At 62.5% G+C, this 56,709-nt stretch carries 52 protein-coding genes, 1 pseudogene and 1 riboswitch (2 of these 54 running past the window's edge); of the genes and pseudogenes, 18 read left to right on the top strand and 35 right to left on the bottom strand.

What is annotated here, in order from left to right; all coding sequences use genetic code 11:
• From LC298_RS00265 to LC298_RS00275, 3 genes are all read right to left on the bottom strand, one after another.
• Positions 1–3,956 carry the 5' portion of a choice-of-anchor A family protein gene (locus LC298_RS00265; protein WP_131565704.1) on the bottom strand. It extends 5,776 nt beyond the left edge of the window, so the window shows 3,956 of its 9,732 coding nt (coding positions 1–3,956); its start codon is at positions 3,954–3,956; its stop codon lies off the left edge, out of view.
• Positions 3,957–4,265: 309 nt separating this feature from the next.
• On the bottom strand, positions 4,266–4,625 hold the full coding sequence (locus tag LC298_RS00270; protein ID WP_131565702.1) for a protein tyrosine phosphatase family protein: 360 nt from the start codon (positions 4,623–4,625) through the stop codon (positions 4,266–4,268).
• Positions 4,626–4,663: 38 nt separating this feature from the next.
• Positions 4,664–5,728 (bottom strand): TRAP transporter substrate-binding protein, encoded by a 1,065-nt coding sequence (locus LC298_RS00275; protein WP_131565700.1) that lies wholly within the window; start codon positions 5,726–5,728, stop codon positions 4,664–4,666.
• 36 nt (positions 5,729–5,764) lie between these two features.
• On the opposite strand from LC298_RS00275, the gene LC298_RS00280 reads away from it, so the two are divergent.
• The 3 genes from LC298_RS00280 to LC298_RS00290 all read left to right on the top strand — a co-directional run bounded on the left by LC298_RS00280 (position 5,765) and on the right by LC298_RS00290 (position 8,267).
• Entirely contained in the window at positions 5,765–6,154 is a 390-nt protein-coding gene (locus tag LC298_RS00280) for an EAL domain-containing protein (protein ID WP_223385473.1), read from the top strand.
• A 9-nt stretch (positions 6,155–6,163) separates the two neighbouring features.
• Entirely contained in the window at positions 6,164–7,981 is a 1,818-nt protein-coding gene (gene mutL / locus LC298_RS00285) for a DNA mismatch repair endonuclease MutL (RefSeq protein WP_131565696.1), read from the top strand.
• 67 nt (positions 7,982–8,048) lie between these two features.
• The gene (locus LC298_RS00290; protein ID WP_131565694.1) at positions 8,049–8,267 is read left to right on the top strand and encodes a DUF2093 domain-containing protein; all 219 of its coding nucleotides are present in this window, start codon (positions 8,049–8,051) and stop codon (positions 8,265–8,267) included.
• Positions 8,268–8,292: 25 nt separating this feature from the next.
• Here the strand turns inward: LC298_RS00290 and lpxK are convergent, their stop codons facing one another.
• The 6 genes from lpxK to LC298_RS00320 all read right to left on the bottom strand — a co-directional run bounded on the left by lpxK (position 8,293) and on the right by LC298_RS00320 (position 14,008).
• Positions 8,293–9,327, bottom strand: coding sequence for a tetraacyldisaccharide 4'-kinase (gene lpxK, locus LC298_RS00295; RefSeq protein ID WP_131565692.1), 1,035 nt, complete (start codon positions 9,325–9,327; stop codon positions 8,293–8,295).
• The gene (gene waaA / locus LC298_RS00300; protein ID WP_131565690.1) at positions 9,314–10,687 is read right to left on the bottom strand and encodes a lipid IV(A) 3-deoxy-D-manno-octulosonic acid transferase; all 1,374 of its coding nucleotides are present in this window, start codon (positions 10,685–10,687) and stop codon (positions 9,314–9,316) included. The genes lpxK and waaA overlap by 14 nt, the downstream gene beginning before the upstream one ends.
• On the bottom strand, positions 10,684–11,457 hold the full coding sequence (locus tag LC298_RS00305; RefSeq protein ID WP_131565688.1) for a lysophospholipid acyltransferase family protein: 774 nt from the start codon (positions 11,455–11,457) through the stop codon (positions 10,684–10,686). Before LC298_RS00305 ends, waaA begins: the two co-directional genes overlap by 4 nt.
• A gap of 100 nt (positions 11,458–11,557) precedes the next feature.
• On the bottom strand, positions 11,558–11,797 hold the full coding sequence (locus LC298_RS00310; RefSeq protein WP_131565687.1) for a DUF4170 domain-containing protein: 240 nt from the start codon (positions 11,795–11,797) through the stop codon (positions 11,558–11,560).
• A gap of 40 nt (positions 11,798–11,837) precedes the next feature.
• The gene (locus LC298_RS00315; protein WP_223385474.1) at positions 11,838–12,665 is read right to left on the bottom strand and encodes a 3'(2'),5'-bisphosphate nucleotidase CysQ; all 828 of its coding nucleotides are present in this window, start codon (positions 12,663–12,665) and stop codon (positions 11,838–11,840) included.
• A gap of 5 nt (positions 12,666–12,670) precedes the next feature.
• Positions 12,671–14,008, bottom strand: coding sequence for a TldD/PmbA family protein (locus LC298_RS00320; protein WP_131565685.1), 1,338 nt, complete (start codon positions 14,006–14,008; stop codon positions 12,671–12,673).
• A gap of 154 nt (positions 14,009–14,162) precedes the next feature.
• Here LC298_RS00320 and LC298_RS00325 point away from each other — a divergent pair, with 154 nt between their 5' ends.
• Positions 14,163–16,001 (top strand): monovalent cation:proton antiporter-2 (CPA2) family protein, encoded by a 1,839-nt coding sequence (locus tag LC298_RS00325; protein ID WP_223385475.1) that lies wholly within the window; start codon positions 14,163–14,165, stop codon positions 15,999–16,001.
• Between the two features lie 225 nt (positions 16,002–16,226).
• Here LC298_RS00325 and LC298_RS00330 read toward each other — a convergent pair whose 3' ends face one another.
• Genes LC298_RS00330 through LC298_RS00340 form a run of 3 tightly spaced genes read right to left on the bottom strand, consistent with a single transcriptional unit; the run spans position 16,227 to position 19,083 of the window.
• Complete coding sequence (locus LC298_RS00330; RefSeq protein ID WP_131565683.1) at positions 16,227–17,117, bottom strand: patatin-like phospholipase family protein; 891 nt, start codon at positions 17,115–17,117, stop codon at positions 16,227–16,229.
• Between the two features lies 1 nt (position 17,118).
• On the bottom strand, positions 17,119–17,679 hold the full coding sequence (gene rsmD / locus LC298_RS00335) for a 16S rRNA (guanine(966)-N(2))-methyltransferase RsmD (protein WP_131565681.1): 561 nt from the start codon (positions 17,677–17,679) through the stop codon (positions 17,119–17,121).
• A gap of 3 nt (positions 17,680–17,682) precedes the next feature.
• Positions 17,683–19,083, bottom strand: coding sequence for a pseudouridine synthase (locus tag LC298_RS00340; protein ID WP_131565679.1), 1,401 nt, complete (start codon positions 19,081–19,083; stop codon positions 17,683–17,685).
• An 88-nt stretch (positions 19,084–19,171) separates the two neighbouring features.
• On the opposite strand from LC298_RS00340, the gene LC298_RS00345 reads away from it, so the two are divergent.
• The gene (locus tag LC298_RS00345) at positions 19,172–19,627 is read left to right on the top strand and encodes a nucleoside deaminase (RefSeq protein WP_223385476.1); all 456 of its coding nucleotides are present in this window, start codon (positions 19,172–19,174) and stop codon (positions 19,625–19,627) included.
• Here LC298_RS00345 and LC298_RS00350 read toward each other — a convergent pair.
• The 6 genes from LC298_RS00350 to LC298_RS00375 form a co-directional block, all read right to left on the bottom strand.
• Positions 19,624–20,292: a hypothetical protein gene (locus LC298_RS00350; RefSeq protein ID WP_131565677.1), complete on the bottom strand. Its 669-nt coding sequence runs from the start codon at positions 20,290–20,292 to the stop codon at positions 19,624–19,626. The genes LC298_RS00345 and LC298_RS00350 overlap by 4 nt on opposite strands.
• A gap of 130 nt (positions 20,293–20,422) precedes the next feature.
• Complete coding sequence (gene ileS, locus LC298_RS00355) at positions 20,423–23,386, bottom strand: isoleucine--tRNA ligase (protein ID WP_131565675.1); 2,964 nt, start codon at positions 23,384–23,386, stop codon at positions 20,423–20,425.
• 205 nt (positions 23,387–23,591) lie between these two features.
• Positions 23,592–24,350, bottom strand: a complete 759-nt coding sequence (locus tag LC298_RS00360) for an SDR family NAD(P)-dependent oxidoreductase (protein WP_158284689.1) — start codon at positions 24,348–24,350, stop codon at positions 23,592–23,594.
• Positions 24,347–25,063, bottom strand: coding sequence for an SDR family NAD(P)-dependent oxidoreductase (locus tag LC298_RS00365; RefSeq protein ID WP_131565671.1), 717 nt, complete (start codon positions 25,061–25,063; stop codon positions 24,347–24,349). Before LC298_RS00365 ends, LC298_RS00360 begins: the two co-directional genes overlap by 4 nt.
• Positions 25,063–26,052, bottom strand: a complete 990-nt coding sequence (locus tag LC298_RS00370; RefSeq protein WP_131565669.1) for a bifunctional riboflavin kinase/FAD synthetase — start codon at positions 26,050–26,052, stop codon at positions 25,063–25,065. Before LC298_RS00370 ends, LC298_RS00365 begins: the two co-directional genes overlap by 1 nt.
• 12 nt (positions 26,053–26,064) lie before the next feature.
• Entirely contained in the window at positions 26,065–26,931 is an 867-nt protein-coding gene (locus LC298_RS00375) for a TIGR01459 family HAD-type hydrolase (protein WP_131565668.1), read from the bottom strand.
• A 389-nt stretch (positions 26,932–27,320) separates the two neighbouring features.
• Between LC298_RS00375 and groES the strand changes: the two genes are divergently transcribed.
• From groES to LC298_RS00390, 3 genes are all read left to right on the top strand, one after another.
• Entirely contained in the window at positions 27,321–27,617 is a 297-nt protein-coding gene (gene groES, locus LC298_RS00380; RefSeq protein ID WP_131565666.1) for a co-chaperone GroES, read from the top strand.
• A gap of 63 nt (positions 27,618–27,680) precedes the next feature.
• Entirely contained in the window at positions 27,681–29,315 is a 1,635-nt protein-coding gene (groL, locus tag LC298_RS00385) for a chaperonin GroEL (protein WP_131565664.1), read from the top strand.
• A 178-nt stretch (positions 29,316–29,493) separates the two neighbouring features.
• Positions 29,494–31,104 carry a SulP family inorganic anion transporter gene (locus LC298_RS00390; RefSeq protein ID WP_131565662.1) on the top strand — a complete coding sequence of 537 codons (1,611 nt, stop codon included), beginning with the start codon at positions 29,494–29,496 and terminating at the stop codon, positions 31,102–31,104.
• Positions 31,105–31,169: 65 nt separating this feature from the next.
• Here the strand turns inward: LC298_RS00390 and LC298_RS00395 are convergent, their stop codons facing one another.
• Together LC298_RS00395 and LC298_RS00400 are read right to left on the bottom strand one after the other, a co-directional pair.
• Positions 31,170–31,634, bottom strand: coding sequence for a DsrE family protein (locus tag LC298_RS00395; protein WP_131565661.1), 465 nt, complete (start codon positions 31,632–31,634; stop codon positions 31,170–31,172).
• 139 nt (positions 31,635–31,773) lie between these two features.
• Positions 31,774–33,018: a PhnD/SsuA/transferrin family substrate-binding protein gene (locus LC298_RS00400; protein WP_131565659.1), complete on the bottom strand. Its 1,245-nt coding sequence runs from the start codon at positions 33,016–33,018 to the stop codon at positions 31,774–31,776.
• A gap of 126 nt (positions 33,019–33,144) precedes the next feature.
• Between LC298_RS00400 and LC298_RS00405 the strand changes: the two genes are divergently transcribed.
• The 3 genes from LC298_RS00405 to LC298_RS00415 all read left to right on the top strand — a co-directional run bounded on the left by LC298_RS00405 (position 33,145) and on the right by LC298_RS00415 (position 35,600).
• On the top strand, positions 33,145–33,579 hold the full coding sequence (locus LC298_RS00405) for a universal stress protein (protein ID WP_131565657.1): 435 nt from the start codon (positions 33,145–33,147) through the stop codon (positions 33,577–33,579).
• Between the two features lie 103 nt (positions 33,580–33,682).
• A complete protein-coding gene (fumC, locus tag LC298_RS00410) occupies positions 33,683–35,068 on the top strand; it encodes a class II fumarate hydratase (RefSeq protein ID WP_131565655.1) in 1,386 nt (461 codons plus the stop codon).
• Positions 35,069–35,201: 133 nt separating this feature from the next.
• Complete coding sequence (locus LC298_RS00415; protein WP_131565654.1) at positions 35,202–35,600, top strand: DoxX family protein; 399 nt, start codon at positions 35,202–35,204, stop codon at positions 35,598–35,600.
• 47 nt (positions 35,601–35,647) lie between these two features.
• On the opposite strand, the gene hisG is transcribed toward LC298_RS00415, so the two are convergent.
• From hisG to hisS, 3 genes are read right to left on the bottom strand one after another with little or no spacing between them, the layout of a single operon-like run.
• Positions 35,648–36,364 (bottom strand): ATP phosphoribosyltransferase, encoded by a 717-nt coding sequence (gene hisG, locus LC298_RS00420; RefSeq protein ID WP_131565652.1) that lies wholly within the window; start codon positions 36,362–36,364, stop codon positions 35,648–35,650.
• On the bottom strand, positions 36,361–37,476 hold the full coding sequence (locus LC298_RS00425) for an ATP phosphoribosyltransferase regulatory subunit (RefSeq protein WP_131565650.1): 1,116 nt from the start codon (positions 37,474–37,476) through the stop codon (positions 36,361–36,363). Before LC298_RS00425 ends, hisG begins: the two co-directional genes overlap by 4 nt.
• A gap of 10 nt (positions 37,477–37,486) precedes the next feature.
• Positions 37,487–39,028: a histidine--tRNA ligase gene (gene hisS, locus LC298_RS00430; protein WP_131565648.1), complete on the bottom strand. Its 1,542-nt coding sequence runs from the start codon at positions 39,026–39,028 to the stop codon at positions 37,487–37,489.
• An 88-nt stretch (positions 39,029–39,116) separates the two neighbouring features.
• A riboswitch (cobalamin riboswitch) is annotated at positions 39,117–39,310 on the top strand.
• Positions 39,311–39,359: 49 nt separating this feature from the next.
• Between hisS and bluB the strand changes: the two genes are divergently transcribed.
• Together bluB and copM are read left to right on the top strand one after the other, a co-directional pair.
• The gene (bluB, locus tag LC298_RS00435; protein ID WP_131565927.1) at positions 39,360–40,046 is read left to right on the top strand and encodes a 5,6-dimethylbenzimidazole synthase; all 687 of its coding nucleotides are present in this window, start codon (positions 39,360–39,362) and stop codon (positions 40,044–40,046) included.
• Positions 40,047–40,638: 592 nt separating this feature from the next.
• The gene (gene copM / locus LC298_RS00440; protein WP_223385477.1) at positions 40,639–41,235 is read left to right on the top strand and encodes a CopM family metallochaperone; all 597 of its coding nucleotides are present in this window, start codon (positions 40,639–40,641) and stop codon (positions 41,233–41,235) included.
• 65 nt (positions 41,236–41,300) lie between these two features.
• On the opposite strand, the gene LC298_RS00445 is transcribed toward copM, so the two are convergent.
• The 3 genes from LC298_RS00445 to LC298_RS00455 all read right to left on the bottom strand — a co-directional run bounded on the left by LC298_RS00445 (position 41,301) and on the right by LC298_RS00455 (position 43,434).
• Entirely contained in the window at positions 41,301–41,756 is a 456-nt protein-coding gene (locus LC298_RS00445) for a BA14K family protein (RefSeq protein ID WP_131565646.1), read from the bottom strand.
• Between the two features lie 436 nt (positions 41,757–42,192).
• A complete protein-coding gene (locus LC298_RS00450; RefSeq protein ID WP_223385478.1) occupies positions 42,193–42,690 on the bottom strand; it encodes a BA14K family protein in 498 nt (165 codons plus the stop codon).
• Positions 42,691–42,804: 114 nt separating this feature from the next.
• The gene (locus tag LC298_RS00455) at positions 42,805–43,434 is read right to left on the bottom strand and encodes a DNA-3-methyladenine glycosylase I (RefSeq protein WP_131565644.1); all 630 of its coding nucleotides are present in this window, start codon (positions 43,432–43,434) and stop codon (positions 42,805–42,807) included.
• A 205-nt stretch (positions 43,435–43,639) separates the two neighbouring features.
• Here LC298_RS00455 and LC298_RS00460 point away from each other — a divergent pair, with 205 nt between their 5' ends.
• Complete coding sequence (locus LC298_RS00460) at positions 43,640–44,398, top strand: L,D-transpeptidase (protein WP_131565642.1); 759 nt, start codon at positions 43,640–43,642, stop codon at positions 44,396–44,398.
• Between the two features lie 63 nt (positions 44,399–44,461).
• Here the strand turns inward: LC298_RS00460 and glcF are convergent, their stop codons facing one another.
• Genes glcF through LC298_RS00480 form a run of 4 tightly spaced genes read right to left on the bottom strand, consistent with a single transcriptional unit; the run spans position 44,462 to position 48,917 of the window.
• Positions 44,462–45,808 (bottom strand): glycolate oxidase subunit GlcF, encoded by a 1,347-nt coding sequence (gene glcF, locus LC298_RS00465; protein ID WP_131565640.1) that lies wholly within the window; start codon positions 45,806–45,808, stop codon positions 44,462–44,464.
• A gap of 21 nt (positions 45,809–45,829) precedes the next feature.
• Entirely contained in the window at positions 45,830–46,216 is a 387-nt protein-coding gene (locus tag LC298_RS00470; RefSeq protein ID WP_131565639.1) for a DUF4870 family protein, read from the bottom strand.
• Between the two features lie 17 nt (positions 46,217–46,233).
• Positions 46,234–47,472, bottom strand: a complete 1,239-nt coding sequence (glcE, locus tag LC298_RS00475; protein WP_131565637.1) for a glycolate oxidase subunit GlcE — start codon at positions 47,470–47,472, stop codon at positions 46,234–46,236.
• Positions 47,473–47,474: 2 nt separating this feature from the next.
• Positions 47,475–48,917, bottom strand: coding sequence for an FAD-binding oxidoreductase (locus LC298_RS00480; RefSeq protein WP_131565635.1), 1,443 nt, complete (start codon positions 48,915–48,917; stop codon positions 47,475–47,477).
• A 244-nt stretch (positions 48,918–49,161) separates the two neighbouring features.
• On the opposite strand from LC298_RS00480, the pseudogene LC298_RS00485 reads away from it, so the two are divergent.
• Positions 49,162–50,176, top strand: a pseudogene (locus LC298_RS00485) (LysR family transcriptional regulator).
• 10 nt (positions 50,177–50,186) lie between these two features.
• Here LC298_RS00485 and LC298_RS00490 read toward each other — a convergent pair.
• Positions 50,187–50,546 (bottom strand): DsrE family protein, encoded by a 360-nt coding sequence (locus LC298_RS00490; protein ID WP_131565633.1) that lies wholly within the window; start codon positions 50,544–50,546, stop codon positions 50,187–50,189.
• 68 nt (positions 50,547–50,614) lie between these two features.
• Positions 50,615–50,884, bottom strand: coding sequence for a nickel-binding protein (locus LC298_RS00495; protein ID WP_131565631.1), 270 nt, complete (start codon positions 50,882–50,884; stop codon positions 50,615–50,617).
• A 149-nt stretch (positions 50,885–51,033) separates the two neighbouring features.
• Here LC298_RS00495 and LC298_RS00500 point away from each other — a divergent pair, with 149 nt between their 5' ends.
• Entirely contained in the window at positions 51,034–51,912 is an 879-nt protein-coding gene (locus tag LC298_RS00500; protein ID WP_131565629.1) for a LysR family transcriptional regulator, read from the top strand.
• Positions 51,913–51,940: 28 nt separating this feature from the next.
• Here LC298_RS00500 and LC298_RS00505 read toward each other — a convergent pair whose 3' ends face one another.
• Positions 51,941–53,248 (bottom strand): DUF3422 family protein, encoded by a 1,308-nt coding sequence (locus LC298_RS00505; RefSeq protein ID WP_428977529.1) that lies wholly within the window; start codon positions 53,246–53,248, stop codon positions 51,941–51,943.
• 209 nt (positions 53,249–53,457) lie between these two features.
• Here LC298_RS00505 and LC298_RS00510 point away from each other — a divergent pair, with 209 nt between their 5' ends.
• Positions 53,458–54,252 carry an FCD domain-containing protein gene (locus tag LC298_RS00510; RefSeq protein WP_131565625.1) on the top strand — a complete coding sequence of 265 codons (795 nt, stop codon included), beginning with the start codon at positions 53,458–53,460 and terminating at the stop codon, positions 54,250–54,252.
• Positions 54,253–54,358: 106 nt separating this feature from the next.
• Here the strand turns inward: LC298_RS00510 and LC298_RS00515 are convergent, their stop codons facing one another.
• Positions 54,359–55,627: an alpha-hydroxy acid oxidase gene (locus LC298_RS00515; RefSeq protein WP_131565623.1), complete on the bottom strand. Its 1,269-nt coding sequence runs from the start codon at positions 55,625–55,627 to the stop codon at positions 54,359–54,361.
• A gap of 122 nt (positions 55,628–55,749) precedes the next feature.
• Positions 55,750–55,905, bottom strand: coding sequence for a hypothetical protein (locus LC298_RS00520; protein ID WP_158284688.1), 156 nt, complete (start codon positions 55,903–55,905; stop codon positions 55,750–55,752).
• Positions 55,906–56,081: 176 nt separating this feature from the next.
• Between LC298_RS00520 and LC298_RS00525 the strand changes: the two genes are divergently transcribed.
• Positions 56,082–56,709: the 5' portion of a hypothetical protein gene (locus LC298_RS00525; RefSeq protein ID WP_131565622.1), read on the top strand. It continues 32 nt past the right edge of the window; the window shows 628 of its 660 coding nt (coding positions 1–628); it begins with the start codon at positions 56,082–56,084; its stop codon lies off the right edge, out of view.

Consider the following 56,709-nt stretch of genomic DNA (forward strand, 5'->3'; position numbering starts at 1 on the left):
GTGATATCGGCGGTAACGATCGGGCGCGGATTGGCGGCGACTGAATTGTAAAGGAAGGACGGCGCGCGGTTCTGCCCGAGCGAGGAATAGGACGGCAGCGAGAAGCCGGTCTGCATGTTGCCCTCGCCGAGCAGCGACGGGACATAGCTGTCGAAAGGCTGGAGCGCGGATTCCTGGCCGGACAGTGCGAGGGGCGTGACGAAGACGCCGCTCCCCGAAGCAACCGTTCCGACGACGTTTTCAAGCGTCGTGCCGTCAGCGCCCACGGTTGCCGAGCCGGCTGCCGCATAGGTGGCGGCGCTTTCGGCGCGCGACCAGATGGTCATCGCGGTGCCGGGCGCGACGGTGTCCGGGGCGACGAGCGCGAGCGCGGCAAGCGGGATCGCGGAGCCGTCGGCGGACTCGTAGCGCGTGATGGAACAGGTCCGCAAATTCGGCGGTAAATCGTCGTCGATTTCCGTCGCGACCACTCCCTCACCGTTGAAGCGGGACAGAAGTAGGGGCGCTGCCAACAGGTTCGGCGCGTGTTCGTATATCCTGACTCGTCTGCTCGCGGCGCCATAGACCCCGCCGACAGCCGGCGGCGTTGCGGCGGTCCCGTCGGCCAGCACGATTTGTTCGCCCACCTGAGCGGCGGCAAGAGCGCTGAATGCGAAACCGCCATCCGCTGCTGTTGTTACGCTGACACCGTTGAGCGTCACCGCCGCACCTGTAACAGGCGTCTCAAGGCCGTTGGCGAAATCCTGCGCGTCCAGCACGCGGCCGGAGAAAAGGGTTGGATCCGTTTCCGGCCATCCCACGACGATGACGTTGAAATTCACCGACGTCGTCAGAATTCCATCCGATACGATAATCGTCACGGGGTGTTGCGCGGGCGCTTCGGCGACGGCGGAAAACTCGAAAATGCCCGTCTTCGCGTCAAGCGATGCGCCGGGAGGCAGTGCGGGCGCCCAGAAGGACAGGGTATCGCCGTCCGGGTCGCTGGCCGCGACCGCGACGGTCACGGTTTCGCCGGGCCGCACCGTAAGATCGCCAATCGCCGATACGACCGGCGGATTGATGAGCGTGGCGGGCGAGACCACGATCGTGAAGGACTGGAGATCGATACCGCCGTATCCATCGGAGACGCGCAGAGCCACGTCAAAGCTGCCCGGCTCGTCGGGTGTCCAAGAAATCTCGCCGGAAGTCGATGAAACGGACATGCCGGCCGGCGCCCGGACGAGCGCCCATGCCAGCGAGTCCCCATCCGGATCATCGGCTTGCGCCGTGTACAGGTAAGGCTCGCCTTCGATGCCCTCCCCAACCGGCGTGGATGTGATGACCGGCGGCCGGTTGGCGGCCACGATAGCAAGCGTGGCCGGTGCACTGGCGAGCGCTCCGTCGTGGACGATCAATTGAGCAACGTAAGTGCCGCGGCGATCCGGCGTGAGAGAAACTGTATCTCCAGCACCAATAATTGTGGCCGCGCTTCCTGCCGGTCGCATGACGAGCGACCACCGTGCCTCAAGGGCATCTCCATTGGCATCCGCGGATGAGGCCGCCGACAGCGACACGAGTGTTCCGACATTCACGTCCGCGGCCGAGACATCTATGTCGGCAATCGGCGCAATGTTTGCGGTTGTTGCGAGCAGCGTGTCAACATCCGAGTACCCGTTATCATCGACACGCAGTTGCAGGACCGCGGCAGTCACCGGATCGGGCACCTCGGCAAAGGCAGGGGCGCCGGTGAAGACGGGCATTGCGATCGCCGCACGTTGAATGAGTTGGCGGGCAACGACCGCGCCGGTCATACGTGCGTTGACGTGGACCATCGCACCGGGTGCAAGCAGGCTTCCCGAGAACTCGCGGTCTATATTGACATTGCTGGCGCCATGGAAGTTCCACAAGACACGGCCCCGGACCAGATCACTTTCGAACGCGCCGACAAAATTCGCCTGTCTGACCTTTACGTTTTTCCCACCGACATTGATGACGACCGCCTCGGCACCGTTCATCGAAATGTCTATCGACCGCACCTTGCTGTCGTCGAACAGGTCGTTGCCGTCGGAAATATCGAATACGGCGACGCCGTCGGCGTTCGGAACGGCATTGAAGGTCACGGCCAAGGGCTGAGCGGCAGGCAGGCTGACAACAGATGTCGGCGCTTCCTCGCGAAGCTGAACAGAAAACGCCTCCAACTCCGCCTGCAGTGGGGCTACATCAACCGTTGGGTCGATGATCATCTCGCCACCGCCCTCGAAATTGATGTGCGCATTGGGGGCGAGACCGGCACGCACACTGCCGCCATTGGTTACGGTCTTCGGATTGCCGTTGATGTGCCCCCCGACCGTCAGGATCACCTCGCCGCCGGCGTCGCTCCCCAGTCCGTAGCCGAACCCTGCCGACTGACCGTTCAATTGACCGCCGACGAATGCAGCGCCATGGACCTGGGAGCGCATCAGGGCGTTTTGAAAAACAACCAGGTTGTAGTCGGAAAGGCCGCGAGCGGGATTGTAGTAACCCGCCGGATCGATCGCGAATTCGGCGGAGGCAGCCAGAGCATCCGGCCGGACGATATCTCCCAACGTAGCCGCCCTCGCGTCGGCAAGATTTGAGATCGACCACATCCCGTCGAGTGGGAACCGGGAAACGCCTGCAGACCTGGTTCCATCTAGCTGCACGACGCCGGACTTCGGCAGAACGGCATCGCGGCCGGCGCGCGCGACCGGACTTACAAACCCGCTGGTGAGCAGGACAGTGTCTCGGCTGGTGCTGGCGCCGTCGGAAACCGATAGCTGAACGAGGTAGTCACCCGCCATGTCTGTGGTAAGTGTTGCTTTGGGCTGGTCGGCGTGCAGGATTACTGCGGCGCTTCCCGCCGGAGCATGGATCAGGTCCCAGCGAACGGCCAGGTTATCGCCATTTGCATCCGTCGAACCTGTTGCGTCGAGAAGAGCTTGTGCACCGGTGGCGATCACGCGGTCGGCGCCTGCCTCGGCGATTGGGCGCACGTTCGCATTGACGGCCACGATTACCGTGTCGGCGGCCGCCGACCCGCCTTCGGAAAGGTCAGCACGCAGCACGTACAATCCATCCACGTCCGGCGTCAGTTGGTGACGGCCGGGCTGAGGGGGATCGATCGAGCCTCCGCTTTCCAAATCCGCGAGACTTCCCGGCGGCCTTGAGACAACCGACCAAGCGGCAAGAAGAGGCACGCCGGCGGAATGTGTCGATCCAAAGGCGTCGATCAGCACCGGTTCTCCAGCGGTTACCGGCACATCGGCCCCTGCCGACGCGCTCGCGAGGCCTTGTCCCGTCGCCAGCCGGATCGTGTCTGTGGCCTCGAGCCCGTCCGGATCCGATACGGTGAGCGTGACTTCGTATTCTCCCGGCAGATCGGGCGTAAAAGCGGCGCGCAGCCCAAGCGGATTGTCGAACACGGCAGCCGAACCGGCAGGCAGCGACGAAAACGTCCACCGGAACGATAGCTCGCCATCCGGGAACTGGTCGTACGAACCGGCACCTGTCAGCCGCACGGGCATTCCAGGGGAGACCGGGGCGTGACCGCCTTCAGCGCCAATGGCTGCAACGGGCTCGAGATTGTCGGTGGTTGCGACCAGCGAGATCGGCGGCTGAACGACGCCGTCGACCGTTCGCGCAAGTTCGATTGTATATTGTCCCGGAACATCGACCTGGACGAACGCCACGGGGGCCGCCGCGCCCCGAATGACGGCAGCGCTTGCGAAAGGTCGACCGACCAGCGACCAGCGATAGGTTACGAGACCATCCAGATCGGTCATATCTGACGCATCGAACGTCAGGAGCTGTGCGTCCTGCTCGAAAGATACCGATGGCCGACCGTTCAGCCCGTTCAGCGATGCGGCAGAGGCGAGCGGCACGCTGAAGTTCGCCGCCAGCAACACCATGACGGCTGCGACTATCCTCAGGCTGCGACACAATTGCGAAAGGTCGCGCATCTTATGAAAGGTCCGCTGGTCAGAGAAAAATTGCCTGTGGTGCAATCTGGGAGGAATAAAATACACGGCGCCGCCCCCGACGATAAATTCCGAAAACCGAGCACATGGCCAGTTTTACAACAATAAAAAAGTATTCTATCTCTGAAGACTACTGTCTTCATTCAAGGCTAAGCAATTCATAGATGCTGGGGATCTAAATTATAGATTTTGTTATGCAAACCGAAACGTTAATTGTTTCGGTTGCATTTGGTCGGCCCCGCCTTCGACGTCAACCTGCCCGCGGGCGGTAGAACCGTTGATTGGAGGTCGTCAGCTCATCGTGAGCGCATGCAAATTGCTGGAACGCGCGCCTGAGCGGCAATACGCGAAGATTGGGCCGTCCGCCTGCGAGACAGCCCGCCTTGTCGCCTCCACGTTTTCGGAAGTCAGTCCGGAATGGAAGACCGGGATATAGTGGAAGGCGAGACCGAGGCGCCTCGCCTCGGTCTCGATCTGAGCGGCGCCCGGCTGATCCGGCGCCTCGCCATCGGGCCGGTTGCAGATTATGACGGAAAATCCAGCGTCGGCGATCGCCCGCACGTGGGCCAGCGAAATTTGCCCAGACACGGCGAAGCTTTCGCCAATTTCGCGCATATCGGCGGGGAGGCCACGATCAACTCCAGTCGTCATGGCTTGGACCTGCTTTGAGATTTCAAGCGCGCGATCCGTTACTGGTTCGAGTAACCATCGATCGCGGCGCGCGCCTTATCGAGCAAGGCTGCACCGTCGATGTCCTTACCCTCCATCTCGGCGATCCACTCGTCAACCACCGGCTGGGCAGCCTGCTTCCATTTTTCGAGTTCCGCTCCATCAATGGTCACCATCTTGTTTCCCTGCTCTACGGCAAAATCGCGCGACGGTTTGTCGGCCTCCTGCATCACCCTTCCGGCCAGGGCCGAAACCTCGGCTCCCGAATTCGCATCGATGATTGCCTTTAGATCGTCGGGGAGCGAATCGTATTTCGCCTTGTTCATGGCAAGGACGAAGGCCGCCGTGTAGAGCATCCGGTCGCCTGCAAACTCGGTATGAGTTTCCGTCAATTCGGCGACCTTCAATGCACGCGTCACTTCCCAAGGAATGACGGTGGCGTCGATCACACCCTTCGACAGCGCCTCGGGGATCGCCGGAACGGGCATGCCCACAGCTGTGGCGCCGAGCTTTGCCAGCAGGCCGTTGATGACGCGGGTCGGGCCGCGCACCTTCTTGCCCTGCATATCTTCCAGACTTTGAACGCCTTCCCCCTTTCCGTGGATCACGCCCGGGCCGTGAACCCAAGTCGCCAAGATCTTGAAGTCGGCGAAATCCGTGTCCTTCATGTCGGACTCGAACAGATCCCAGAATGCGCGCGAGGTGGCTTCCGCGTTGGTAGCGATGAACGGCAGTTCGAATACCTCAACTCGACTGAACAGGCCCGGCGTGTAACCGGCAACGGTCCAGACGATGTCCACCGCGCCATCGCGCACCTGGGAGATCAACTCCGGCGGTTTCCCTCCAAGCGCCATCGCCGAATAAACTTCGACCTTGATGCGACCATTGGAATCTTCACCGACCTTTTCCGCCCACGGGATAAGGAATTTCGCCGGAACCGTTGCTTGCGGCGGGAGGAACTGGTGCATCCGCAAAGTTACGTCCTGCGCGTAGGCGGGCGCACCAAGTCCCGCTGAGATACCCGCGCCAAGCACGAGCGCGGTTGCCGCGCCGATAAGGCGCTGGCCAAAAGATTTGACGTTCATTGCTTTCCTCCCAAGAAAGTTCGTCGATACAAGGTCTTGTTATCGGCTTTTGCCTTTGCGGCAACCGCGCGAGGCAATCGTGGTGAATTATCAACTTCTTCACCATCTGGGCAAGTCCGCCAAATTCTTTTCGTTTTCTTTGTCGATCTCGCGCAGGACCTCAACATCGCGGTTGTGGCGGAAGGCGCAGAGACCGAGGCCGAAGTCGATACCCTGCGCGAGATCGGCTGCGGCGACGTGCAGGGCTACGCCATTGCCCATCCGATGGCCGCAAACCTGTGGACTGAATGGCTGATGCTGAGCGGCAGCGGCGCTACGGTGGAGCATTTTCAGGATCAGCTGGCGCGGGCATTGGCCCCTGTCTTACAACCCAATTCGTTGACAGATACCAGCGGCAGTTTCGCGCTACATCGGCAGCCGCTATAGTCGCCGGCAATGTCAACGATTCACAAGCTCGACGAAACGATCGTCAACCAGATCGCTGCCGGTGAGGTCATCGAGCGACCTGCCAATGCGGTTAAGGAACTGATCGAGAACGCGCTCGACGCCGGCGCAAGCCGTATCGAGATTCTGACGAGCGGCGGCGGCAAGACGCTTCTGCGGGTCACCGATGATGGGCTTGGGATGGAGCCCGCCGATCTTCCTCTCGCCGTCTCGCGCCACTGCACGTCGAAGATGGATCGGGACTTGACGGCCATTGCCACCCTCGGATTTCGCGGCGAGGCACTCCCCTCGATCGGCTCGGTTTCGCGCCTTACGGTTCGGTCCCGGCACCGCGCAAGCGAGACCGGGAGCGAGATCGTGGTCGACGGGGGGACCCTTTCCCCGCCACGCCCTGCCGCGGGCAATTGCGGCACGATGGTCGAAGTCACCGGTCTGTTCCTGAACGTGCCCGCCCGTCTCAAATTCCTCAAGTCAGACCGGGCCGAGGCGAACGCCATCACCGAAATGGTCAAACGCCTGGCGATCCCTTGGCCAGGTGTAACGTTCAGCCTGTCCGGCGATGATCGCTCGACGCTTGAATTGCCGGCAACAGGTACAAACGGCGATGCGCTGGGCGCTCGCGTCGCTCAGATCCTGGGCCGTGATTTCCGCGAAAACGCGGTGGAAATCAGCGCGGAAAAGGAAGGAGTGCGACTAGCCGGACTGAGCAGCCTTCCCTCATTCAATCGGGCGAACTCCTCGCACCAGTTCATTTATGTGAATGGTCGCCCGGTGCGCGACAAGCAGTTGGTCGGCGCGCTCCGGGGCGCGTATTCCGACATGCTCGCCCGGGACCGGCACGCTGTCTGCGCGCTGTTCCTCGAACTCGATCCGCGTCTTGTCGACGTCAATGTTCACCCCGCCAAAGCCGAAGTGCGGTTTCGCGATCCCGGATTGATCAGGGCACTGATTATCTCGGCCGTGCGCCGCGCGCTCGCCGAAGAGGGTGTTCGCGGCTCCACCTCGGCATCCGAGGCGATGAATTCGTCATTCAGGCCGGGCGGCGCACCGTCATACCGGCGGGAGGCTCCCGACGCGGCAGCGCAGCTCAACGGAGCAGTCTCGACGCTCGTAAACCGGCCTCAGGACTATCCATCCGGATTCGCCGAACAGAGGCAAGCATGTTTCAGCGGGGTGACACAGCCTTCGGCGGACGCGCGCGACGGTTCGCTCGATACCGGGGCCGAAAGTCACCCGCTCGGCGCGGCGCGGGCACAGGTGCACGAGAATTTCATCATAGCGCAGACACGAGAGAGCCTGATCATCGTCGACCAACACGCCGCTCACGAACGTCTGGTCTTCGAGGCGCTGAAAAATGCCCTTGCCGACCGCTGCTTGCCATCGCAGATGCTGTTGGTGCCTGAGATCGTCGACCTGCCGGTCGAGGACGTGGACCGGCTGGCTGCGGAATCCGAGACGCTTGCGCGGTTCGGATTGGAGGTCGAGCGTTTCGGACCGGGCGCGATCGCGGTGCGCGCCACGCCCGCGATGCTGGGCGAGGTGGATACGCAGGGATTGCTTCGCGATCTCGCCGACGATCTTTCTGACGGCAAGGGAGTCTTGCGGGTAAAGGACAACATCGAACGGATGGCGTCCTCGATGGCGTGTCACGGCTCAGTGCGTTCAGGGCGCCGCATGCGCCCTGAGGAAATGAATGCGCTGCTTCGCCAGATGGAGCGCACGCCAGGCTCCGGCACCTGCAACCACGGTCGCCCGACATTCATCGAGTTGAAACTTACCGATCTAGAGCGGCTATTCGGGCGCCGCTGAAATCCCCCGATTTGCTCCATTCCAATTGCGCGGCAATTGCTTTAACTTCCACTCCGGGCCCAAAAAAATGAACATCTTCGAAAAACCAAACGCAGCGGAAGCCAAAATTCGATACCTCGACGCCGACTATCAGGTCCTTGCGCCGGGGACGTTTGTTAGGTGCGCCGTTACCGGCAAGCCGATACCTCTCGACGAGTTGAAATACTGGAATGTTGAACGGCAGGAAGCTTACGCTGACGTTGAGGCGTCGCTTAGACGCGAACTGGAATTTATGAATCGGTCATAGCGGATTCGGCCGCGGAGCGGGAACGCTAGCGTCTGTGAAGCCGCCGCTCGTCGTAATTACGGACGGTGGCCTCGACAAGCGCCCGGGGCACGGAAGGGTCCTCAAATTCGAGGTCGACACTAACCGTGCGGATCTTCCGGCCCAGTTCTCCAAGTGCACCCTCAGCGTGGTTGAGCCGCACCGCGTCCTTTTCCGTCGTCACGAGCAGCAGCCCCTGTGCCGCGGCTTGGTCCAACAGGTCCCGAGCATCGCGAGCGGTATAGACGTGGTGATCGGGAAAGTCCCGCTTGGCGGAAATCCAGCATCCCGCTTGGGTCAGCGTGTCGTAGAACTTGCCCGGATCGCCGATACCGGCGAAGGCCAGTACGCGCTTGCGCGAGAGTGAGTCATGTCCCCGGGGCGCGAGACGGGCACGATAGGAGGGTTTTGCGGCGCGCGCGGCCGCGCGAACAATACCGTCCCCCGCATCGCCGTCGCCGATACGCAGGACAGCGTTCGCATGACGCATCTGGTCGACGAGCGGCGCGCGGAGAGGCCCCGCCGGAATAACCGCGCCATTGCCCACTCCACGACGAGCGTCGATTGTGATCACCGAGTAGTCGATATGAACGGTTCTGCTCTGGAAGCCATCGTCCATGACGATGAAATTCACGCCGCAATCCACCAGTTGACGTGCGCCGGCCCCTCGATTGCGCGCGATGACGGTGGGCGCAGTGCGTGCCAGCAACAACGGCTCGTCACCCACTGCCTTGGCGGAATCCTGGTCCGCATCGACGCGGTGAGGCTTCTGATGCGTTCCGCCATATCCCCGCGCGAGAAATCCGGGAGTGAAGCCTCCCTTTCGAGCCGCCTTGGCAAGTGCAATCGCGGTCGGCGTCTTTCCGGACCCGCCGACTGTGAGGTTGCCGATGCACAGAACCGGGGCCGCGACGCTACGCGGCCTGGCGCGGTCCATGCGCATTCGCGCGATCGAACCATATACCCAGGAGAGTGGGGCAAGCGCTCTCGCCTGCCAGCCGGTCGGGTGATACCAGAATGGCGGCGCCTCATGTCCAGCCATGACCAAATTCCTGTGTCTGGCGATCGTTGACGCCGTCTTCCCCGTCGTCGCGGGCATTTTTCTTCAGCGCCGCCTGAACGCGAAGCGGGTGGATATAGGGGTCGAGCGATTGCCAGGTTAGGTCCAGCGCCCCGCTTAAATCGTCTACGACACGCGCCCCCGCCCGAGCCATCGCCGCGCAGGCTTTCGGCTGCAAGAGCAGATGGTGCACCGTCTTTGCAAGCAGTGTTTCGTCAGCGACGATGCGCGCGCCCTTTGCTTCGCACAGCCGGTCATAGATCTCGGCGAAGCTTGAAACGTTCGGGCCACTCAGTATCGCCGTTCCCAGCATCGCCGGTTCAAGCGGGTTCTGTCCGCCTGTTCCGGATAGCGACTTGCCGACAAACGCGATGTCCGTCAACCGAAGATAAAGCCCCATTTCGCCGATAGAGTCGCCCAGAAACACATCCGCATCGGAGGTCAGTTCCGTGTCCTCGCTACGATGGCAGACTTTCAGCCCATGTTCTTCAAACATCTTGCGCAGCGCGGGAGCGCGGTCGGGATGACGAGGAACGACGATGGTTAGAAGCCCTGGCCAAAACTTCCTGAGGGCGCGGTGCACCTTGGCGGAAATCACCTCCTCGCCTTCGTGAGTAGAGATGGCAGCCCAGCGGGGCCTCCCCTCCATCGCCCCCAACAGCGAATTTAGAACAGCATTGTCAACAGGCGGCAGCTCGACGTCGACTTTCAGGTTTCCGGTAACCGTCACCGGTCTGGCGCCGAGCGTCCGGAATCGCTCAGCATCCAACTCCGTCTGCGCGGCGACATGAGAAAGGTTCTCAAACAGCGATTCCGCAAGGGCCAAGCGCTTCTTCCAGCGCTTAAAGGAGCGATCGGACATGCGCCCGTTGATGAGGACCTGCGGAATGCGCCGTGCACCCAATTCCAGAATCGTCATCGGCCAGATCTCCGACTCTGCGAAGATCGCAAGATCCGGCTTCCAGTAGTGCAAGAAACGGCTAACCGCCGGCTTAATATCCAACGGAACGTATTGGTGGAGAAGGTCTTCGCCCAGCCTTTCACGCGCGAAGTTCGCTGACGTCACCGTACCGGTCGTGAGAACAACCTCTATGCCCAGACCGCGCAGTCGCGCAATCAATGCGGCGACCGCCCCCGTTTCCCCAACGCTGGCAGCGTGAACCCAGACAAGCGACCCCTCCGGTCGCGAAATCGTGTTTCGACCGTAGCGTTCGCGCCGCCTGCCGTGTTCTTCTTTGCCGCGCGAGGCTCGGATGGCGACGTAAGTGCCGATAAAGGGGTAAAAAGCCGAGCCGAGCCAGCGATAGGTCTGCAGCGCGGCGCGGGCCCAACGTTCGCTCACGGCGTACCGTCCACGGCTGCATAAGCCTGTTCTGTTGCCGAATTCAGAGTATTTTCAAGGTCTTGGCGCCGCGCCTCCATGATTTCATCGTCGGCGTCGGCGGGAACATCGATCAGTTCGCCGACACAAAACGCGGCTTTTCCGAATGGGAGGTTTAACGCCGCCTTATCCCAAGCATTGGCGAACAACCGCCGGCGCGACGACGCATAGGCGACCGGCACGATCGGTGCGCCGCTCATCCGCGCCAGACTTATGATGCCCTTTCCCGCCTCCCGAGGAACGCCGTGAGGAATATCGGCGATCATCGAGACGGAACGCCCGGCGCGCAGATGATTGCGCAGCGCGACCAGACCTCGAACGGCGCCCTTCTCGTGGGCCGCCTTCCGGTCCCGGCCCCCGGAAGCCCGTACGGTCTGAAAGCCGAGGCGCTCGACCACGCGCGCATTCAGCTCGGCGTCGTTGCTGCGCGAGACCATGATCACCGAGGGGTGTCCGCCGCGGCCGAAAAACGGCACGAGGAAATGCTGGCCGTGCCAGCAAGTGACGATGAAGGGGGTGTGGTGGGCGACGATCTCGTCCACGCGCTCCCTGTCGAAGCGTACGAACCGGTTCGTCCGGTAGACCAAGCGCAAATAGGCGACGACCAGGAAGGCGAGGCCGTCGGCGGCGAATTGCGATCGGGCGAGCGGAGCGCGGACCTTGCGCCACAGCCGTTTCGTCCAGCGAATGCCGGGATCATGTCTTGTGCGAAACGTATTTTCTCTGTCCATCGCATATTCGCCGGACGCCGGCTTCCGCTTCCACTCGAACGGCTCCGGCCTGCTCGGCAGGCGGCCCGAAATCGCGCCAGCGAAGCCGATGGCCCCTGTTCTAGGTATCGCCTTCAGGTTCCAGCAACCGGTGCAAATGGACGACGAAGTAGCGCATGTGCGCGTTGTCGACCGTCTGCTGGGCCTTCGCCTTCCAGGCGGCCTGCGCGCTCTGGTAATCGGGGTAGATACCGACGATATCGAGCGAATCCAGATCCCGGAACTTCAAATCCTTCAGCGACTCCAGTTCGCCGCCGAAAACCAAGTGCAGGAGTTGTTTGCCCTGCGGCTTCTCAGGCATCTCATTCAAACCTTCAAACTTGAAATATTTGTTGCGACGCTTATCCGAACGTGTCTTCTGTCACAACACCGAACATAGGCGCGACCACCTCGGCTCTTCCAGCGACAAGCGCCGGTTTCACCACATTTCTCGCATTGAGCACAAGCGGCTGACCGTCCAGGGCGCGAAGTATGCCTCCGGCCTCGCTTATCAGAAGCCCCGCAGCGGCTATGTCCCAGTCATGGGCCTTCGGCTTGACCACTGTGGCATCGATCGACCCATCCGCGATTAGCGCAAGTCGGTAGGCAAGCGAGGGAACGTGGGGATGCTGGCGGTAGCCGCCGGGATACGCCGCGTCGATTTCGGCCAGGATGGCCCTTGGCGCGGCGATAAGCGGCTTTTCCGCTACCGGCTTCATCCGCAGCGGCTCACCGTTGCGGCGGGATCCGCCTCCCGCAACGGCATCGTATCTCAGTCCAAGCGCCGGACACTCGAGAACACCGGCGATGGACACACCGTTTTCCACGATCGCGACGGAAATACACCATGTGTCGCGCCCGTCGATATAAGCACGCGTGCCGTCGATCGGATCGACTACGAAGGTCCGAGAGGCGCTCTGACGGGTCTCGGGCCGTTCGTCGGTCGTCTCTTCCGAAAGCCAGCCGTAACCGGGTCGGGCAAGTGTGAGCTTCTCGCGCAAAAATCGATCGACGGCAAAATCGCCGGCGCTGACCGGAGACGAGCCGTTCTTCCACTGAACATCCATCGCCCTGTCGCCCCTGAAATAGCGCATGGCGATGCAACCGGCCTCGGCGGCGGCGGCGCTTATAAGATCGAGGTCAGCCTGGGCCAGCGGGGTGCTGTCTTGGGGCGTGTGAATTTTTTCCAACGGACCTACTGTCCCGCGAGGGTCATGCCCTCGATCATGAGTGTGGGGGCGGCGGTCGCATAGTCCCGATCGAGATCGTTGGCGGGAACCATGCGCAAGAACATGTCACGCAGGTTCGAGGCGATCGTGACTTCGGACACCGGAAAGGCGATCTCGCCGTCCTCGATCCAGAAACCCGACGCGCCACGGCTATACTCGCCGGTCACCATATTCACGCCCTGCCCGAACACCTCAGTGACATAAAAGCCGGTTCCGATCGACTTCATCATGTCCTCGGGGCTCGCATCGCCCGGCTCGAGCACGAGATTGGTCGAGGAGGCGGAGACCGTCGTTCCGTTCCGCGCACCGCGCCCGTTCGTTTCAAGGCCAAGTTCCGCGGCAATCGACGTCGACAGAAACCAGTGCCTGAGCATCCCCTCATCGACCATCTTCAGCGTCTTCGCGGAAACTCCCTCACCATCAAATGGGCGCGACGCCTGGCCTCGAATTTTCAGTGGTTCGTCGACCACGGTTACAGTGCTGTTTGCGACCTGACGATCCATCATGTCACGCAGAAAGCTGGTCTTGCGGGCCACCGATGCGCCGTTTATGGCCGAGGAAAGGTGCCCGAGCACTCCGCGGGCAACCCGCGGATCGTAGACCGCAGTGACTGTTTGCGTCGGCACCTTGCGCGGGCCAAGCCTGCGAACCGTGCGTTCACCGGCCTCGCGCCCGATCTCCTCGGGAGACCGCAAGTCGCGAAAGAACAATTTGGACGAATAGTCGTAGTCCCGCTCCATTTCCGTGCCGCTGCCGGCAATCACGCTGACGGAGCGGGAAAACCCGGAGCGGCGATACGAACCCGAGAACCCGTGCGAAGTCACCAGGACCATGCCACCGGATCCGGCAGAAGCATTTGCGCCGGAGGAATTGGAAACGCCCTCGACGGAGCGCGCCGCGTCCTCCATGTCGAGCGCGTCCCGGGTCAACCTGTCGGCGGCCACGTCCGTTTCGTCAAAAAGATCGAGATCGGGAAGTTTGCGGGCCAGACGATCCTCAGGCGCAAGGGTGTTGAACCGGTCCTCCGGAGACACCCGCGCCATCGCGACGGCACGTTCGGCAAGCGCCGTGCTGTCATCGATCCGGTTCGCGGAAATGCTGGCGACCCTGTTTCCGACAAAAACGCGAAGCGAGAAATTATCGCTTTCGGACGCGTCCGTCCCCTCGACCTTGCCGAGACGGACGGAAACGCTCTTCGCGCTTGAGCGGGCGACGACCGCGTCGGCGGCATCAGCGCCGGCTGTTCGGGCCGCATCGACGAGCGACGAAGCCCTGTCGATCAGGCTTTGCGTATGGTCTTCCATTCCGTCTCCAGTGGGCGGCGTGTTTGCCCTTGGGCAAAAACCGAATAAAAAATTGCCGGACGTTCAGTTGGCAGTCATGTATGGCCCTGAGGCGAAGGCATCAAGGCGCGATCGAAATATCGGCGCACCCAAATCCACGGCATGGGAGCAATGGATGGCAGGCGGATCGACACCCGGTTTCTTCAGCGATGCCGTGATGCTGCTTGGCGGGGCAGTGATTGCGGCGCCCCTGTTCAAGCGCATAGGGCTCGGGACCGTCCTCGGCTATCTCGCCGCCGGCGTGGTGATCGGACCTCTCAGCCGGATGGTTACCGAGGGCGAAGAAATCCTTTCCATCGCCGAACTGGGGGTCGTTTTTCTTCTTTTCATCATCGGGCTCGAACTAAAACCCTCGCGCCTCTGGAGCCTGCGCAAGGACATTTTCGGGCTCGGGCTTGCCCAGGTCTTTGTCAGCGGCGTGGCGATCACCTTGCTGGCCATGTATCTCGCCGGATTTGCTCTCAACTCCGCCGTCGCAATCGGTTTTGGTCTGGCGCTCTCCTCGACGGCGTTCGCGCTCCAGGTGCTGGAGGAGCGCGGCGAGATCAATCGCAGGCATGGCAGGAAGTCATTTGCCATTCTCCTGTTTCAGGATCTGGCCATCGTTCCGCTGCTGGCGCTGTTGCCGTTTCTGGCACCTGCCGGACCGGACAGCGGCGGCAACGATCTTCAGGCCTTTCTGACAGCTATCGCGGCAGTTGCCGCGCTGGTGTTCGCGGGCCGTTTCCTGCTCAATCCCCTCTTTCAGATCATCGGCAATACCGGCGCTCGCGAGGCGATGATCGCGGCGGCGCTGTTGGTCGTTCTGGGGGCTGCCATGCTGATGCAGGTCGCCGGTCTCTCCATGGCGATGGGCGCGTTCATTGCCGGCGTCATGCTCGCCGAATCGTCCTACCGCCACGAACTCGAGGCCGACATCGAACCGTTTCGCGGCCTGCTGCTCGGTCTGTTCTTCATGGCGATCGGAATGTCTCTGGAAATTTCCGTCATCCTCGAAAACTGGATTGCCATCCTCGCGGCGGTGCCGGTTCTGATGGCCGTGAAGGCGGTGATCATCTACGGTCTTTGCCGGGTCTTTGGAGCGGACCACGACGTCAGCGTGCGAACAGCTCTCATTCTCCCCCAAGGCGGGGAATTCGGTTTCGTCCTGTTTTCAGCGGCGGCAGCGCTCGGAATATTTTCCCTCGACGTCGCCTCGCAGCTCATTTCCGTCGTGACTTTGACGATGGCACTGACCCCGCTAAGCGTCGCGCTCGGCCAGAAATTTCTCCGCAACGAAACAGGCGAGCAAATGGAAGAGAGTTTCGAGGGTGCGGGCGGTGCGGACGTTCTCATGGTCGGTTTCTCGCGCTTCGGACAAATCGCCTCACAAATCCTACTCTCGGGCGGTTCCGACGTGACGATTATCGACCACTCCGCGGACCGGGTACGCTCGGCCCAGAAATTCGGCTTTCGGATCTATTTCGGCGACGGCACGCGCAAGGACGTGCTCGAAGCGGCGGGGATCAAACGCGCGAAGATCGTCGCCGTCTGCACCCAGAAGAAGGAAATCACCGACAAGGTTGTAGACCTCGTCCAGTCCGAGTACCCCGACGCAATACTTTTCGTACGGTCCTACGACCGCACGCACACCCTCGAACTGCGGGCGAAGGGCGTTCAGTACGAAATGCGGGAGACGTTCAAGTCCGGGCTGGAGTTCGGCCGGCGGACCCTGGAAATGCTTGGGGCCTCCGACGAGCTCGCGCAAGCGATCATGGAAGAGGTCGAGAAACGCGATGCCGAGCGCCTGCGGATCCAGCAATCCGAAGGTATCTTTGCAGGCAACGACATGGTGCGTACGCGTCCCGCGTCGCCTGAACCGCTGATCAAGCCGAAGCGCGAGGCACGCATCATCAACACCGGGGAACAGACGGATGAGAGCGCTGAGGCGGGCCGGGTGAAGGAACGATCGTGACCACAAAACGGGCCGACAACCGATAATTCCCGCCAGTCCGGTTTGAACGCGGAAAGGCCAAATTCACGACCGCGCGACCACGCCGGCACTGTGATCGAGATTGCCGTCGCCAGCTTCAACTGAACGGAGGGCCTGCTCCCGCACATGCTGATTCCGTCGGACAGCAAGACGCGGCTCGGCGACTCGGTGAAGGCGCGCGGCGCTGGGCTGGCCAGGGCCATGCTTCTAGGCGGATTTCCGTATCCGGTCCTCGATGGCGCGCTCGATCTTGCGTTTGGTCTCGTCATGCACCGGCATCGTGGCCTCGATGATCTGACGCGCCTTGAGGAAATCCATCACCCGGAAATTCGATACCGGCGGCTTTATGAAGACGTCCGGCGCCTGCAACTGGAGCTTCAACGTGAGGATCGAACGCATCATGAGCTGCGACGTGCCGTAGAGACTGTCGATCGTCTTGGGGATACGGCGCGGGTCGCCACGGGGGGTGCCCACAACGTCGATTCCGACCGTGATGTCGGCCTTGTCGAGGATGTGATCATAGGGGACCGGATTGAAGATGCCGCCGTCGATATATATGCGCCCATCACGCCGGACGGGCCTGAAAAGCGCCGGGATTGCCGCAGAGGCCGCGATCGCCGACCAGAGATCGCCATCGCGAATGACCGTCTCGTGGTGGCCGAAGAAATCCGTTGCGACGACGCAAAGCGGGATCTCCAGCTTCGAAAAATCGTGCGGAATGCTCTCCGGCAGGAAATTGCGGACGATGCGCTCGACGTCAAACTGACCGATCCTGAAGCCGCGATCCACCATGTCGGAGAAGCTGGAGGGCCTGAGCCGCCAGATCCGCGCGAGCACGTCGGCCCGGTTGCCGAGCATACCGAGCGTATAGTCGCGGATGTCGCGGCCCGACATGCCGCTCGCCATCGCCGCACCCATCATCGCGCCGATCGACGCGCCGCTGATCGCCACAGGCCGTATGCCGAGTTCATCGAGGGCCTCAATCACGTGAATATGCGACAGGCCGCGCGCGCCGCCGCCGCCGAACGCGACCGCAACGGTCGGATCGCCGGTGCCGCCACTGTCAACCGTGACGCTGGTTTTCGTCGTCTTGCTCATTTCACGCGATCGTCATGAAGTGCATGGTGGTGTCTCCGAAGCGACGCTCGTCGGCCAGCCGGAACCCATCCGGCGCGGCGAAGTTCGCGGCCGACGTCTCCTCGACGACCAGCAAGGCGTCCGCGCGCAGCCATCCGCCCTCCCTGAGTGACACCAGCGCCCTTTCCGCCAGGCCCCGGCCATAGGGCGGGTCGGCAAAGACGAGATCGAACGGTTCCATTGTACCAATATCGCCCATGCGTGTCGCGTCCCGCCGGAACAGCTTCGTCACGCCCTGCAGGCCAAACGCCTCGATATTGGCGCGAATGAGACCCCGGCCCCCGGCGGACTGCTCGATGAACAGCGCCATCGCCGCGCCGCGCGACAATGCCTCGATGCCGACGGCACCGGTTCCGGCGAAGAGATCAAGCACCCGGGCGCCTTCCAGCACATCCGGCCAGCCATGGGCCAGGATGTTGAACAGGCTCTCGCGTGTCCTGTCGGCGGTCGGACGGATCGCGTCCGCGCCAGCCTTCGGCGAGGCGAGCGTCCGCCCGCGAAATTTGCCGCCGACAATGCGCACCGGTCAGCCGCGTTTCCTGGGGCCGCGCGGCTTGCCTGCGCCGGCCGGCCTTGGACGCGGTCTGTCGCTTTGCGGCCGCGCGCCCGGCGCCATCCAGACATTCGACGAACGGTTCTTGCGCTGCTCCGCCGGCGCATCGCCCTTGCCGCCCTTCGGCCCGGCCTTGACGTCCTTCTGTCCCGGCTTCGCGCCTTTCGGCTGCGGCTTGCGGGTGTCGAGACGCGCCAGGGCGTCGTCCCGCCCGACCGATTTCCCGCCCTTCCGGCCATCGGGCCGGGAGGGGCTGGAGCGCACCCAGTCGCCGCGCTTTTCCACCTCGACCCTTCGCGTGTCCTCCTCACGGGCTTCCACGGGCTTGTTGGAGAACGGGGCGCGAACCGGCGCGTCGAAGTTCGCACCGGACTCGGCGATCAGGCGGGCGCCAAGCTGGTCGCGCAGGGTCTTTCCGCGAATTTCCTGCACCGCACCCTCCGCGAGATCGCCCAACTGGAAGGGGCCGTAGGAGATGCGGATCAGCCGGTTAACCTCGAGGCCGAGCGCGCCCATGACGTTCTTGACCTCGCGGTTCTTGCCTTCGCGCAGCCCGACCGTGATCCAGACATTGGAGCCCTGCTCTCGTTCAATTTCGGCATCGATCGCACCATAGAACACACCATCGACCGCGATGCCGTTCTTCAACTCGTCGAGACGGCGCTGGTCGACGCGGCCATGCGCCCGGACACGGTAGCGGCGCAGCCAGCCGGTCTGCGGCAATTCCAGCATGCGCGACAACCCACCGTCATTGGTCAGCAGAAGAAGGCCTTCGGTGTTGATGTCCAGTCGTCCAACCGTCAGGACCCGCGGAAGATCCTTCGGCAGACGGTCAAATACAGTCGGGCGGCCCTCGGGATCCCGGTTCGTCGTAACCAGGCCCGCGGGCTTGTGATAAAGCCACAGCCTTGTCCGTTCGATTTCCGGCATTGGCTTGCCATCAACGAGGATCGTGTCGACCGGTGTCACCTTGACAGCCGGTGAATCCAGCTTCTTTCCATTCAGGGTGATCCGGCCGTCCTCGATCATCCGCTCCGCATCGCGACGCGAGGCGACACCGGCGCGCGCCAGATATTTCGCTATGCGTTCCGGTTCACCCTGCTGCGAGGTTTCCTCGACGGCCTCGCGCGACTCAGAATGCGGCCGCATTCCGTCCGGCTTGCCCTTGAAGCCACGTGAACGTTCCGCGCCCGGCTTTCCGGACGCACCTGCGCCCGGGCCGCGGTCCTTGAACCCACGCGAACGGAGCCCGGGCTTGTCGCCCCCGCGCTCGTTATCTTTGCCGCGCTGCCCGTTCTTGCGCCGGTCGTCCCGGGGGCCGTCGCTCGCGCGCGGCTTGTGGGAACGCCCACGGGGCTTGTCATCATTCGCCATATGCTGTTTGCCTCATTCACCGGCTCGATAACAGGCGAGCCTCATGCATGCGAGAGAAAGTTTGGCATCGAACGCGCAGGAACCCGCCATGCGGCCGACACTCATGGACCGCGCGGTCGCCCAGGCCAGACTCGCCGAAGAACGCGGCGAGGTTCCGATTGGAGCAGTCATCATCCGCAGAGGGGAGGTTATCAGCGAAGCCGGCAACCGAACCCGTGAACTGAACGACCCGACAGCGCACGCCGAAGTTCTGGCGATTCGCGACGCATGCGGCGCGCTCGGTCAGGAGCGCCTCGAAGGTTGCGATCTCTATGTGACGCTCGAACCGTGCGCGATGTGCGCGGCCGCGATCTCGTTCGCACGCATCCGCCGTCTGTATTTCGGCGCCGAGGATCCGAAGGGCGGGGCCGTCACGTCCGGCGTGCGCTTTTTCGCAAATCCAACCTGCCACCATTCACCCGAAATTTACCCGGCCATCGGCGAGGCCGAATCCGCCGCGATGCTGCGCGCTTTTTTTCAGACGAAGCGCGGCCCTGAAGACTAGAGCCAGGGAACCAACCGACGCCACCCGCTCTTCGGATCGGCGGCCGCTTTCTTGCGTGCACGCTCCTTCGCCGATTCCGTTTCGCCAAGATCGCCATAGGCGGCAGTGTCCGCCGGCTGACGATACTCAACCGGCGGATCGGTCAGGTAGGTTCTCCTTGCCGGCGCCGCGGCTGCGACCGTAACCTCTTCGTGCTGCTGTTGCTTGATCAGAGTGCGGCTCTTCGCGACCTCAGTCGGCGTGTCACCGCGATCACGCAGGCTCTCTCCCGCACCCGTGCCGGGAAATTTCGGCTGCTCCGAAAGTCCCGCTTTCTTCGCAAGTCCGGGCCGGATCGTGCCCTCGTCCGCTTCCTGACGAATGCGCGCCAACCGTTCCTCCGGAGATTCCGGCCATTCCCCCGATGCGTCCGCAATGTTCTGCTGCGGCTCCGGGAGGGTTGCCGTGTCCGCCGGCTTCACCAGGCCGGGTCGGGGGGTATAATCAATGGGTTCCGGTCTTTCGCCTCTAAGCGACACGATCTCGCTCAGGTCATCGACCAGTTGCTCTCCAGCCGTTCGATCGGTGCCGTAGGTCGGGCCAAGGCATCCCGAGAGCACAAACGCCGCCGCAAAAAGAGCCACCGGTGCGCGAAGTGCCACTATACCGTTCTGCGATTTGATCACGATGATGCCGTTCCTTGTTGCCGGGACGCCCGCTTTCAGGCCCCCGCGCTGACCGGAAAATTCGGCGAATTGATGATCCTCTAGCGAAAAACGCTCAGATCATCAATGCGCGCGGAATTTTCCCCGGGTCTCAAAACCGTCCCAGCGATTTCAGTTCCCGAAGCGCGTCGGCGTCTCGCGCCGAGACATCGGGAAATTCGGGGTCCGATCCGACATCGGATGTCACCCGCCACGAGCGAGCACATTTGCGTCCCTCAGCCATCGCCGGAACGACGGAAACACCGTTCACATCGCCAAGCGTAAAGGCACCGGCGGGAGCGGGCCGCGACGAAACCGAGATTCCCGACGTGATGCAGATCTCGGCCATGTCGAGCCCTTCGATCGAATCGCGTAGCAGGTCGTCCGTAATGTGAACAAACGGCGCCGCCTCCAGCGACGAGCCTATGCGCTTTTCGCGGCGCTCGATCTCGAGCGCGCCTGTGACGACACGACGAACGGTGCGCACCTTCTTCCATTTCGCGGCCAATGCGTCGTCGCGCCATTCACTCGGGCACTCCCGGAATTGTTCCAAGTGCACCGATTTTGCGTCTGGATAACGGGAGAGCCAAGCCTCCTCCATCGTGAAGGGAAGCATGGGTGCGAGCCACGTGACCAAGCGATCGAAGATGTGGTGGACGACCTGCAGCGCGGCTTTGCGCTTCAGCGACGAGGGCGCATCGCAATACAGCGCATCCTTGCGGACGTCGAAATAGAAAGCGGAGAGTTCGAGCACCATGAAATCGAGCAGATGGCGGGAAATCCGTTTGAAGTCGAAAGCGTCGTAACCCTTGCGGACGACCTGGTCGAGCTCCCACAGCCGATGCAGCATCAGCTTTTCGAGTTCCGGCATGTCGGAATACTCGACGCTTTCACCCTCGTCGTGAGTAAGCGTGCCGAGCATCCAGCGGATCGTATTGCGCATCTTGCGGTATGCGTCGATGTTGGTCTGGATGATCGTCTGGCCGAGACGCTGATCTTCCCAATAGTCGGTGTTCATCACCCACAGGCGCAAGATATCGGCACCGGACTTGGCCATCACATCTTGCGGAAAAACCTGGTTGTTGAGGGATTTCGACATTTTCCGGCCATCCTCGGCCATGGTGAACCCATGGGTGATGACGGTTTCGTAGGGCGCACGGCCGCGCGTTCCGCAGCTTTCCAGAAGCGAGGAGTGGAACCACCCGCGATGCTGGTCGGAGCCTTCAAGATAGACGTCGGCCGGCCATTTCAGGTCGGGCCGGTCCTCCAGCGTGAAAGTGTGTGTAGAGCCTGAATCGAACCAGACATCGAGAATGTCGGTAACCTGCGTCCAACTGGCCGGATCGTGTTCATTGCCGAGAAAACGTTCCTTTGCGCCGTCGGCGAACCAAGCATCGGCCCCCTCGGCCTCGAAGGCCTGTAGAATGCGCTTGTCAACTGCGTCGTCCCGCAGGAGATTGCCATCCTCGTCGGCGAAGACGCAGATCGGCACACCCCACGCCCGCTGCCGGGAAAGCACCCAGTCAGGCCGGTCCTCGATCATCGCCCTGAGCCGAGTCTGACCCGCCTTCGGCACGAAACGCGTGTCGTCAATGGCCTTCAGCGCACGCGAGCGCAGCGTCGTGCCGTCTTCGAGGTCCATATCCATATGGACGAACCACTGCGGCGTGTTGCGGAAGATGACCGGCTTCTTCGACCGCCACGAGTGCGGATAGGTATGCTTCAGCCGTCCGCGCGCGAACAGCGCGTCGGCGCCGATCAGCGCCTCGATCACGGCCCTGTTAGCATCACCCTTCTTGCCCTTATCGTCCAGAACGCGCGCCGCGCCACCCTCGCGGTCCGGCCCGAAACCCGGCGCGTCCCTGGTGAAGAAGCCGGCGTCGTCGACCGTGAACGGAATCGTAGTGGCGATATTGCAGGCTTCCAGATCACGTGAGTGGTGCATCCAGACATCGAAGTCCTCGCGGCCATGGCCCGGTGCAGTATGGACAAATCCGGTGCCAGCATCGTCGGTAACGTGTTCGCCCGGCAGCAGCGGGACAAGGAACTCGTATCCGCCGCCGAATCCATGAAGCGGATGGTGGCAGGTCATCCCGGCAAACTCCTCCGCCTTCACTTCGCGCAGGCGCTTGTATTCGAGTTTCGCCTTGGCGAAACTTTCCTCGGCCAGTGCATCCGCAAAGATCAGCTTTTCGCCCGGTTGCGGGCCGAAATCATTTTCCGCAGCCGTGACCTCGTAGAGCCCGTAAGCAATGCGCGAGGAATAGGCGATGGCGCGATTGCCGGGGATCGTCCAAGGAGTCGTGGTCCAGATAACAACAAAGGCATCGCTTAAATCGGAGGCATCGCCTCCATCTCGCGCCGCAGCCTTTACCGGGAATTTCACCCAGATCGCATCGGATTCGTAGTCCTGGTATTCAACCTCGGCCTCCGCCAAGGCGGTGCGCTCCACCACCGACCACATGATCGGCTTGGAGCCGCGGTAGAGCTGTCCCGATTTGGCGAACTTCAGCAATTCGCCAGCAATGCGGGCCTCGGCGTGGAAATTCATCGTGGTGTATGGCTGATCGAAATCGCCTTCGATGCCAAGACGCTTGAACTCCTCGGTCTGGACCTCGATCCAGTGCGCGGCAAACTCGCGGCATTCCTTGCGGAACTCGTTGACCGGCACCTCGTCCTTGTTCTTACCCTTGGCGCGATACTGCTCCTCGATCTTCCACTCGATCGGAAGGCCGTGGCAGTCCCAGCCGGGCACGTAATTGGCGTTGTAGCCGCGCATCTGGAAGGAACGCGTGATCACGTCCTTCAGAATCTTGTTCAATGCGTGGCCGATATGGATGTTTCCGTTTGCGTAGGGCGGTCCGTCATGGAGCACGTAGAGCGGGCGGTCTTTCGCGTCGTCGCGCAGTTGCTTGTAGAGCCCCATTTCCTGCCAACGGGCGACCAGCTCCGGCTCCTTCTTCGGTAGACCGGCGCGCATCGGAAATTCCGTCTGCGGCAGGTAGAGGGTTTTCGAATAGTCGAGCTTTCCTTCTTCGCTCGCTTCCTTGCGTATCTCTTGGGCGGTATCGGTCATCTGTCTGCAATCGTTTTCGGCTGCGCGGGGATGCTGCAGCGCTGTCTAACGGAAATCTGTCAGGGGTGCGCGTATAAAATGCGCGAAATCCCGGTCCTGCGCGTTCAGCGGCAGGCCGGGCAGGTAATTCGTATGATGGCGAAGTGGCCGGTCCTCATCATGGAACGGCTTGTATCAAGGCATTGCGGTCCTGAAAAGCGGGAAATCACCCGACGTCGCGATCCGGGTTGTCATGAGTGACACGGCGCATTGCGCGCGCTACGGGCTGCGGGAGGAGAAGTCCTGCCAGGGCGGACAGTTTCGATCGCGCGCCGGGCAAGATCACCGCCTTCCCTCTGGCGGCGTCATTGAGGATCAGTCTCGCGGCGTCCTCGCACACCACCCCGCTTTTCGCATCGCCCCCGGCTGAGACATGTCTGGCCGCTTTTCCCATACGCACCGGGTCGGGAAAGGCGCAGGCGACCGCCACACCGATATCGTGCCGAAAGGATTGTCGAATGCTTCTAGCGTAAGCCGCGATCGCACCCCTTGCCGCTGCGTGGGTGGCCGCGCCTAGATATCCCGTATAATGCGAGAGGGACGAGATGAAGAGCACGGTCCCGCCCTGCGCCAACGCGCCGGCACCGGCGAGACCGGCGCACAGCACCAGGGGCGTCTCCGCAGTGGCGGTTATGACGCGCCGCTGCGCCTCGAACGGGATCGTTTTGAAAGTGCCGCTCGCCGGGATGCCGGCGTTGAAGACGACGAGGTCCCACGGGCCGGCCGCGATGAGCGACGGCAGGATCAGATCGACATCGCCTCGGTCCCCGAGATCGCAGGCGATGTGCTCGACATCCGCGTGACGATCGGGATTGCGCCGGTCAAGATTGGTGACGCGCCAGCCCTCGGTCGAGAGGACCTCGCAGAACCCCCGCCCCAGGCCGCCACCGCCGCCGGTCACCAGCGCCCGCCGCTCTCCGCTCACCGGATCGTCCTTCCGAGAACGGAAGCGCCGGAAAAATACTGAAGAAAGGAGAGTGTCTTGGGAGAGCCTCCGGCCCGGATCGCCGCCTCCATCATAGCCGCCATGTCTCCGGTACGGATGAACCAGTGGCGCGTCCAGCCCGGATCGAAACCCGCCTTCTCGTACATGCCGGTCATGGTCGGCCCGGGATGCAGCATCTGGACCCTCACCCGGCCGCGCCACTCCTCCCTTAGCGCGCGGGCAAACTCATGCATTGCGGTCTTCGAAGCGGCGTAGCTGGCGAAGTCGGGCTCGCATTTGCGTGAAACCGAGCCGATCAGCGTCAACTGCCCGCCAGCCTTCTCGAGGTAAGGGAACAGGGTGTGCGCCAGCGCAATCGTCGTGAGCAAGTTGACGTCAAGCGTCTGTCGGATCGCCGCCGCGGTTTCCTGTCCCGGGCCGGCCGCGTACGCGACCCCGGCATTCAGGATTGCGTAGTCGAGCCGCGACCAGTTGTTCTTCAGGAGCGCCCGGGCGACAGATCTCGCCGCGACCTCTGGTTCCGATTGATCCGCCACGGTATAGAGCACGCCGCCGGGCAGGAGTTGTTCGGGCTCGCCGGACGGTCGGCGGCCCGTTGCCAGAACATCATGCCGGCTGGCAAGCCGCCGCACCAGCGCCAGTCCGATTCCGTCCGTCGCGCCGGTGACGAGGATCTTCCGGCGCACAGCCATCAGCCGGCCCGGTCCGGGAAGGTCAGCTTGCGGTCGAGCTCGCTTATCGGCCGGAGAGCCGAGAGGATCGCCCGAGAGGCCGCCTCGTCGCGCTTCATCTGCGCGGTCAGCGCATCGAGGTTCTGAAACTTCTCCTCGCCGCGAAGGAACTCGCAAAACGAGACAGTGCAGGTTTCGCCGTAAAGGTCGTCCGAGCAGTCGAAGAGATGCGTTTCAAGAAGGGCAACCCCGTCTTCGTCGACCGTCGGCCGCCGCCCGAAGCTGGCGACCCCGTCGTGAACGGAGCCGTCGGCGCGGTGAAAGCGCACCGCGTAAATGCCGTGGCGCAGGGCCGCGTTCTCCGGCAGCGCCATGTTGGCGGTCGGATAGCCGAGCGTCCGTCCGAGCTGTTTTCCCCGAATAACCTCGGCGGTGATCCGATACCGGTATCCGAGCAACTGGTTGGCTCCGGCAATATCGCCGTCGAGCAATTCCTCGCGGATGCGCGTCGAGGAGACGACTTCGGCGTCAGCATCGCGGAACGCGTCGACGAGCGTGACCTCGAAGCCGCTGTTCTTGCCGGCCTCCATCAGATAGGCCGGCCCGCCCTGGCGGTGGCGGCCGAAATGGAAATCGAAGCCGGTGACGACACGGCTCGCAGCCAGTCCGCCGACGATGACGCTGCCGACGAACTCATCGGCGGTCAGCTTGGCAAAATCGAGGGTGAAACCCATCTCGATCACGGCGTCGAAGCCGAGCGCACCGAGTATCCCGGCCTTCATTGTCGCGGGTGTAATGCGGAAGAGCGGAATGTCCGGACGGAAGACCTGCCGCGGATGCGGCTCGAAGGTCAGCACCAGCGCCGGCCGCTTTTCCCGATCCGCAAAGCGGAGGGCTGCGTTCAGGACCGCCTGATGCCCCCGGTGGACGCCATCGAAATTGCCGATCGCGACGACTCCGCCGCGCAGCGTGTCCGGAAGTGTGTCGGGCGAATCGAAGCGGGGGGGCACCGAATCGCTCCGTCAGCGCAGTTTGAGCATGGTTGCGACAGGTCTCGCGCCGAAATCGCCAAGAAACCTCGCGAGCTTTTCCGGATCAGGATTGCCCGGTTCGCCATATTCGCGGGCGTGGATGCCCTCCGTGATAAACAGGAGATCGAGGCCATAGTCCATCGCCCCCTTCACGTCCGTGGTGAGGCCGTCTCCGATCGCCAGTGTTCTTTCCGGATCGGCCTCACGTCCGAGCGCTTTCGATGCGCGGGCCAGCGCCTCGTCGTAGATCGGACGGTGCGGCTTGCCGGCGATCAGCGTGCGCCCGCCGAGCTGGCCGTAATCGCGGGCAAGGGCGCCTGCGCAATAAACCAGGCGGTCCCCCCGTTCGACCACGATATCCGGGTTGGCGCAGATGAATGGCAGATCGCGGGCGCGCAGCCGTTGCAGCATCTCGGCGTAGTCTCCGGGCTCTTCCGTCTCGTCGTCATAAAAACCTGTGCAGACCACCGACGACGCCTCGCGCTCCTCGACCATTTCGACATCAAGCCCGTCATAGAGCGACTCATCGCGTTCCGGCCCGATGTGAAAGATGCGGCGCGCATTCTGGCGAATGAGGGTGCGCGTGACATCCCCGGAGGTGACTATGTCGTCATAGGCGCTGTCAGGTATGCCGAGGCTCGCCAGCTGCTCGCTGACCGGGCCCTTGGGGCGCGGCGCGTTGGTTATCAGTACGACAGCCTTGCCCTGTTCGCGGGCGGCGGCGAGGGCGCGCCAGGCGGGTGTCCACGCACGCACGCCGTTGTGCAGCACCCCCCAGACATCGCACAGGATGACGTCGTATCGATCGGATATTTCGCCGAACTCTTCTATGCGCGGAGCGCCCAAATTCGCTTCCATCCGACCCTGCTTGGACTGCCTGCCCGGTCCGCCATGCAGAAGGCGTCCGGCTTTCCAGCCTCCGATTAACACATCATGACGCAGTGGCAACGCCGAATGCGGCAAGGTCACACGGGACCGGCTCGTCCAATTCACGACCCAGGAAGGATCCGTTGCAGGCCGTTCCTGCGGGGCGTGCACGGCGGCATGGAAAACCGCCTGTTGTGAAATGCGCCGCCATCCCCTATGTGACCGCCACGCCGCCTCCCGGCAACGGCTTCAAATTTTGCCTTCGGCGGAACGTCCCGTCTCTTGACTCAGCCAGACACCAACACTATGTCCGCCCCGCTAGCACTCGCTATTGGTGAGTGCTAACGTATCAACAGCCAACGTATTGAAGGTGTTACCCAATGGCAGAGATGAATTTCCGTCCGCTGCATGATCGCGTCGTCGTACGTCGCGTCGACTCCGAAGAGAAGACCGCCGGCGGCATCATCATCCCCGACACCGCCAAGGAAAAGCCGTCCGAAGGCGAGATCGTCGCAGCCGGCCCCGGCGCGCGCGACGAGAACGGCAAGGTCCAGCCCCTCGACGTCAAGGCAGGCGACCGAGTCCTGTTCGGCAAGTGGTCGGGCACGGAAGTGAAGCTGAACGGCGAGGATGTCCTCATCATGAAGGAATCCGACATCATGGGCATCGTCGGCTAAAGCCAGCGACCCGCTGAAACTCAATCCTGAACCGAATGGGCGGCAAGCCCGGGAGATCAACCAATGGCAGCTAAAGAAGTAAAATTCAGCCGCAGCGCGCGTGAGCGCATGCTGGCAGGCGTCAACATTCTTGCAGACGCAGTGAAAGTCACGCTGGGCCCGAAAGGCCGCAACGTGGTTATCGACAAGTCGTTCGGCGCACCGCGCATCACCAAGGACGGCGTCACCGTCGCCAAGGAAATCGAACTTGAGGACAAGTTCGAGAACATGGGCGCGCAGATGCTGCGCGAAGTCGCCTCGAAAACCAACGACATTGCAGGTGACGGCACCACCACCGCGACCGTTCTGGCGCAGTCGATCGTTCAGGAAGGCCACAAGGCCGTTGCGGCGGGCATGAACCCGATGGACCTCAAGCGCGGCATCGACCTCGCAGTCGCCGAAGTCGTCGCTGAGCTTCAGAAGAAGGCCAACAAGATCAACACTTCGGAAGAAGTCGCACAGGTCGGCACCATCTCTGCAAACGGCGAAGAAGAAATCGGCAAGATGATCGCCGAAGCCATGCAGAAGGTCGGCAACGAGGGTGTCATCACGGTCGAGGAAGCCAAGACCGCCGAGACCGAACTCGAAGTCGTCGAAGGCATGCAGTTCGACCGCGGCTACCTGTCGCCCTACTTCGTGACCAATCCGGAAAAGATGGTCGCCGAACTCGAAGATCCGTACATCCTTCTGCACGAGAAGAAGCTCTCCAACCTGCAGGCGATGCTTCCGGTTCTGGAGTCGGTGGTACAGTCCTCGCGTCCGCTTCTCATCATCGCTGAAGACGTCGAAGGCGAAGCGCTCGCCACTCTCGTCGTCAACAAGCTGCGCGGCGGCCTGAAGATCGCTGCTGTCAAGGCACCGGGCTTCGGCGACCGCCGCAAGGCAATGCTCGAAGACATCGCGATTCTGACCGGCGGTCAGGTGATTTCCGAAGATCTTGGCATCAAGCTCGAGAACGTCACGCTCGACATGCTCGGCACTGCCAAGAAAGTGTCGATCACCAAGGAAAACACCACGATCGTCGATGGCGCAGGCAAAAAGTCCGAGATCGAGGGCCGCGTTGGCCAGATCAAGGGCCAGATCGAGGAAACCACTTCCGATTACGACCGCGAAAAGCTGCAGGAACGTCTTGCCAAGCTCGCTGGCGGCGTTGCCGTGATCCGCGTCGGCGGTGCGACGGAAGTCGAAGTGAAAGAGAAGAAGGACCGCGTCGACGACGCGCTGAACGCAACGCGCGCAGCCGTTGAAGAAGGCATCGTTCCCGGCGGTGGCACCGCCCTTCTGCTGGCCGCAAAGGCGCTTTCCGCCAAGGGCGCCAACGCCGATCAGGAAGCCGGCATCAAGATCGTTCGCCGCGCGCTGCAGGCTCCGGCCCGTCAGATCGCATCGAACGCCGGCGAGGAAGCGTCGATCGTTGCCGGCAAGATCGCCGACCAGTCGTCAGACACCTACGGCTTCAACGCCCAGACAGGCGAGTATGGCGACATGATCAAGATGGGCATCGTGGACCCGGTGAAGGTGGTGCGCACCGCACTGCAGGACGCCGCATCGATCGCCGGTCTGCTGATCACGACCGAAGCCATGGTTGCCGAGCTGCCGAAGAAGGAAGCTGCGGCTCCGGCAATGCCCGACATGGGCGGCATGGGCGGCATGATGTAAGCCACGCGCTTACACCAACGCGGTTTCAAAGGCGGGGCTTCGGCTCCGCCTTTTTCTTGGTCATGGCTGTCCGCCGCCCGCTTTTTCTTCTGGGGCATGGCTCCTATGCGCAGCGCCCGGTTGCATTGCCTCGCTAAATCGGTTCAAAGAACCAAACTCATTCAATGGATCGAGATTTATGACACGCGCGACCCTCGCTGCGCTCGCCGGACGTTTGCCATTCGCCGGCGGAAGCATTCCCTCGGCGCCGAAATTCAGTTTCCCGATGCTCAAGACCGAATTACTGTCGGGACTGACCGTAGCGCTCGCTCTGGTGCCGGAAGCGGTCGCCTTCGCTTTCGTTGCCGGTGTCCATCCGCTTGTCGGTCTTTATGCAGCCTTCTTGGTGGGTCTCATCACTTCTGTCTTCGGCGGTCGGCCGGGCATGATTTCCGGCGCGACCGGCGCGCTTGCCGTCGTGATGGTTTCGCTCGTTGCCACTCATGGCGTCGAATACCTCTTCGCCACAGTGGTTCTGATGGGTATCCTGCAGGTGCTGGCCGGTATCTTCCGGCTCGGCAAGTTCATCCGGCTCGTCCCACACCCTGTCATGCTCGGCTTCGTCAACGGCTTGGCCATCGTCATCTTCCTTGCGCAACTGAGCCAGTTCAAGGTGCCGGGCGCCGACGGCTCGATGACATGGATGAGCGGCTGGCCTCTAGTGGCGATGCTCGGCCTTGTCGCGGCGACCATGGCAATCATCTGGGTGATGCCGAAAATCACCAACGCCGTTCCCGCCCCCTTGGCAGGTATCGGGGTCATCGCGGTGATCGTCATTGCCTTCGGGATCGACGTGCCGCGCGTCGGCGACCTGGCCTCGATCGAAGGAGGCTTGCCCTCCTTCCATCTGCCGGGCGTTCCGCTAACGTTCGAAACGCTCGAGATCATTCTGCCCTATGCAGTCATCCTCGCGGCAATCGGCCTGATCGAAAGCCTGCTCACACTCAACCTGGTCGGTGAAATCACCGGCCAGCGCGGCGGGGCTTCACGAGAATGCTTGGCGCAGGGCGCCGCGAACGTGGTCACCGGATTTTTCGGCGGCATGGGCGGCTGCGCGATGATCGGCCAATCGATGATCAACGTAAAATCCGGTGGGCGGACGCGCCTCTCCGGCATCTCCGCGGCGATGTTTCTCTTGACGTTCATTCTGGTTGGATCGTCCGTCATTGAACAGATACCGCTGGCTGCACTGGTCGGCGTTATGTTCATGGTGGTGATCGGTACATTCGCCTGGCAGACGCTCAAGATCATGCGGCGGATTCCATTGACCGACGCCATGGTCATCGTGCTCGTGACTGTTGTGACCGTGCTCAGCGACCTCGCCGTCGCGGTCGTCGTCGGCGTGATTGTCTCGGCTTTGGCGTATGCGTGGAACAATGCGACCCGTATCCATGCAAAGGCGCATGTCACTCCGGAAGGGGCGCGGGTTTATCAGATCGAGGGACCATTGTTCTTCGGCTCAACGGACGGATTTGCCGAGCTCTTCAACCCTGCAGAGGATCCGGATGTCGTGGTTGTCGATTTCATGAACAGCCGCGTCGTGGATCAATCCGCATTGCAGGCGATCGAGGACCTTGCGCTGAAATACGAGGCACTCGGCAAGACGCTGACACTGCGCCATCTGTCCCACGATTGTCACCGTCTACTCAATCGCGCGGGACAGTTGATGATCGAGTCGGACGACGATCCGGAATACGGCCTGGCCGTGGATTATTCGGTGAGGACCGGTGCGTTCGGCGGCGCTCACTAGCGCTACACTCCACAGGGGGTGGCCTTTGCCGCCCCCCTGTCCCGCAGCCCGTGAAATCGTTCATTTCAGGGCTTGATATAGGTGTATCCCATCTGTTGGAGCCGCGACAATTCGGCAACGCCTGACGGGACGATATCGTCTTCCCACACTTCGAAGAGATCGGTATTATAGTCGATTTTGCGGCCAGTCAGCGTGTTGTTGCAAACACTAAAGCTAACGTTCTGTGACTTCAGGCTGGTGACGTCCATCTGAAGCTTCTCATTTGCGACCGCGTTCTTGAGCAGGCCGACGCCATTGCCATGGAGGACGACCTTGAGTTCCAGGTTGTCTGCACCCACCGCGTTGATATGATTCTGAATGTTGCGCATCGCCCCGCGATAAGCCTTGTCGTCTTCACCGCCATTGTAGTTGATGTGATAGACGACTTTTTGTTTTCCGTACCGCTCACCAGCGCTCGCCACGGACGTCAGTACACCGGCGAGCATTGCCGCCGAGGCCACAATCGCGGCGAACTTTATCAAGAACTTCATCGGATTCCTCCCGTTTGAGAAGCGGCGTCCTCCAACGCCGCGGGAACCCAATGATTTCCTTGATGCCTACGTTCACGCTAGCTGGGGCGATGATCGGGATAACCCGGGGTATACCCCGGGTCTGTTCGTCTTCACCCGCTCATGAAATGGCGTTGCTTGCCTTGCGGATCAGCTCGGCCATATTGTGGGCCTCGTACTTCCGCATCAGGTGACTTCGATGAAATTCGACGGTTTTGGGGCTTATGCCGAGGTCACGCGCGATTTCCTTGGTGGTCATTCCGGTGGCGACAAGGGAAAGGATCTCGCTCTCGCGGGGCGTGAGCCGCACACCCTCTGCGGCAAAGGGTGCCTCCCGGTGCTCTCCGGATGTACTGTCCCGTCTCCGCGACCACACCCATCCGAGGAACGCTAGCGCGAAAACACTTCCAATCACGAGCATGTAAAGCGAAACAGGCGGCTGGCGGGCGCCTTTGCCGCCGTCACGTGCCGCGTCCACCGTTTCGAGCAGCCGACGCACTGCGGCATCCGAAGGAACTGTTGTCCATCCGCCGTAATTGCCCAGCTTCAACGCCGGATGATGGTCGGGAAGGCGAAGCAGGGTAATGGCAACGTCTCTGCGCTCGGGCTCCGGCACATTGTCGGTAGCCGAGAATATCCACTCGGGGACCAACACCGTCGAAAGGGACAGTTCAAATCCCGGAACCCGCAACGGATTCAAAATGCGGACATCCTCTGCTTCCAGTTCTCCGAAATTGATCGCAGCCTCGAGAATGCCCGTTCGTACAGTCCCCGCATCGGCACGCCCTTCGAGAACCGCGTCGACGATTGCGCTCTGCGGAAATCCGAGAAAAGCTACCGATGCTATGTCGCGCCACGGGTCTACGCCGTTTCGCAGCAGCATGTCGGCTGCGATCTCGAAACCGCCGAAGGCGTCCGGCGCCACGGCTGCAAGCTTGGCGCCCTTGAGGTCGGCCAAGGTCGTAATGTCGGCGCGGTCTGATCGAACGAATATGACGGCTCCGAACCGGTTGCCGGTGCGAGCGACACCGGCCCGGTCTGTCCGCAGTGCCGCGATGGGCGACAGGCGGAACTGCTCCTCCAACCGAAAGAGATGCCCCGGATTCGTGAACAGGTAATCGATTTCGCCGTCGGCAAGGGATGAGCGTACACCGTCAAGTGACAGGGGGACGACCTCCAGATTACGCGAAATCGCTTCGGAGACAGCGTCCAGGGTCGGCTGCCAGCGCTTCATCGCCGCCTCGTCGCCGCGATGGGCCAGAATGCCCACCCTGCGCAGCGACTGTTCGTGGTCCTGAGCTGACACATGACCGATTGCGCAATTGCCGAACATCGCCAATAAGACAGCAATCGCCTGACGAAGCATTCGTATTCCTCCATGGTCGTCAATGTTGCTTGCGGCGGAAAAGGTTGTCCAGCCGGACCATGATCCACGTCAACGCGCGGGCCTGACTTGAGTGCCAAGTTCGGGCAGAGAAAACCGGAGGACACCATGTTCAAGTCGATACTTCTTGCCTATGACGGATCGGACCACGCGCGCGAAGCGCTGGCCGTCGCCTGCGACCTGACGAAAAAATACGACGCGAAGCTGCGCATCGTGCACACGCCGCAAGCTGTCGCCGACACGCTGATCGTGGGGTACACGGCGGTACCGGTCCCTCCGACCAAGGAAGAACTTGAAAAAGCGGGACGCGAGGTTATCGGCGCGGCGGAGTCCGGCGCGCGCGAGCATGGCGTCGCCAGCTTCACCAGCGACCTCGTCAGCGGCGATCCCGCTCACGCGATCGTCGATCAGGCCAAGGCGGTCGACGCCGACCTCATCGTCATGGGGCGGCGCGGTCTCGGCAGTCTGAGGGGTCTTCTGGTGGGCAGCACCACAACGAAGGTCTGCCAGCTCGCGCCATGCGCGGTTCTCACGGTGAAATAGCGGTCTTTCGCGCCGCACCGGCTGCCGGAACCCCTCGACTCCCTGTATGGATTCTCGCTGAGCGCGAGCTTACTACCGGACCGGACGACACAGGGAGCAAGGCATGACGGACAAGAAGCGCATCGAAACCGACACGATGGGCGCTGTCGACGTACCTGCAGACCGCTATTGGGGAGCCCAGACCCAGCGCTCGCTCGCTAATTTTCCGATCGGCACCGAGAAAATGCCGATTGCGCTGATCCACGCGCTCGGCGTCGTGAAGCAGGCGGCCGCGCGCGCGAATGTGGAACTGGGCGTCTTGGACGGGGAAATCGGCGAGGCCATCGGGAAGGCAGCGGCGGAAGTCGCCAACGGCGCGCTCGACGATCACTTTCCCCTCGCCGTCTGGCAGACCGGATCGGGCACTCAGTCCAACATGAATACCAACGAGGTGATCGCCAACCGGGCGATCGAATTGCTGGGCGGCGAGATCGGCTCCAAATCACCGGTTCACCCGAACGACCACGTCAACCGCAGCCAGTCGTCCAACGACACCTTTCCGACGGCCATGCATATCGCGGCGGTCACAGAGACCGAACAGCGTTTCGTTCCGGCGATCAGGCACATGATTGCTGCGCTTGGCGAAAAGGAGGAAGCATTCTCCGGTATCGTCAAGATCGGCCGCACCCACACGCAGGACGCAACACCGCTGACGCTCGGCCAGGAATTTTCCGGTTATCGCGCGGCGCTCGATGCCGGGCTGAAGCGCGTCGAGCAGGGGCTCGACGGCGTCCGGCTTCTCGCCCAGGGCGGCACTGCGGTCGGGACCGGCCTGAACGCGCCCGACGGATTCGCGGAGAAATTCGCAGAGGCTGTCAGCGATATTACGGGGCTGTCGTTTACGACCGCGCCCAACAAGTTCGACGCGCTTGCCGGGCACGGGGCACTGGCCGCGTTCCACGGCGGGTTGAACGCCCTTGCCGCCGATCTCTTCAAGGTCGCCAACGACATCCGCTTCCTCGGCTCCGGGCCGCGTTCAGGTCTCGGCGAACTGAGCCTGCCGGCAAACGAACCCGGCTCGTCGATCATGCCCGGCAAGGTCAATCCGACACAGGCCGAGGCGCTGACGATGGTTGCCACCCGTGTCATGGGAAATCACGCCACCGTGTCCTTTGCCGCCAGCCAGGGCCATTTCGAACTCAACGTGTTCAAACCGGTCATCGCTGATGCGGTCCTGCAATCGATCCGTATCCTCGCCGATGCGGCGATCTCGTTTACCGACCGCTGTGTCGCCGGCATCGAAGCCAACGAGGAGCGCATAGCCGATCTCGTCGAACGCTCGCTGATGCTGGTCACGGCACTTGCTCCGCATATCGGCTACGACGCGGCGGCGGCGATCGCCAAATCCGCGCACAAGAACGGCACCACCCTGCGCGAGGAGGCCATCGCCAGCGGCCATGTCAGCGGTGAGGATTTCGACCGTATCGTCCGACCCGAGAAGATGGTGTGACGGGACTCCTGTAAACGATCTCCACCGTTTCGTTCATCGATTGGAGACATGTTGTTCAACATACAACGGCTTGTGGCCGCACGGGGCATCGCTAGATAGGCGGCTAGTTCAACCCCTTGCAAAGGACACGGTCATGTCCACCTCACTCACTCTGCTTTTCGCCCGCATCCTGCTGTCCGTCATCTTCATCACGGCCGGCGTTCAGAAACTTTTCGGTATCGAAGGCACCGCCGGATACATAGCCTCCGTCGGTCTGCCGGCTGCGACGTTGCTGGCCTGGGCCGCCGCGATTTTCGAAGTCGTCGCCGGTATCGCCATCCTGATCGGCTTCCGCACCCGTGAGACGGCATGGCTCATCGCCGGTTTCACCCTGTTCACCGGCTTCATCTTCCACTTCCAGCCGGAAGACCAGATGCAGATGATCAGCTTCATGAAAAACCTTGCGATAGCGGGCGGTTTCCTTGCGCTGTCCGTGGCATCGCCCGGCCCGTGGTCGCTCGACGCGCGCCGCTCGTCACACGTCCCGGCCTGAACGGTCCAAATCGCTGTAGCTTCAAGCCGCGCTGTTAGGACTTCCGATCAGCGCGGTTTCCCATTTTTTTCCAGGGCACCGGCCATTTCGCTGATCGCGGCTTTCCTTGCCGGCGATAGCGACTCGAGCTTCGGCGCAAAAAGGCACGCCTCCGACCGGAGGATGACGCCGTCGCTCAATATCTTGAGGTGATTGGCCTTCAGGGTCGATCCGGTGGAGGTTATGTCAACGATCACGTCGGCCTGTCCCGCAGCCGGAGCGCCCTCGGTCGCCCCGAGACTCTCGATGATGCGGTAGAGCTGGATGCCGTGCGTTTGCGAAAAATGCTGCTGCGTCAGGCGCCAGTATTTCGTGGCGATGCGCAACCGGCGGCCATGGCGCTGGCGGAAGTCGGCCGCGACGACGCCGAGATCGGCCATGGTGTCGACGTCGAACCAGGGTTCGGGAACCGCGACCACGACATCGGCTTGCCCAAATCCCAGACCGAGCAGCCTGTCGATGCGGTCGTGGCTGTCAGGCAGGCCTTCGCGCACCAGATCCTCGCCGGTGATGCCGAGGTCGATGTTTCCCGAACCGAGTTCGCGGGCGATCTCCGACGCCGACAGGAAGGCAACCTCGATTTCCGGCCTGCCAGCGACGGTGGTGCGATAGGAACGCGCATCCTTCGGCGGTGCGACCGGATACCCGGCATATTCGAGGCGTGCCAATGCCTCATCGCGGAGGCGGCCCTTGGAGGGAACGGCAATGGAAAAGCCGGTGCTCATCCCTGCCCCCTTGCCGCGGCGACGCGGTCGAGCCAGACGGAAAAGCCAACACCCGGCACCGGCTCCTCGGCGCCGAGCATTGTCAGCAAGCGGTCGTAACGGCCCCCGCCCGCCAGAATCGCTCCGTCGGGCGCGGTGATCTCGTAGACAAGCGCGGTGTAGTAGTCGAGGGGGCGCCCGAACGCCGCGTCGTAAGTCACCGCATCCATGTCGACACCGGCATCCTGCATCGCGCCTTCGCGGGCGGCAAACGCGGAAATCACCTCGCCGAGCGCCAGCCCATGCGCCGCGCCGAAATCGCTCAGCGCGCCGACCGCCTTGGCGACTGGGGCGCGAAGCGCGAGAAACGCCCGTAAAACGGCGAGCGCCGACTCGTCGGGGGCCACCGTCGCCGCCTCGAAGCGGGCCATCAGCCGGTCCGCGATCTCTTCGGCGTCGCGCCCTCCGCTCTCTTCGAGGCCGGCGATGCGCAAGCGCATGCGAAGCGCGTTGAGGAGCGCGCCGCGGTCCCTGGCTTCGGCGGGCTCGAGAATATCGGCAGGCAGTTCGGGAACGGGCGCGGGAACGGAAAGCGCGTCCAGCGCCGTCTTGATCTTGCCGTGATCGCCGAATGCGTGGGCAAGGCGCAACGCCCACGCCTTGGGAAGACCCAGCCCGCCGATGACGGCATTGAAGACCGCCTGATCGCCAAGCGTCACCGCCGCATGCTTCTTCACGCCAAGCGCCTGAAGAACGGAAAGCGCGTCGGCAACCGAGCGCGCATCCGCATCATCGCGGTCGCCATCGCCGATGTCCTCGATCCCCGCCTGCAGGAACTCGTTGGACCCGGCGCGCCGCTGCCGAAACACGGTGCCGACGTAACCGTAACGCCGAGGGCCGTATCCGCCGCCGATGTGCATCAGGCAAACCGGGATCGTGAATTCCGGCCGCAGGCACAGCGTTTCGCCCGTTTCGCTTTCCGACAGGAAAATGCGGCGGCGCAGTTCCTCGCCCGCGGTGTCGAGAAACGGATCGGCCGGCTGCAGCACCGGCACGTCCACGCGGTCCGCGCCCAATTCGGCGAGGATCGTCTCGATATCCGCACGGGCGGAAAAGGAACGAAGCGGGTTCATGGCCTTGCCGTCAGCCGCCCTTGGCCCGGTCTTCGGCCTGTTCGCCGAGCATCCGGACGATTTCGGGGACGATGTCGGCCTCGGCGACCTCGACCTGCGCGGGGCGGCTTTCCCGCCAGGTGACGTTGTCTGCGATCTCGCCCGACAAACGCTTGCCCTCGATCAGGTCCTTGATCTGAACGATGCCCTTTTCGCGCTCGTCCGACCCCTGGATGATCGCCAGCGGGCAGCCACGCCGGTCGGCATATTTGAGCTGGTTGCCGAACTTCTTCCAGTTGCCCTGATACATCTCGGCGCGAACGCCGGCATTGCGCAGGTCCTGCGCAAACTTCTGATAACGGCCCATGGCTTCAGTATCGCCGTCCATGACGGTGACGAGCACCGGTGCGACGACGTCCTCCTGCCCGAACTTGCCGAGATTCTTCAGCGCCGTCATCAGGCGCGAGACGCCGATGGAAAAGCCGGTCGCCGGCACATCCTGCCCGGTGAAGCGCTTGACGAGCCCGTCATAGCGGCCCCCGCCGCCGACCGAGCCAAACTGCACCGTCTCGCCCTTCTCGTTGGTCACGTCGAAAAGAAGTTCCGCCTCATAGACCGGCCCGGTGTAATATTCGAGGCCGCGGACGACAGAGGGGTCGATCTTGATGCGGTCATTGTCGTAACCGGAAGCCTGAGCCATTTGCCAGATCAGCTCAAGTTCGTCGCACCCCTTTTTAACGTGTTCTGCGTCAGGGAAGCTCCGGCGCATGTTGTCTATTGTTATTCCCCCGCCGACTCCGGATGCGCCGGACCCGGATTCGCCCCATCCGGTATAATTCAGGATTTGGTCGATGGCAGTGGCACTCAGCCCTGCCCCTGGCGTAAAATCACCGCTTTCGTCTTTCCTGCCCTCGCCCAGCAATTGCCGGACGCCCTCGATGGCGAGGCGGTCCAGCTTGTCGATGGCGCGCAGCACCGTCAGCCTTCGTCCGGCGTTTTCCTCGCCGTCAAGCCCGATGGCCTCCATCACCCCATCCAGAACCTTCCGGTTGTTCACCCGGATCACGTAGTCGCCACGCGCGATGCCGAGAGCTTCCATCGTGTCGGCCATCATCATGCACATCTCGGCGTCCGCCTGGACGCCCGGCGCGCCGACCGTGTCGGCATCGAACTGCATGAACTGGCGGAAGCGGCCCGGCCCCGGCTTCTCGTTGCGGAACACCCAGCCTGCCCGGTAGGTGCGGTACGGCAGCTGGATCTCGTTGATGTTCTCGGCGACATGGCGGGCCAGCGGCGCGGTCAGATCGTAGCGCAGGCTCATCCACTGCTCGTCATCGTCCTGCAGCGAGAACACGCCCTCGTTCGGACGGTCCTGATCGGGCAGGAACTTGCCCAGCCCGTCGGTGTATTCGAACATCGGCGTTTCGACCGGATCGAAGCCGTAACGCTCGAATACCTTGCGGATCTCGCCCACCATCTGGTCGGTCGCGCGGATGTCGGCGGGCGACCGGTCGGTGAAACCGCGCGGCAGGCGCGCCTTCAGCTTCTGCTGTTTCTTTTTCTTGTCTGCCATGGGGTTTTCCGGGGAAAAAGCGCGAAATTGCGCTTGTCCTAGACGATGACCAAACCGGCGGCAAGGGTTGCGGCACGGCTCGCCCTATGGCCTATTGCGCGCGTCTGGTGCCCGCTCCGCGGGAGAATCGGGAATCCCGTGGAATTCGGGAACGTGCCCAACGCTGTGAGGGGGACGGGACGCGCACGGGTCGAACATCGGCCCGGCCACTGGCATTGCCGGGAAGGCCGTGCGAACCGGACGATCCCAAGTCAGAAGACCGGCCAGGCAAAACAGGTTGCCCCGCGCGGACGGCGGCGCGATCGCCATCGGCATTATTGGGGATCGAATGATGCTTGACGACAAGACCCGCCACCTGACGGCGGCCGCCGCCTTTTGTGACAACGACCGCAAGGCCGTGTACCGCGCCATCGAAACCCGGCGTGACGTGCGCGATCAGTTTCTGCCCGACATGCTGCCAGACGAGCTGTTGCGCAGGCTGCTCGAAGCCGCACACCGGGCGCCTTCGGTCGGCTTCATGCAGCCCTGGGATTTCGTCGTCATCCGCGACCCAGCGCAGCGCCAACGCGTATGGGAACTGTTCCGTTCGGCAAATGACGAGGCGGCGGAGATGTTTTCCGGCGAGCGCCGCGACACCTATCGCTCGCTCAAGCTGGAGGGTATTCGCAAGGCCCCGGTCAATATTTGCGTGACGTGCGACCGCACGCGCGGCGGCGATGTCGTTCTCGGGCGCACCCACAATCTGCAGATGGACCTCTACTCGGCCGTGTGCGCCGTCCAGAACCTTTGGCTGGCGGCGCGCGCCGAGGGCGTCGGTGTCGGCTGGGTCAGCATCTACCGGGACAGCGAACTGCGCGCATTGCTCGGCATTCCGGATCACGTGGAGATCGTCGCCTATCTTTGTGCGGGCTTCGTCGATCAGTTGTACGTGGAGCCCGAACTGGCGGTGAAAGGCTGGCGCCAGCGGCTCCCGCTCGAGGATTTGATCCACGAAGACCGATGGGACGGACGGGTTTGAGCCGATCAGGCGGGATCGTTCCCGAGCTACGCAGTTGTGCCAGACCGGAAGGACACCCCGGACGAAACGTTGTCGCGCACCATGAAAAGACCACAGTCCGGTGACGAGGAACGTTGTCGCGCACCATGAAAAGACCACAGTCCGGTGACGAGGATCGCGAAAGTCCTTCCTTGTGCCGATTGCGGATAATGCGTTTCCTGTCGACCCTTCTTTTTATCGGCCTTGTCGCGCTCGCCTCACCGGCTGTCGCCGGCCAATTCACCGCGAACGCCGACCGCGGCAGCTCCGTTGGCACCGACAACGGCGACCATTCGAAACTTGCCGCCCCTGTCCTGGAAATTTCGAACCAACCGGCTTGCCAGCCCGGCCATGCGAGTTGCGCCGGTTGCCCGGTGTCAACGGTGTCGAGTGGCCGCGTGGATCGGATCAAGGCAGACCCGCAGATCCACGCCGGGATCGCAGTCGATCGATTCAGGTCCACGGACCATGTGCCGCCGGACCCGCCGCCACGCGCGTGACGCTTCCGCCTGAAAATAGCCGCGCGGCAGGTGCCGTTCGGCAAGAAATCATCTCTCAATTGAAAGTTCGTCACATGAATACGAAACAATTCGTCGCGGCGTGCGCCGCCGCCCTTCTCGTCGGTTCCGCAGCAATTGCCCAGGAGACGTCGCCCCAAACCGAGGTTCCCGCGGCGCACCACGGCGCAGCGGCGTCCGTCGACGGTGACTCTGCTCGGTCAGGTAAGATCAAGTCAAATGCAATGAACTCAGACCAGCACATGCGCCACATGGGGCAGATGATGACCCATATGAGCGCGATGATGTCCGGTATGGCATCAATGATGACCGGCGGCGGCAACATGGATATGATGGGCGGCAACGCCGGGGGCATGGAGGCCATGGCCGGCTCGATGCCAAGGCCGAAGGGCGACCAAGGCCCTTCGAGCATGGCATTCTCAGCCGCCAACGCCGACATGCACCGAGCGATGGACTTCGTCTACTCGGGCGACGCCGACGTGGATTTCGCCCGCGCGATGATCGCCCATCACGAGGGAGCCATCGCCATGGCGAAGATCGCGCTCGAACATGGCGCTGACCCCGAAATTCTCGAGTTGGCGGCCAATGTGGTTTCTGCTCAGGGACAGGAAGTCGAATTCATGAAAGCGTGGCTGGCCAAGAACGGCCAGTAAGGAGAAGGGGCCGGGCGCGCACCTGACACGCCCGGCCCCAAACTTCCCGCGGGGATTCTTTCGCCTCAATAATAGGGCGATACACACTGCTTGCGCGGCCCGTGATAGGGCTGGAACGAGTTGTCATAAGCGCGATAACTGCGGTACCGCGCATCGCACCACCGGTAGTGGGCGCGGGTCAGCCGGTAGCCGCGACGCGGAGCGTAATATCGGTGCGGGGCGTGGTAGCGCGGAGCTCCACCGCCGATGATTACCTCGAAGGTAAAGGCGGATCGCGGGAACCAGTACCCGTTGTGGCGGCGGTAGCCGTCACGGTACCGGGGATATCCCCGATGTCCGTTGTAATAGGCATACCCGCCACGACGGTGAAAACCACGCCTTTCGTGCACATCAATGACGAGATTGGACCTCGCATCCGAAACAACCGGTGCGGGGACCGCAGGGGCGGCCGCCGCAGGCATGATGCCGGAAAGCCCTATCGCTGCAGCGAGGATGGTTGAGCAGAGTGTCTTACCATGCATATCTGGACTCCTTTCGGGGGCTTTGCCCCGCTATCGTCCCTCGGGACGCTAACGCCCGCAAATGGATCGGGTTCCGTCAAGCCGGCCGCGGCTTGCGCTCCAGAGGCATCGCCAAATACCGTCTAGAACTTGCTCGAGAACCGGTGCACGACCCGGTCTCTTTTTGTCGCAGGCACACGCACCGAGGCCGATCGGTCGTCCGGGGGAGGTTTGCCATTACGCTGCAGACCGTCGGCAGGCTCTCGCCTGAGTTCGATCCCGTTGAATTCGACCAGACCGTTCTTGCGCATCAGTCCGCGCGTCGAACGGTCCGCCGGGACGAGATCGCCGGAGAGGTCAGGCGAAATAAACGGAACCCCACCGTCTGCGATGGCGGACGTCGTCAGAGGGCACCCGATCACCGCGGCTGCGACCAAGCGCCGGAGCTGGCGTCCGTTCAATATGGCGAGCGGCAGTGCCTGCGCGGGCCGTGATACGGCTGGAAGGTGTTGTCGCTGTACCGGTAGCTGCGGTAGCGGCTGTCGCACCAACGGTAATGTGACGCCGAGAGGTTCTGGTAGCGCCGCACCGGCCGCGTCTCGTAAATGAACGGGCGTGCGCGCTGGCGGTAGTAGCGGCCACGCGGGCCAATATAGACATGCACCGAAACACCCGGACCGTAGCGGTGATAGTAGCGCGGGGCGTATCTCAAACCGCGCGGACCGACATAGTTGAGGCCGCCATTGTAATAGCGGCGGTCGTAATGGCGGAATTTGCGGTAGCCTCCGCGCCGGTGGTAATAGCGGTCACCCCCGCCGGCCAGCACCAGCAGATTGTCCGCGGGCACCGATTGCGGCGGACCAGGCATGACAGGAGCGGCACGTGCCGGCAGCGGCGCCATCATGGCGACGGCTGCGAGCACCGCAACGCCGCGGAGGATGGTCTTCAGTTTCATAACAGACCTCCCGGTCAACTTGCGTGTCCCTCTATACGAAACATTAACCCAGAATTCCCTCACGCAACAATCACGTTCGCCGGACCCGGCCGCGGGTGCCGGGTGTTCGCGCCGTCATGCCGGTCGCTTGAACGCCGCGCGCGCCGCCTCGACCTCCGGCCGGCACCAGCATCCTTCGACATGATCGTTGACCAGTCCCATCGCCTGCATGAAGGCATAGACGGTCGTCGGTCCGACGAAGGACCAGCCGCGCTTCTTCAAATCCTTCGAAATCCGCGTCGAGGTCTCGGTCTTGCCCAGCGTTCTCAGCGTGGCCCAGTCGAACGTTCCCGGGCGCTGCGAGGGATCGGGCTCGTGCGACCAGAAATAGGCGGCCAGCGACCCGAACTCGTCACCCAGTTCAAGCGCCCGTCGCGCATTGTTGATGGTGGATTCGATCTTGCCGCGATGGCGAATGATCCCGGCGTCGCGAACCAGCCGTTCGACATCGTCCGGGCCGAACGCGGCGACTTTTCCGATATCGAAACTGGCAAAGGCTGCGCGGAAATTCTCGCGTTTGCGCAGGATCGTCAGCCAGGAAAGGCCCGACTGAAACCCTTCGAGGCAAAGCTTCTCGAAAAGCCGGACGTCGTCCGACACCGGACGGCCCCATTCATCGTCGTGATAGGCCCGGTAGTCATCCAGACCTCCGTGCCAGGAGCACCGCAGCCTGCCATCGGAGCCTTCAATCAATCCATCCGTCATCCAAGTCTCCCGGATCGCGATTCAGTTCCGATTCACCATTATCGGGAACCGGCAGGTAACCTTGACCCAAAATTGCCGCGCGGAATCGCAGTTTAACAGCTGGCGATTCATAAAACGGCAGCAGCGCCGAGTCATGGTCGCAACCATCTCCTGCTGACAGGGTTATGTCAGCATCCAGATGACGAACAAGTAGAGAGTACGTCACATGAAGCCGTCACGTCTGACCGCGGCGCTGGTCGCCGTTTCCGTTTTCACCGCCTTTCCCGCCCTCGGCCAGGACCGCTACGGCTCCAGGCCGCCGGTGGTTCTCAGCCCCGATCTGGCCGCCCCGTGGGTTATGCAATTGCGTCCGGGCCGGTCGATTGCCGGCCACTCAGTGCGCTCCAATGCCAGAAAGGTTCTGTTCGAGCGCCCCGCAAAACCGAGGCAGCGGTCGCTGCGCACGGTGCAGCCGCAACCTGTAGCCTTGCGCGCCCGCAACAATCCGCAGCCGGCGAATCCGGGGATCGATCCGATCTATCTGCCGCAGGAAGTCGCCTATAGCGGCCCGGAAAAGCCCGGAACGATCATCGTCGATACGAGCGACCGTTTCCTCTATTTCGTGCAGCCGAACGGCACGGCGCGACGCTACGGCGTCGGGGTCGGCAAGGAAGGCTTCAGCTGGTCCGGATCCGAGAAGATTTCCCGCAAGGCGGAATGGCCATCGTGGCGGCCTCCGGCGGAAATGATCGCCCGCGAGCGCAAGAAGGGCCGCATCCTCCCGGCATATATGGAAGGCGGGCCGCAAAATCCGCTCGGCGCGCGGGCGCTTTATCTCGGGTCGACGCTCTATCGCATACACGGGACCAACCAGCCCTGGACGATCGGCCAAGCCGTATCGTCAGGCTGTATCCGGATGCGCAACGAGGATGTGACAGAGCTCTACGCCCGCGCCAAGGTCGGCGCGAAAGTGATCGTGCGCTAAGTGCCTGCCTGACCAGAGGCGTCCCCGAGGGCGCATTCTCGCCATTTGGTAGCGGCGGCTTACCTACTCCGCCGCCGCGAGCAGCGCGTCAAACCGCGATGGCCTTGCTTCAGGCAGGCCATCGGGTTTCGCGCCACCATAGGCCCAATTCAGCAACTCAACCGTATGCAGGATCGGCAGCGACGTTCCGGAGGCGATCTGGGTGATGCAGCCGATGTTTCCCGTGGCGATCAAGTCCGGCTTGGTCGCCTCGATGTTGCGGACCTTGCGCGCTTTCAACTGCGCTGAGATTTCCGGCTGCATGATGTTGTAGGTGCCGGCCGATCCGCAGCACAGATGGCCCTCCGGCGGGTCTTTCACGGTAAACCCCGCCGCCGTGAGCAGGGCCTTCGGGGCCGTGGTGATCTTCTGACCATGTTGCATGGAACAGGCCGAATGATATGCCACCTTCAGGTTCGGCCGCACCGCCGGTTCCGGCAGCTCAATCGAGGCCAGATACTCGGTAATATCCTTCGCCAGTTCCGATACCCGTGCCGCTTTTTCCTCATAATGCGGATCGAGCCGCAGCATGTGGCCGTAATCCTTGATGGTCGTGCCGCAGCCCGATGCGGTGATGATGATCGCGTCAAGCCCGCCCTTGTCGATCTCGCGCATCCATGCATCGACATTGCGCCGCGCGTCGGCCAGGGCCTGTTCCTCGCGCCCCATGTGATGGACCAGCGCTCCGCAACACCCCTCGCCCTCGGGCACAACGACCTCGATGCCGAGCCGGGTGAGCAGGTCGATCGCCGCGGCATTGATGCCGGGTTTCAGAACGGGCTGCGCGCACCCAGTCAGGATCGCGACACGCCCTCTCCTTTCTGCCTGTGCCGGATGGCTTGCCGGCCTGGCGTATCGGGACGGTTCCTCGATATGCCCGGGCGCGAGCTCGAGCATCGCACCGAAACTCTTGAGAGGCGGGATTGCCTTGAACAGGCGGGCGAAGGGCCGCCCGAGCTGCGCGGCACGCAGAGACAGCCTGAAGCGGCCCGGATAGGGAAGCACCAGCGCAAGAATGTTGCGGGTGAGCTGATCGAAAAACGGCCGCTTGTAAGTTTTCTCGATGTGGGCGCGGGCGTGGTCCACCAGATGCATGTAGTTCACCCCAGACGGACAAGTCGTCATGCAGGCAAGGCACGACAGGCAACGGTCAATGTGGGTGACTACCTTCTCGTCGGCTGGCCTGTCATTTTCCAGCATATCCTTGATCAGGTAGATGCGGCCGCGCGGACTGTCGAGTTCGTTGCCGAGGGTCACATAGGTGGGGCACGTCGCCGTGCAGAACCCGCAATGCACGCAAGTGCGCAGAATCTTTTCGGATTCGGCAACGCCGGGATCCCGCAACTGTTCGGGCGTGAAACTGGTCTGCATGGCAACGATTCTTTCGGAGGGTCAGATCCACCAGGTCAGCGGATCGGGAATCGGCTCGTTCCTGTTCAGCGCCATCATGCCCTTGACCATGCGAATGACCGCCCAGACGACAACCGCGATCATCAGCGGAAAGCCGACGGCGACCATCGCGAGCACCATGGCGATCGCGCTGTAGAGAAGCCCGATCCAGAAGGTTCGGATGAGCCAGGTGTAATGGCTTTCGACAAAGCCGCCGGCCTTGCCGCGATTGATGTAGGCGATCACCACGCCAATCACGGCTGTGATGCCGATAAGGGCCGAAGCGAGATAAAGAATGTAGACTACAAGCGCATTCGAGGGACCGGGCTCAAGCCATTTGTCGGTTGGGCGCGGCGCTGGTTTTTCGGCGGGGGATTGCGGATCGGTCATGACAAACTCCGGTGGTTTCAGGCGGCCTTGCGGTCGCCATCGAACACCATTCTTCCGGGATTGAAAACACTGGCCGGGTCCATCGAGGCCCTGATCCGTTCGGATAATGCCGCAACTGCCGGGGCGAGTGGCTGGAAGACCGGAAGGTTGGCCCGGACCGCCTCGTCCGCGCGCATCAGGGTGGCATGACCGCCGCCATTGGCGGCGATCGCATCCCGGATGATCGTGGCGCCGGCATCGTCCGGTGTTCCGCTCAACTGCAGCCAGACGAGTCCGCCCTGCCAGTCAAACCAGAGCTCTCCCTCGAGCCGGCGGCGTATCGCGGCGGCGACGTCCGCTCCCCACACCGGCGCAACCGAGATGCGCCACAGCGGCGCGTTGCTTGCGGCGAAAGGCGCCACGTCCGACAACGACTGCCAGAGAGAAGCCGATTGCCCTGTATCGAGGGTACTCGTCTCGCTTCCGGGCGGCAGGGCGGCCCGCAACCGCTCCAGCCGTGCTGCGACGGAGTCCTCGAATCCCTCGAGCCTCAGTACGGTCGCGGACTGGCCGTCGAACGGCATCCCGGGCATCCGTGTCGCGATCGCTTCGGGCAGATGACTCGCACCGGACACGTCGGCACTGGTTCCCATCGCGGTGGCCATCAGGGACGCCGCTTCCTTCGCTGTCCCGCCATGGACGACGAGCGTTGCCTCCGTCGCGGCGCGCGGCAGCACCTTGAACGACACTTCGGTCAGCAACCCCAGAGTACCCCAGCTTCCGGCCATAAGCTTCACCAGATCGAGACCGGTGACATTCTTCATCACCTTACCGCCGTTCTTGATGATCTCGCCCCGACCGTTGATGAACCGGACGCCGAGCAGGCTGTCGCGCGCAGCGCCGGCCGAGATCCGGCGCGAACCTGAGACATTGGCGGCTGCGATCGCGCCGATCGTTGGAGCGCCGTTTGCGCCGAACAGTGCCCGCCAGTTGCCCGGCTGGAACGCAAGCACCTGATTGTTGGACGACAGGGCCGCCTCGATTTCGGCAACCGGCGTTCCGGCTCTCGCCGTCAGCACGAGTTCCCCCGGATTGTATTCGGTGATGCCGGTCAGTCCGGCAGTCGACAACTGGCGGTCGGCACGTGATGGCTGACCGATCCCGCGCTTCGTGCCGCCTCCGACGATCTCGAGCGTCCGGCCGCCGGCCGCCGCCTGCCGGACGATTTCCGACGCCTCTTCCTCGGATGTCGGCCGCAAGGTCTCCTCACTCGCCATACTCAGACCGCCTCGCGCATTTTCATTTCCAGGGGGAAGACCTTGGATGGGTTCATCAGCCACGCCGGATCGAAGGCGGCGCGCACCCGCATCTGCTGGTTGAGGTCCGTTTCGGTGAACTGGTGCAGCATGAGATCGCGTTTCTCGATGCCGACGCCGTGCTCGCCCGTCAGGCAACCGCCCGCGTCGACGCACAATTTGAGAATTTCCATGCCCGCGGCCTCGGCCTTCTCGGCTTCGACCGGGTCATTGACGTCGTAGAGAATGAGCGGGTGCATGTTGCCGTCGCCGGCATGAAAGACATTGGCGACGCGCAAGCCGAACCTGTCGATGATCTTCGACGTCTCGCTGAGCACGTGGGACAACTGACCGAGCGGCACAGTGCCGTCCATGCAGATATAGTCGGCGACGCGTCCGGTTGCTCCGAAGGCCGACTTGCGGCCCTTCCAGATCGCCGCGGCCTCCATTGCCGACTGGCTTTCCTTCACCCGCTTGACGTTGTGGGTCTTGGCGATGGCGATGATCTTGCGCAACATCGCATCCATCTCGTCGTCGGAGCCCTCGACCTCGACGATCAGCAGCGCCTCGACATCCATTGGGTAGCCGGCATGGGCGAAGGCCTCGCAAATGTCGATCGCCTCCTTGTCCATGAATTCGATCGCGACCGGGATGATTCCTTCGGCGATGATGTCGGCGACGCAGGCCCCCGCAACCTCGGAGGAGTCGAAGCCGAACAGAACCGGACGCGCCCCTTCCGGCTTTGCCAGCAGGCGCACCGTCGCCTCGGTGATGATGCCGAACTGGCCCTCTGAACCGCAGATCAGCCCGAGCAGGTCGTAACCTCCGGAATCGAGATGCTTGCCGCCCAGTTCGATGATCGTACCGTCCTGAAGGACCATCTTGACGCCAAGCAGATTGTTGGTGGTCACGCCGTATTTCAAGCAATGAGCACCGCCCGAGTTCATGCCGATATTCCCGGCGATCGTGCACGCAAGTTGGGACGACGGATCGGGCGCGTAGAAGAATCCGTCCGCTGAAACCTCGTCGGAAATCCGCAAGTTGGTGACGCCCGCCTGAACGCGCGCCGTCCGGTTGGCGAAGTCCACATCGAGAATACACGACATCTTGGAGATGCCGATAACGACCGCGTCCTCCTGCGGGATCGCGCCGCCGGCCAGCGACGTGCCGGCCCCGCGCGGCACGACCGGTACGCCCTGTTCGGAGCAATATTTCATCACCGCGGAGACCTGCTCAGTCGTCTCCGGGAGCACGACAGCCAGCGGAACGCGGCGATAGGCGGTAAAGGCATCGGTCTCGAACGGGACGAGTTCCCGCTCCTCGGTCACGAGACAGTCGTCCGGAACCAGCCGCGCCAGGCCGGAGACGATTTGCTCCCGCTTGGCAAGGACGCCGGCATGCGGTTCCAGAAAGCGAATTGTGCTCATTGACAGATTCTCCCGTTACCCTCGACGGCTCGCCGGGCAAAGTGGTAAATCTTTTTTACCACTTTCACACCAGTGCGGCAATGGGCGCGGAAAAGCTGCACCCGGCGGGGAATGTGATCCGTCCCCGCACCTTCGTCGTAGTGAAGGAGGCGTCCGGAAAATGCGGGCTCCAGGCTGCGAGGCCATGGAGGAGCGCCTCCCGCGTCACCCGGTCGATGGAAGAGAAACAGAGAACTGGAGCCTCATGAGTAATTTTGGAGATCTGGAAATCTTCGCCCGTGTCGTATCGGCGGGCAGCATGTCCGCGGCCGGGACGCGAACTTGGCCTCTCGCCCGCAGTGATCTCCAAACGGCTGCGCCGGCTCGAGACCCGCCTCGGTTCACGCCTGCTCCAGCGCACCACCCGTCAGATCTCGTTGACAGAGGCCGGTCAGGGCTTTTTCGAACGCGTCGTCGCAATTCTCGCTGGCGTTGAAGAAGCCGAGGCGTTTGTCTCGCGCCGATCGACCAAGGCGCAAGGCACGTTGAAAATCACTGCTCCGACGTCTTTCGGACGAATGCATATCGCGCCCCATCTCGCCCGATTCATGGCAGAGAATCCGGACCTCGCCATTAATCTCACGCTGTCCGATGATCTCGTGGACATCGTCGCCGAAAGCTACGACGTCGCTATACGCATAGCCGAACTCGCAGATTCGAGCATGGTGGCGCGCAAGCTCGCTCCGGTGCGACGCATATTGTGCGCCGCCCCCGACTACCTAAACAGGCAGGGATATCCTGCGTCGTTCGATCACTTGAGCGCGCACAACTGCCTGAGCCACGTCGCAGGCGAAACGTGGCGTCTCGTCGGACCGAAGGGCCCCGTTTCGTTACGGCCCGGCGGCTCACTGACAACGAATTCCTCGGAAGTGGTCCGGGAAGCGGTGCTGGCGGGCATCGGCATCGGCTTGCGGTCCACTTGGGATATTGGGCCCGAGATCGCGTCCGGAAAACTCGTTCAGGTGCTTCCCGAGTACGAGGGATCGCGCGACATCGCTGTTCACGCGATCTATCCGTCACGTCAGTTTCTGCCCGTGAAGGTGCGGCTCTTCATCGATTTTCTCGCCGATATCTACGGCACCCTTCCGTACTGGGAGAAGGGCTCTCCGGGAGAGCCACACGATGAAGGGCCATTCGCAACAAGAGCCCGCGAGGACGGCGCCTCGCGGGACGGTGACCCGGCTGTCGGGGCAACAGAGCCGGATCGCGTTGACGGATAGACGGGTTCGTCTAGTAGCAGAGAACGCAGTCAGCTTCCCTGGCCAAGCGCACCAGCACATCGGGCATCGCGAAACTGGCTGGCCGCTCCGCCAGGATGGAATCGTCGTATCCCCTCGCGGCGGCCGACTTTCCTGAGAGATAATAGGTGCCACCCGCCTTCTCGATCCGCTGCAGGTGATCCCTCAGCCGGCCCGTACCCTGTCCCTCGAGCGAGGCGATGGTCTCGGGCGCGAAGAGATGAACCGCATCGCCTGCGAGAAAGACACTGACGTCTTCTTCCTCCGCTGCCGTTGCCGCGACAAGAAAAGCGAGCGTCGCTTTAGTCGGGTCCTGCGGACCGGTGTGCACGTGAACCAGCATTTTGGTCATGGCTTCTTCAGCGCTCCCGTTGAAAAGGTCCAAGGCCCGCTTCATGATGACCGGAAGGGCGATGCGGCTTATGCTGCGGGCGTCAGATCCAGCGCCGGCACGACCCGGTCGTAGGGGATGCCCGCGTCATCGTTCAACTTCTCGACGTCGCCTGGCTTCTCGGCCTCGAACAAGCACATGCATCGCCCGTCTTCGGGCGCGAATGTCGAGCGGATATAGCCGATTGTCGTTCCCTGCGACGTCATCTCTGCCGCCTTGTCGATCGCCGCGCGCTGCGCTCCCGCGAGTTCATTCAATCCGATCCCCTTCAGGGATCTCTCGACCATATAGACGTTCATGCCAACCTCCCTTTCTCGTGTGCCGGATTATGGCATTGAGACCTGTTTGGGCGCGTTTGAACACTGCCGAATAACTATCGATCGATGCCTTCAGGTTATGGTGAAACAGGGTATGCTGTACCCCGGGGGCAGGCAGGGAGGCGCGGCAGATGGAAATGCACCAGATCCGCTACATGCTGGCGGCAGCGCGTACATTGAATTTCACGCGCGCCGCGGAGGAATGCAACGTATCGCAGCCCGCGCTGACCCGGGCGATAAAAGCGCTAGAAGGAGAACTGTCAACGCCCCTGTTCCATCGGGATGGGCGACGGGTAATGCTGAGCGATTTCGGGCGATCGGTGTTGCCCAACATGCAACAGATTTTGCAGGAGGCCGACGCGGCGCGCGCGATCGCCGAAAATTTCCGGCTGCTCAACAAGGTGCCGGTGCGGATCGGCGTGTTATCCACCATAGGGCATGTCCGCCTCGCACGCTTCTTCGCCCGCCTGCAGAAAGACTTTCCGGGTGTGGAGATCGCGGTGAGCGAGGGCAGTCTTGAGCATTTGCGAAACAAACTTGAAAACGACGATCTCGATCTTGCAGTGGTCAATCCGCTGGATTGGCCCAGAGACGAACTCAGGACCATCGAGTTGTACCAGGAGCGGTATGTCGTGATCATGCCGCCCGATCACCGGCTGGCGCAGTTCGACGCGATCAAGCTCTCCGATCTGTCCGGAGAAGCCTATGTGGACAGGCTATCCTGCGAGATGCGCGAATTGGTGATGGCGGCGTGCGAGTCGAAGGGCGTCGAACTGTATGCCCGCTTCCGGTCCGAGCGTGAGGACTGGATCCAGGCAATGGTGATGGCGCATATCGGGTTCGCGTTCATGCCGGAATATTCGATCACGCTACCGGAACTCACTCAAAGGCCGTTGACGGAACCCGCAGTTTCGCGCACCGTCGCACTGGCAAGCCTGCCCGGACGGCCTCATAATCCCGGGGCCGCCGCGATCATACGGGCCGCACAGATGTTCGCCTGGCCCGGGTGACATCCCGACACCCCGCCGACGGCCTCGATCAGTTGCCGGGTTCCGCATGGCGTTTGCGGATGCCGCGGACGAACGCCCAAATCCCGAGCACGACGATCGGAACGGCTGCGGCCGTTATCAGCGTGTCGGAGATACCGAACCGCTCATTGTCCATTCCCTTGGCGACATATCCGATCAGCCCGACCACGTAATACGACACCGCGGCAACGGAGAGACCCTCGACGGTCTGCTGCAAGCGCAACTGCAGCTTGGCGCGGGTATTCATCGAAGCGAGCAGATTCCGATTCTGCTTCTCGACGGCGACGTCCACCTTGGTGCGGAGCAGTGTCGCGGCGCGCGCAAGCTTGCGTGACAAATTCGCCTGGCGCTCCTCCATCGAACGGCAGGTGCGCATGGCAGGCGCCATACGTCGCTCCAGGAATGATCGCCACGTGTCATAACCGGCGACAGGTTCTTCGCCCAAGGCGTCCAGCCTGTCATCGACAATCTCGTGATAGGCGCGGCTGGCGCCGAACCGGTAGAGGCTCGCCGCGGCGTCGGCCTCCAGTTCCGCCGCAAGCGAGGTGATGTCGTCCAGCAGTTGCTCGGTTTCGTCAGCTTCCACCGAGCGCATGCGGTTGGTAAGTGTGGCCAGTTGATCCTCGGCCTTGCGCATCCGTGGGGACAGGCGTTGTGCCAGGGGAAGGCCGAGCATGGCGAGCGTGCGGTAAATCTCGATGTCGAAGAGACGCTGCGCGAGCATCCCGGTGCGCTGAGCCGACATCCCCTTGTCGAGGACAAGTATCCTGGTCAGGCCCGAGGAATCCTGCCTGAAATCAGTCGCGATAACCGCCGATCCGCCTTCGACCCATGAACAGCAAAGCGTTGCCGGATCGAAATCATCGATCAATTTCATCGCAGCGGCCGAATGTTTGCGCACCTCCATGCGAACCCCCGCGATCAGCGTTCCGGGCGCGGGAAACTCCTCGCCGAAGGGATGCCCGGTGAGCGGATCGCCAAAGCGACGCGGCAACGGCCCTTCCCAGAGATATGTCGAAGCCTCCGTGTGGCGTTCCCATCGCAGGCTGCCCTTGCCGGTGACGATCGTGTGGTGACGGGCGTTGCGCTCTGGCGGCGAAGCGCCGTGGCGGCGCGACAATTCGGAAAGCACGGCATGATCGACGGTGGCCCCCCCCTCGGTCATGAAACAGAGCTTGACCAGGACCCGGGGGGCGGTGATCGAAGGGGCTGGCCGGGAGTGGATTTCCCCCAATGCAGCCGCCCGGTGGGCATGAAGCGGAAAGCCAAAGGCGCCACGGCGCGCCGAAGCTTCCGCGGCCGCCTCGGTGTCCGAAATCCCGGTCGATGTCCTAACCACTTCGTTCATGCGTCCCGTCCCTGTGACCGTAGGCCGCAAATATATCCGAAATTCTCTATTTGACACTTTGTGCGCCGCAAAATTGTTTCGCCATGCACAGGGGACAACGCGAGTGGTAAAGTGGACAACAAAATTGACCAATTGTCCGGATAGCCGCTACGCTTTCCGCGATGCCAGTGGAGCAACCGATGCCAGCAAACTATTTCAGGCCGATCGATCACATCCGCACAGCCGACGAGGTCTGCGCGCAAGTGGAGACGCTGGTGCTGGAGGGTGTTCTGCGCGTCGGCGACAAGCTTCCGGGCGAGCGCGAACTCGCCCGCCAGTTTGACGTATCTCGTCCGGTTCTCAGGGACGCCATCAAGGAACTCGAGCGGCGCGGTCTCATCGTGACCCGCCATGGCGGCGGGACATTCGTGGCTGACGTCATTGGCGACGTATTTTCCGAGACCATGCTTGAACTGATCGCCAAGCATCCGAAGGCAACGCGCGATTACCTGGAATACCGGCGCGATGTGGAGGGAATTGCCGCGGCCTATGCCGCCGAACGGGCCACGGAACACGACAGGAAACTTCTCACCGATGTGATCGAGCGCATGGAAGCGGCGCACGCCAAGGACAGTTTCCAGGAGGAGGCATCGATCGATATCGAGTTTCATCATGCGGTCTGTGAGTGCGCCCACAACGTCATTCTCATGCACACGCTGCGTTCGTGCTACCGGCTTCTGGCAAACGGGGTCTTCTTCAGCCGCTCCCTGGTCTATGGCCATCCCGGCGCTCGGGAAAAACTTCTGAAACAGCACAAGGCCGTCTACGAGGCGATCATGGCGAGCGATGCGCCGGCCGCGCGGCGCGCCGCCGAAGCGCACATGGAATTCGTCGAGCGGTTCAGCCGCGAGGCCGAACGGGCCAAATCCTGGGAGGCGGTGGCGCGCATGCGCCATGCGCAGCGGCTCGATCAGCCGGACGAAGCCGCCGGCTAGACAGTTTCGTTCGGGCAAGGCCGCGCCGCTGTCTGGAGGTTAAGTTAAGGTAGTCCTCGGCATACCTCTTGAGTCGGCCGAAATGAGTCCGCGAACACCCTAGCTGTCACGACGCTCGTGATTTGGCGGACGTCTGTTTCCGCGACGTCGGCCGCGCGGCCGTGGCCTTCGGCTTGGCCGGGGTCTTCCGCTTTGTCGCAGATTTCGCCTGCAGCGTCTTGCGCGCGGTCGAAGGCGGGTTCAGCAAATTGTGGTGGCCGACGTTCGCGATGTCGGTCTCACCGCAAAGCGCCATGGTCAGATCCAGTTCCTTGTGCAGGATATCCAGCGCCTTGGTGACGCCGGCCTCTCCGGCGGCCCCGAGCCCATAGATGAATGCGCGGCCGATATAAGTGGATTTCGCACCAAGCGCGATGGCCTTGAAGATGTCCTGGCCGGACCGGATTCCCGAATCGAAATGCACCTCGATCCGGTCGCCAACCGCGTCGACGATCGGCGCCAGCATGTCGATCGAAGCCGCCGCCCCGTCGAGTTGTCGGCCGCCGTGATTGGATACAATGATTGCATCAGCGCCGATGTCCGCGGCGATGCGCGCGTCCTCGACGTCGTTTATTCCCTTCAGGATCAGCGGCCCGTCCCAGCGCTTCTTGATCCATGCGATCGACTCCCAGTTGAGCGTGGGATCGAATTGCTCGTGGGTCCACTCCGAAAGCGAGGACATGTCGCTCACGCCCTTGGCGTGGCCGACGACGTTTCCGAACGAACGGTTTGTCGTGCCGAGCATGCCGAAGCACCATTGCGGCTTGAAGGCGAGATTTAAAATGTTGGCGAGCGTCGGCTTCGGCGGAGCGCTGAGGCCGTTCTTGATGTCCTTGTGGCGTTGGGCGAGAATCTGCAGATCGAGCGTCAGCACCAGCGCCGAACATTTCGCGGCCTTCGCGCGATTGATCAACGCCTCGGCGAACTCCCGGTCGCGCATGACGTAGAGCTGAAACCAGAACGGTTTCGTCGTGGCTTGCGCGACGGTCTCGATCGAGCACACGCTCATGGTCGAAAGCGTAAAGGGGACGCCGAATTTCTCGGCGGCGCGAGCGGCGGCAATCTCGCCGTCGGGGTGCTGCATGCCGGTCATTCCGACCGGAGCGAGCGCAACAGGCATCGACACGTCCTGCCCGATCATCTGCGTTCTAACCGACCGGTTATCGATATCGACCGCGACCCGCTGCCTCAGCTTGATTCTTGAGAATGCATCGGTGTTGTCGCGATAGGTGCCCTCACTCCACGAGCCCGAATCCGCATAGTCGTAAAACATGCGCGGCACACGGCGCCTTGCGCGCTTTTGCAGGTCGTTGATGTCGGTAACTTTGTCGAGCATTGACGGAAGCGCCCCCGGATGAATTATCCGATGGTCATACCGTCAAGCCGAAACAAGGGAAAGATGCCGCATACCAGACCTTGGAATAACCCGGTGGGACGGCGTGAGGCCGTCGCTCGAAGTCAGCGGCTGGCTGAAACCGGGGAGACCACGGCCGAAATGCCATAGCCGTCAGTCGGAACCTTTCCGGCCATAGCGCCATCCGTATATACAGCGAGACCCCAGAACGAGATGCCGAAAAGCGTGGCGGCGGACAAGAAGACAGTGCGAATAGACATTTTCCAACCTTGGCAGTTTTTCTTCGCGGTACACCGCCATCCAAGCACATCGAGCGTGATTCCAGCGTGATGGGAGTCACATTGCGTTGATGTGCGGAGCGCGCTGTAGCCCCTTCATGCCAACAACGCCAGTGCTATAGGTTCGGTTCCCGACAAGTTCCTCGATGGTTGCAATAATGCCACTGGAGAACCGCGTTACACCGTCCGGAGAAATCGTCGCTGATCCGGCGCGCGGCCTGTTTACCGGCAATCGCGGCATCCTTCACGATGCGGCGACGCGCACGCTCGATCCACGTAAGCGCTGGACGAGCAAGGCGTGGATATGCTGCGTATGCAACTGGCGCGGCCGGCGGCGCGACGTGATGGGGTTCAACGGGAGGAAGGGCCGGGCGGGCTGGACCGAACTCTTCTTCCTCGACGAGGCGACCGCGCTCGCAGCCGGCCACCGGCCCTGTTTCTCTTGCCGGCGCGAAGATGCGAAGCGGTTTCAGGCTGCATGGGCGGCGGGAAACGGCGGCGGCCTGCCAAAGGCTAGGGAAATCGACGCGATCCTTCACGCCGAGCGGCTCGACAACCGCAACAAGCGCCTGCATCCGCTGCCATGCCCAGCGATAGACCTGCCCGACGGGACGGTGGTGGCCGGTGGCCGAACCCCCCTGCTCATCCGCAACGGGCGCGCGTGGCATTGGTCGTTCTCGGGCTATTCCTCGCCACGGCTTCCTCCCGCCGATCTCGTGCTGCTGACGCCGCCCTCGACCGTGCGGGCCCTGCGTGCCGGTTACTCGCCGGTGATCCATTCCTCGG

It is taken from the genome of Oricola cellulosilytica (genome assembly GCF_019966575.1).
Taxonomy (GTDB): domain Bacteria; phylum Pseudomonadota; class Alphaproteobacteria; order Rhizobiales; family Rhizobiaceae; genus Oricola; species Oricola cellulosilytica.

Bases quoted from the DNA above. Each gene is read 5' to 3' on its own strand.
- LC298_RS00500 (WP_131565629.1), top strand. From the start codon at position 51,034: ATGGAAATGCACCAGATCCGCTACATGCTGGCGGCAGCGCGTACATTG.
- LC298_RS00365 (WP_131565671.1), bottom strand. From the start codon at position 25,063: ATGGCTGTGCGCCGGAAGATCCTCGTCACCGGCGCGACGGACGGAATC.
- hisG (WP_131565652.1), bottom strand. From the start codon at position 36,364: ATGAGCACCGGCTTTTCCATTGCCGTTCCCTCCAAGGGCCGCCTCCGC.
- LC298_RS00520 (WP_158284688.1), bottom strand. From the start codon at position 55,905: ATGTCTATTCGCACTGTCTTCTTGTCCGCCGCCACGCTTTTCGGCATC.
- hisS (WP_131565648.1), bottom strand. From the start codon at position 39,028: ATGGCAGACAAGAAAAAGAAACAGCAGAAGCTGAAGGCGCGCCTGCCG.
- LC298_RS00275 (WP_131565700.1), bottom strand. From the start codon at position 5,728: ATGAACGTCAAATCTTTTGGCCAGCGCCTTATCGGCGCGGCAACCGCG.
- LC298_RS00270 (WP_131565702.1), bottom strand. From the start codon at position 4,625: ATGACGACTGGAGTTGATCGTGGCCTCCCCGCCGATATGCGCGAAATT.
- LC298_RS00345 (WP_223385476.1), top strand. From the start codon at position 19,172: ATGCGGCCGACACTCATGGACCGCGCGGTCGCCCAGGCCAGACTCGCC.
- LC298_RS00480 (WP_131565635.1), bottom strand. From the start codon at position 48,917: ATGAGCACAATTCGCTTTCTGGAACCGCATGCCGGCGTCCTTGCCAAG.
- ileS (WP_131565675.1), bottom strand. From the start codon at position 23,386: ATGACCGATACCGCCCAAGAGATACGCAAGGAAGCGAGCGAAGAAGGA.
- LC298_RS00310 (WP_131565687.1), bottom strand. From the start codon at position 11,797: ATGCCTGAGAAGCCGCAGGGCAAACAACTCCTGCACTTGGTTTTCGGC.
- LC298_RS00290 (WP_131565694.1), top strand. From the start codon at position 8,049: ATGAACATCTTCGAAAAACCAAACGCAGCGGAAGCCAAAATTCGATAC.
- LC298_RS00415 (WP_131565654.1), top strand. From the start codon at position 35,202: ATGTCCACCTCACTCACTCTGCTTTTCGCCCGCATCCTGCTGTCCGTC.
- LC298_RS00400 (WP_131565659.1), bottom strand. From the start codon at position 33,018: ATGCTTCGTCAGGCGATTGCTGTCTTATTGGCGATGTTCGGCAATTGC.
- LC298_RS00425 (WP_131565650.1), bottom strand. From the start codon at position 37,476: ATGAACCCGCTTCGTTCCTTTTCCGCCCGTGCGGATATCGAGACGATC.
- LC298_RS00395 (WP_131565661.1), bottom strand. From the start codon at position 31,634: ATGAAGTTCTTGATAAAGTTCGCCGCGATTGTGGCCTCGGCGGCAATG.
- LC298_RS00510 (WP_131565625.1), top strand. From the start codon at position 53,458: ATGCCAGCAAACTATTTCAGGCCGATCGATCACATCCGCACAGCCGAC.
- LC298_RS00305 (WP_131565688.1), bottom strand. From the start codon at position 11,457: ATGGACAGAGAAAATACGTTTCGCACAAGACATGATCCCGGCATTCGC.
- LC298_RS00445 (WP_131565646.1), bottom strand. From the start codon at position 41,756: ATGCATGGTAAGACACTCTGCTCAACCATCCTCGCTGCAGCGATAGGG.
- glcF (WP_131565640.1), bottom strand. From the start codon at position 45,808: ATGCAGACCAGTTTCACGCCCGAACAGTTGCGGGATCCCGGCGTTGCC.
- fumC (WP_131565655.1), top strand. From the start codon at position 33,683: ATGACGGACAAGAAGCGCATCGAAACCGACACGATGGGCGCTGTCGAC.
- glcE (WP_131565637.1), bottom strand. From the start codon at position 47,472: ATGGCGAGTGAGGAGACCTTGCGGCCGACATCCGAGGAAGAGGCGTCG.
- LC298_RS00390 (WP_131565662.1), top strand. From the start codon at position 29,494: ATGACACGCGCGACCCTCGCTGCGCTCGCCGGACGTTTGCCATTCGCC.
- mutL (WP_131565696.1), top strand. From the start codon at position 6,164: ATGTCAACGATTCACAAGCTCGACGAAACGATCGTCAACCAGATCGCT.
- LC298_RS00405 (WP_131565657.1), top strand. From the start codon at position 33,145: ATGTTCAAGTCGATACTTCTTGCCTATGACGGATCGGACCACGCGCGC.
- LC298_RS00490 (WP_131565633.1), bottom strand. From the start codon at position 50,546: ATGACCAAAATGCTGGTTCACGTGCACACCGGTCCGCAGGACCCGACT.
- LC298_RS00330 (WP_131565683.1), bottom strand. From the start codon at position 17,117: ATGAGCAAGACGACGAAAACCAGCGTCACGGTTGACAGTGGCGGCACC.
- groL (WP_131565664.1), top strand. From the start codon at position 27,681: ATGGCAGCTAAAGAAGTAAAATTCAGCCGCAGCGCGCGTGAGCGCATG.
- LC298_RS00375 (WP_131565668.1), bottom strand. From the start codon at position 26,931: ATGGAAGCGAATTTGGGCGCTCCGCGCATAGAAGAGTTCGGCGAAATA.
- LC298_RS00320 (WP_131565685.1), bottom strand. From the start codon at position 14,008: ATGGAAGACCATACGCAAAGCCTGATCGACAGGGCTTCGTCGCTCGTC.
- lpxK (WP_131565692.1), bottom strand. From the start codon at position 9,327: ATGGCTGGACATGAGGCGCCGCCATTCTGGTATCACCCGACCGGCTGG.
- LC298_RS00495 (WP_131565631.1), bottom strand. From the start codon at position 50,884: ATGAACGTCTATATGGTCGAGAGATCCCTGAAGGGGATCGGATTGAAT.
- LC298_RS00450 (WP_223385478.1), bottom strand. From the start codon at position 42,690: ATGAAACTGAAGACCATCCTCCGCGGCGTTGCGGTGCTCGCAGCCGTC.
- copM (WP_223385477.1), top strand. From the start codon at position 40,639: ATGAATACGAAACAATTCGTCGCGGCGTGCGCCGCCGCCCTTCTCGTC.
- LC298_RS00460 (WP_131565642.1), top strand. From the start codon at position 43,640: ATGAAGCCGTCACGTCTGACCGCGGCGCTGGTCGCCGTTTCCGTTTTC.
- LC298_RS00515 (WP_131565623.1), bottom strand. From the start codon at position 55,627: ATGCTCGACAAAGTTACCGACATCAACGACCTGCAAAAGCGCGCAAGG.
- LC298_RS00325 (WP_223385475.1), top strand. From the start codon at position 14,163: ATGGCAGGCGGATCGACACCCGGTTTCTTCAGCGATGCCGTGATGCTG.
- LC298_RS00455 (WP_131565644.1), bottom strand. From the start codon at position 43,434: ATGACGGATGGATTGATTGAAGGCTCCGATGGCAGGCTGCGGTGCTCC.
- LC298_RS00470 (WP_131565639.1), bottom strand. From the start codon at position 46,216: ATGACCGATCCGCAATCCCCCGCCGAAAAACCAGCGCCGCGCCCAACC.
- LC298_RS00340 (WP_131565679.1), bottom strand. From the start codon at position 19,083: ATGGCGAATGATGACAAGCCCCGTGGGCGTTCCCACAAGCCGCGCGCG.
- groES (WP_131565666.1), top strand. From the start codon at position 27,321: ATGGCAGAGATGAATTTCCGTCCGCTGCATGATCGCGTCGTCGTACGT.
- bluB (WP_131565927.1), top strand. From the start codon at position 39,360: ATGCTTGACGACAAGACCCGCCACCTGACGGCGGCCGCCGCCTTTTGT.